The sequence below is a fragment of the Kineosporia rhizophila genome, from assembly GCF_021277265.1.
GTDB classification, from domain to species: Bacteria; Actinomycetota; Actinomycetes; order Actinomycetales; family Kineosporiaceae; genus Kineosporia; species Kineosporia rhizophila.
On sequence record NZ_JAJSOH010000006.1, the window covers coordinates 230,687 to 287,756 of the forward strand.

Here is a 57,070-nt window from a genome sequence, read left to right on the forward strand (position 1 = left end):
AGCGTGATCTGCCGTCCGTCCGGTCGTGGGGACACGCGGCGGGAACGGCGGGTCGGCCACTGGGCGATCGTGTTCTCCAGCCAGGCGCCGAGCTGGCGCAGGTCGTTCTCGCTGAGTTGTTCGAACGGCTGGGTGGCGCGCTCGGCGAGGTGGCTGGGCAGCCGATGCGGTATCTGGAGCGGGCTTTCGGAGTCCTCGGCCTCGGCCACCACCGGAGGCAGGGTGGCCCAGGGCAACCCGGAGTCGGTCTCGGAACCTGAGGTCTCCGGCGAGCTCGGCACGGCCTGGTTGGTGCCCGAGGCGGAGCGCCGGGCCGGGGGAGTCACGGGCAGGACGGCGTCGTCGAAGACGGCCGCGAACACCCGGTCGAACACGGCCAGGTCGTCGTGCCGGCGGATCAGGGTGGTCCGGGTCGTCCAGTACAGGTGTGAACGCGAAAGGGGCGGTGCGAGAACCAGGGCGCGACCCGCGTCCTCAATTGCGGTCATCCCGACCGAGGCGCCCGCGGAACGCAACCGGGTGGCCAGCGAGACCACGAAGGCGGCGGTGTCGACGCCGCGCAGCATTCACTTCACCGCGAAGTAGACGATGATGGCGATGACCGTCGCAGCTGCGGCCCCGGCGGCCACCGCGCGGCGGCGGATCGAGGTGCCGGCCAGGCTGAGCAGGTCGAGCGTCTCGTCCTCGGTCGCGGCGACGACCGGTTGCGGCGAGCTGGTCTCGGCCGGTGTCTCGGCCGGGTTCGGTTCGGGGACGACGGCCCGGGTCTCCTCCTCCGCCCGCAGCTTGGCCTCCAGGTTCTCGGCGAACTGCCCGAGCAGCCGGGTGGAGACGTCCTTGATCATGCCGCTGCCGAACTGGGCGATCTTGCCGCTGATGCTCAGATCGGTGCCGACCGTGACGATGGTGCGGCCGCCGTCCTCGGGGTCGGGGCGCAGACCGGCGTGGATGGTGGCGGCGGCGTTGCCCGCACCCCGGGAGTCGCGGCCCTTGGCGTCGATCACCGCCCGGTAGGCCGTGTCGTCCTTCTCCACGAACCGTGCGGTGCCGGCGTACTCGCTGATCACCGGGCCCACCTTGACCTTGACCCGGCCGGAGTAGACGTCACCCTCCACCCCGGTGAGCCGGGCCCCGGGCATGCAGGGGGCGATGCCGGCCAGGTCGGTGAGCACCCGCCAGGCCTCGTCCACGGTGGTCGCGACGGTGAACTCGTTGTCGATCCTCACGGGGTTACCTCCAGCAGCGGGTCCAGGGCGCCGATCACGACGGCGGTGTCGTCCGGGGTCTTGGCCAGCGCGCCCAGGGTCCGGATCACGTCCTCGCGCACCAGGTCGGCCGCGCCCAGCGCGCTCAGGGCGGCGAGCCAGTCGATCGACTCGGCCAGGCCCGGGGCCTTGTCCAGGTCCAGCCCTCGCACCCCGGCCACGAACCGGCTGACCGAACCGATCAGCGGCTGCGTGGCGGAAGGCACGCGGCGGCGCAGGATCTCAGCGGCGCGCTCCGGGGTGGGGAAGGCGATCCAGTGGTACAGGCAGCGCCGGCGCAGGGCGTCGTGCAGTTCCCGGCTGCGATTGGAGGTGAGCACGACCACCGGTCGGCGGGCGGCGGTGAACGTGCCCAGTTCCGGCACGGTGACCGCGCCCTCGCCGAGGAACTCGAACAGCATGGCCTCGAACTCGTCGTCGGCCCGGTCGATCTCGTCGATCAGCAGCACCGGGGGAGTGGGACCGGAGTGCCGCACCGCCTGCAGCACCGGCCTTTCCAGCAGGAACTGGGCCGAGAACAGGTCGGCCTCGCCGATCTTCTGGCCCGAGGCCTCGGCCAGCCGGACCGCCAGCAGCTGACGCTGGTAGTTCCACTCGTAAAGGGCCTCACCGGAGGTCAGGCCCTCGTAGCACTGCAGCCGGATCAGCACCGTGTCCAGGGCCCGGGCCAGAGCCTGTGCGGTGGCCGTCTTGCCCACCCCCGGCTCACCTTCCAGCAGGATCGGCCGTTCCAGGGCCAGCGCCAGGTACAGCGCGGTGGCCAGGCCCTCGTCGATCAGGTGGTCGTGCTGGTCGAGGGCCTGCCGGACGTGCTCGGCGTCGCGGAACGGTGAGCTCATCCGGTCTGGGCCCGGGCCGCGTGCTCAGCCTGGAAACGCACCCGGCAACCCTCGCCGCAGAACCAGGTCCGGACCCCGTCGAGATCCAGGTACAGGGCCGACGGTCCGGGCGTCACCTCCATGCCGCAGATCGGATCCACCGCCGTGGTCGGGTTCTCGGCCGCCTGCGGAGTGAGGCGCACGGCCGCCACCACCTCGGCCATGATCGACAGGGCCACCTCCGGCGCCGTCCGGGCCCCGATCCACAGGCCCGCCGGTGTGCTCACCCGCTTGCGCTGTTCCGGGTCGAGCCCCAGTTCGTCCAGCACCGCCTCACCGCGCCGGCGGCTGGCGACCAGCGCCACATGAGCCACCCCGGTGTCCAGGGCCGAGCGGATCACTGCGGCCTCGTCGTCGCGGCCGTGCGAGGCGATCACCACCGCGTCGGGCCGGGCCGCGCCGGACCCGCTCATGCTGTAGCCGAGCAGCTCGCCGATCCGGACCACCGCCTCGGCCACCGGCGTGGTGCCGACCACCTCGACCAGCGGGGGCGGCAGCACCGGCCGCAGGAAGATCTCCAGAGCCCCACCGGACAGACACGGGTTCACCACCACCTGCGCGCCAGGGGTTTCCGGGAACCCGACCTCCTCGGGCAGGACCCGCAGCAACAACGTCTCCCCGGCCGCGAGCGTCCCCAAAGCGGCCGTCCGGACCGAGCTCTCCGCGCACTGGCCGCCCACGAAACCCTCGATCGAGCCGTCCAGCAGCACGATCGCCTCGTCGCCGGCCCGGGCCGAGGAGGGCACCTGGGCCCGCACCACGGTGGCGCGCACGAACGGCACGCGCTGCCGGGTCAGCTCCTCGACCCTCTCGGTGACCGACATCAGATCGGTGGGGTGTGGTTGCCCTGCATGGTCTCCCACACCCGGGACGGCGTCAGCGGCATGTCGGCGTGCCGCACCCCGAACGGCTTCAGCGCGTCCACCACGGCGTTGACGATGGCCGGGGGCGAGCCGACGGTGGCCGACTCACCCACCCCCTTGGCGCCGATCGGGTGGTGCGGCGACGGGGTCACGGTGAAACCGGTCTCCCAGTCCGGGGTCTCGAGCGCGGTCGGGATCAGGTAGTCCATCAGCGAACCGCCCAGGCAGTTGCCGTCCTCGTCGAAGCTGATCATCTCCATCAGGGCCATGCCCACGCCGTCGGTCAGGCCGCCGTGCACCTGCCCCTCGATGATCATCGGGTTGATCCGGGTGCCGCAGTCGTCCACCGCCACGAACCGGCGCACCTTGACCACGGCGGTACCCGGGTCGATGTCGACCACGCAGATGTAGGCGCCGTGCGGGTAGGTGAGATTGGACGGGTTGTAGCAGATCTGCGCCTCCAGGCCACCCTCCAGCCCGTCGGGCAGGTCACCGGCCCCGTGGGCGCGCATCGCGATCTCCTGGATCGTGACCGACTTGCCCGGGTCGCCCTTGACCTGGAACGAGCCCTTCACCCAGTCCAGGTCGGCCACCGAGACCTCGAGCATGCCGGAGGCGATGATCCGGGCCTTGTCCCGCACCTTGCGGGCCACCAGGGCGGCCGCCGCCCCGGAGACCGGGGTGGAGCGGCTGCCGTAGGTGCCCAGCCCGAACGGGGTGTTGTCGGTGTCGCCGTGCACCACGTCGATGTCGTCCGGCGGGATGCCGATCTCCTCGGCCACGATCTGGGCGAACGTGGTCTCGTGGCCCTGGCCCTGGGACTGCACCGAGAGCCGCACCACCGCCTTGCCGGTCGGGTGCACCCGCAGTTCGCACCCGTCGGCCATGCCCAGGCCCAGGATGTCCATGTCCTTGCGCGGGCCGGCCCCCACTGCCTCGGTGAAGAAGGCCACGCCGATGCCCATCAGCTCACCGCGCTCGCGCTTGGCCGCCTGCTCGCGGCGCAGCTCCTCGTAGCCGGCGATCCGCAGGGCCTCGCGCAGGGTGGGCTCGTAGTTGCCCGAGTCGTACACCCAGCCGGTCTTGCTCGTGTAGGGGAACTGCTCGGGCCGCAACAGGTTCCGCAGCCGTAGCTCCACCGGGTCGATCTTCAGGTCGTAGGCCAGGCAGTCGACCATCCGCTCGACCAGGTACACCGCCTCGGTGATCCGGAACGAGCAGGCGTAGGCCACCCCGCCCGGTGCCTTGTTGGTGTACACGGCGGTCATCGAGCAGTAGGCCGCCTCGATGTCGTAGCTGCCGGTGAACACCCCGAAGAAGCCGGCCGGGTACTTCACCGGGGCGGCGGTGCCGTTGAAGGCGCCGTGGTCGGCCAGCACGTGGGTGCGGATCGCCAGGATCTTCCCCTCGCGGGTGGCCGCGATCTCGCCGCGCATCACGTAGTCGCGGGCGAAGCCGGTGCTGATCAGGTTCTCCGAGCGGTCCTCCATCCACTTCACCGGCTTGCCGGTGACGATCGAGGCGACGATCGCGCAGACGTAGCCGGGGTAGATCGGCACCTTGTTGCCGAAGCCGCCGCCGATGTCGGGGGAGATCACCCGGATCTTGTGCTCGGGCAGGCCCGCGACGATGGCGTAGAGCGTGCGGTGGGCGTGCGGGGCCTGGGTGGTCGACCAGAGCGTGAGCTTGCCGTCGATCCGGTCGTAGTCGGCCACCGCGCCGCAGGTCTCCATCGGCGCCGGGTGCACCCGGGGGTAGACCATGTCCTCGGTGACCACCACGTCGGCGCGCTCGAAGGCGTCCTCAGTCGCCTGTCGGTCGCCGGTCTCCCAGTCGAAGCAGTGGTTGTTCGTCTTGCCCTCGAGGTCGGTGCGGATCACCGGGGCGTCGGGCGCCAGGGCGGTGCGCACGTCCACCACCGGGTCGAGGATGTCGTACTCGACGTCGATCAGTTCCAGGGCGTCGCGGGCGGCGTAGTGGTCCTCGGCCACCACGAACGCCACCTCCTGCCCCTGGAAGCGCACCTTGTCGGTGGCCAGCACCGCCTGCACGTCGCTGGAGAGGGTCGGCATCCAGGCCAGGCCCTTCTCGGCCAGCGCGGCCCCGGTGACCACGGCCTTGACCCGGGGCATGGCCTCGGCGGCGGTGGTGTCGATGCTGACGATCCGCGCGTGCGCCACCGGCGAGCGCAGGATGGCCAGGTGCAGCATGCCCGGCAGTTGCACGTCGTCGCAGTAGCGCCCGCGCCCGCGCACGAACCGCGGGTCCTCCTTGCGCAGCATCCGGCCGTGCCCGACCGGCTTCTGGTCGTTGTCGGTGCTTTCTTCGAGGGTGGTCACGCCGACGCCTCCTGCCCCGTGGCCTGCTCGGCAGCCTCGTGCGCGGCCGCCCACTGCACCGAGCGCACGATGGTGGCGTACCCGGTGCAGCGGCAGATCTGCCCCGAGATGGCCTCCCGGATGTTGCTTTCCGAGGGATCCGGGTCGCGGTCGAGCAGGGCCCGGGCGGTCATCATCATCCCTGGGGTGCAGAAGCCGCACTGCAGGCCGTGGCAGGCCATGAAGCCCTTCTGTACCGGGTCGAGCTCACCGTCGCGCTCCAGGCCCTCCACCGTGCGCACCTCGTGGCCACCGGCCATGGCGGCCAGCACGGTGCACGACTTCACCGGCTCCTCGTCCAGCCAGACCACGCAGGTACCGCAGTTGCTGGTGTCGCAGCCCCAGTGGGTGCCGGTCAGCCCGAGGTGGTCGCGCAGGAAGTGCACCAGCAGCAGCCGGCCCTCGACCTCCCGGGTGACTTCCTCACCGTTGACGGTCATCGAAACCTTCATCGGATCAGCGCCCTTCGGTGTCGCCGGAGATACGGGAGACAGCGCGGCGCAGGGTGCGCCGGGTGAGTTCCTTCGCCAGATGACGTTTGTAGCTCTCGGAACCGCGGGTGTCGGTGGCCGGGCTGCAGCTGCGGGCCGCGATCTCACCGGCCTCCTCGAACACCGCCTCCGAAGGCTCCCGCCCGCGCAGTGCGGCTGAGATCTCCGGCAGACCGGCGGTGTTCGGGCCCACCGCGGCCAGGCCCACCCGGGCGTCCGCGATCACCCCGTTCTCCAGCCAGACCGCCGCGCCCGCCGACACCACGGCCCAGTCACCGGCCCGGCGCTCCACCTTCTGGTAGGCGCTGGAACCACCCGGCCGCACCGGCAGGCGCACCTCGACCAGCATCTCCGAGTCGCCGACGGCGGTCTCGTAGGGGCCGCGGTGGAAGTCCTCCATCGACACCACCCGCTCGCCGTCCTGGCCGCGGATCACGCAGCTGGCGTCGAGCGTGGTGCACACCGCCGAGAGGTCCTCGGAGGGGTCGGCCTGGCACAGGGAGCCGCCCAGGGTGCCCCGGTTGCGCACGATCGGGTCGGCGATCACCCGCTCGGCGTCCGCGAAGATCGGGAAAGTCTCGGCCAGGGCGCTGGATTCGAGCAGCTCGCGATGCCGGGTGAGGGCGCCGATCCGGATCTGCCCGGGCTCGACGGTGATGTGGCCGAGCTCGTCGTGCAGGTCGTTGATGTCGATCAGGTAGTCGAAGTTCGCCAGGCGCAGCTTCATCATCGGCAGCAGGCTGTGCCCGCCGGCCACCAGGCGCGCCCCCTCGCCCAGCCGGTCGAGCAGGCCGATGGCGTGCTCCACGCTGGTGGCGCGCTCGTACTCGAACTGCCCGGGAACCTGCATGCGTGTGACCCCTTCGTCGACCGGCCCCCTCATTGGGGCCGGTCCCGCCGGGGCTGTCAACGGTGACTTAAGCGATTACTTAATCGGCTTCCGCGCCCGGCATGGGTCAGGGCGCGATGACCTGCTTGTGGATGTAGATCCCGCGGGCGGCCAGCCATTCCGGGGTGGCGCTGCGGACCTGGCTGTCGGACATCTGCGGGAAGGGGTGCACCCAGTCCTTGTGCATCCGCAGCCGCCGGGTCCAGGCCGGGGCCTCCTGCCGGGCCTGCTCGTACTCGTGGGCGATGAGCACCCCGAGCAGGATGTGCCAGCGGGTGAAGTAGCCACCCGGACCGCTCGGGCCACCCGGGACGTCCTTACCCGTGCGCCGCGTCTTGACGGCGTGCTCGGCGCGGCGGGGCGCCCGCCGGCCCGGGTCCCGCGCCCACTCGGTGGGTGCCGGGCCGGGCACCAGGGCGCCGCCGTCGGCCTGCTGCAGGGCGCGGCGCAGGTGGTCGCGGCACTGCACGGCCAGCTTGAAGGCCCAGCCCTCGTCGCCGGGCTCCTCGTCGAGAGCGGCGGTCATGGCGGACCAGGTGGGCTCGGGGGTGGCGAACACAGTCACACCCGAATGATGAGCGACCACACTCCGTAGCGGCTAGGTCACCCGGGCGAGACCAGGCTCACCCTCAGGTCGCCTCGGCCCGAGACCGGTAAATGCCTGGCCCCGACCTGCACCGACGTGCCAGCCTGTTCGCGCAGCCCGGTCCGTGCCGGTGCTGAGTGACCCGATCGGCCGACGGCCGGAAGGAGGTGATCGAGGTGGACATGCTCGTCCTGGGTAACCCCCTGCCGGTTGGCCCGTCCGGGTGTACCTCGATCACGCTCTGGAGCCGCGCCGAGGCCCGGCCCGGGAACGGCCTGCCCTGACCCGCTGACATCAGCCCTCAGGCGCCGCTCCCACCATTCCGGGGACGGCGCCTTTTCGATTCCCAGTACGCGAAGACCCTTGTGAGGAGGTGTCTGGTGACCACAGTTCTGGTGCTGAACGCTTCCTGCGAGCGTCTGCATTACGTCTCCCTGCCGCACGCCGTGCGGATGCTGGTCCGGCAGGTGGCGGTGGTGGAGGAAGTGGCGGCCGGGCGGCCGATGGGCCCCTGGCCCCGTCCGAAGGTGGTGCGGCTGCTCAGGTACGTGGCCATGCGCTGGCGTCACCGGGCCCGGCCGCCCTGGTCCCGCCGGGCCCTGCTGACCCGCGACGGCCACACCTGCGCCTACTGCGGCGCCCGGGCCAGCACCGTCGACCACGTGCTGCCGCGATCCCGGGGCGGCGCGGACAGCTGGCTGAACACGGTGGCCGCGTGCGGGCGGTGCAACCACCGCAAGCGCGACCGCACGCCGGCCGAGGCCGGGATGCCCTTGCTGGCCAAGCCGTTCGAGCCGTCGTGGGAGCAGATTCTCACCCACTGAGAAAGCAGGGTGAATCAGCGGACGGACCTCGGTCTAGGGTCGCCAACATGGAGTGGTGGCAATGTGGCCTGGTTCTGCTGGCCGGACTGGTGGCCGGGGCGATCAACGCAGCCGTGGGCTCCGGCACCCTGATCACCTTTCCGGTGTTGCTGGCCCTGGGGTTTCGTCCGGTCACGGCCAACATCTCGAACAGCATCGGCCTGGTGCCGGCCAGTCTCGCCGGTACCTGGGTCTACCGCCGGGAGCTGGCCGGTCGCCGCGCGATCCTGGCTCGCCTGCTCCCGGCCTCGGTGGCCGGCGGGATCGTAGGGGCCGTGCTGCTGCTCGTCCTGCCGGCGAAGGCGTTCGAGGCGGTGGTACCCGTACTGATCGTCGCTGCTCTGGTGCTGATCGTGCTGCAGCCCCGGCTGAGCCGCCGCGCCGCCGCCGCGAAGAGTCGTGCGCAGTTGGGGGCTCTGGTCATCGCCGTGTTCCTCACCGCGATCTACGGCGGCTACTTCGGTGCGGCTCAGGGGGTTCTGCTGATGGGCCTGCTGGGTTGGCTGCTGACCAGCGACCTGCAGTATGCGAACGGCGTCAAGAACGTGCTGGCGACCTGTACCGGGACGATCGCGGCCCTGGTCTTCGTGATCACGGCGGCCGGCGAGGTGGACTGGCTGGTGGCCGGGCTGATCGCGTCCGGCAGTGCGGCGGGTGGTGTGGTGGGTGGGCATCTGGCCCGTCGTCTGCCCCCTGCCGGGTTGCGCGCGTTCATCGTCGTGGTCGGCCTGGTGGCGATCGCGCGGCTGCTGCTCGGGTAGACACGAGTCAAAAGATCCGGCCGGCCGTAACTGTCGGTCCCGGGTCCGATCCCGCCTAGACTGAAGCAATGTCTGGGCAAGCGCTTTCCGGAGACCGTGACCACCTCACCGACCCGGCGCAGATCATCGACGCCGGCCACCCCGTCCGTTCGCTGATCCGCCTGCTCGCCCGCCGCCCCGGGCGGATGGCCCTGGCGATCGGGGCCTTCGTGCTCAAGGAGATCCCGATGTGGATGCTCCCGGTGATCACCGCGGCGATCATCGACACGGTGGCCGAGGGCGGCCGGACCAGCACCGTGCTCGGCTGGCTCGGCCTGGCCGTGCTGCTGCTGGCCCAGAACTACCCCAACCACCTCGTCTACACCCGCAACTTCATGATGGTCGTCCGCGACACCGGCGCCGAGCTGCGCAACGTGCTGGCCGGCCGGCTGCAGACCCTCTCGATCGGCTTCCACGCCCGCTCCACCTCCGCGGTGGTGCAGAACAAACTGGTGCGCGACGTCGAGAACATCGAGCTGATGCTGCAGCAGGTCACCCACCCGCTGCTGTCGGCCACGATGGTGGTGATCGGCGCGATGGCCATGACCGCGGTGCTGGTGCCCCAGTTCCTGCCGGTCTACCTGCTCACCGTGCCGCTCGCCCTGCTGATCCGCTACACCGTGGCCAAACGCTCGCGCACCCGCAACGAGCGCTTCCGGCTGGAGATGGAGGGCCTGGCCGCCCGGGTGGGCGAGATGGCCTCGCTGATCCCGGTCACCCGGGCCCACGGCCTGGAGCAGACCGCGGTGGACCGGGTGGCCGGTGGCGTGGAGAAGGTGCGGCGCGAGGCGCTGAAGCTGGACATGCTGAACGGGCACACGGCCTCGATGTCGTGGGTGAGCATGCAGTTCCTGGGCGTGCTGTGCCTGGCCCTGGCCGCGGTGTTCTCCCTCACCGGGGCCCTGCCGATCGGCCCGGGCGACGTGGTGCTGCTGTCCACCTACTTCACCCTGCTCACCCAGGGCCTGATCCAGCTCCTCGGCCTGCTGCCGGTGGCGGCCCGCGGGGTGGAGTCGGTGCGCTCGGTGGCCGAGGTGCTGGCCGAGCCCGACCTGGAGCACAACGAGGGCAAGCGGCCGGTCGGGGCGGTGACCGGCGCCCTGAGCCTGCAGCGGGTCCGGCACCGGCACCCCGACGCCCAGGTGGACAGCCTGCACGACGTCGACCTGGAGATCCGGCCGGGCGAGACGGTGGCTTTCGTCGGCCCCTCGGGCGCCGGCAAGTCCACGGTCCTCAACCTGGTGCTCGGCTTCGTCCGGCCCACCCAGGGCCGCATCCTTCTCGACGGCCAGGACATGCAGGAACTGGACCTGCGCACGGTGCGCCGCTTCGTCTCGGTGGTGCCGCAGGAACCGATGCTGTTCGAGGGCAGCATCCGCGACAACGTCGCCTACGGACTCGACGACGCGAGTGACGAGCGGATCCGCCAGGCCCTGCAGCAGGCCCAGGCCCTGGACATCATCGCCAGTCAGCCCGACGGCTGGGACACCGTGGTGGGCGAGCGCGGCGCCCGGCTCTCCGGCGGCCAGCGACAGCGCATCGCGATCGCCCGCGCACTGATCCGCCGGCCCCGGATCCTGCTGCTGGACGAGGCCACCAGTGCTCTCGATCCGGAGTCGGAGGTGCAGGTCAAGCAGGCGCTGTCCGAGCTGATGGGCGGCTGCACCACGCTGGTGGTGGCGCACCGGCTCTCCACCATCCGCCAGGCCGACCGGATCGTGGTGCTGGAGGGCGGCCGGATCACCGAGATCGGCGGGCACGACGAGCTGCTGGCCCGGGGCGGGCGCTACGCGGCGCTGCACCGGGCCCAGGCCGGGTGACCACCCGGACACCCTTCAGGTCCGGTTCAGGTAGCTTCGCCCAGCATGCCTGCGTGCTCCTCGCTCCGTGCTGCCCGAAAACTCTGTGCTGCCCGAAAACCCTGAGCCGTCCGAGAACCGCATCGTGACCCCCCATCGGGACGCTCCGGTACGGCACGCCCGAGGTCGGGTCCGGCTCACTCCCTGGGGCAAGATCGCCCTGGGAACCGTGGGTGTTCTGGCGGCCGGCACCCTGGGCGGCGGCACGTACGTGTACCAGCGGCTGAACGGCAACATCGAGTCGGCCGCCCTGTTCACCGGCACCACCGGCGACGCGGGCGTGCAGAAGGCCGACGACCAGGGCCGGTTCCCGATCAACGTGCTGGTGATCGGCACCGACTCGCGCTCGTCGGAGGCCAACTGCAAGCTGGGCGGGGCCTGTGACGACACCGCGTCGAACGCCGACGTGCAGATCCTGGTGCACCTTTCGGCCGACCGCACCAACATCACGGCGATGAGCGTGCCGCGCGACACGCTGACCCAGATGCCCGGGTGCAAGGACCCGGAGTCGGGCAACAGCGTGGGCGAACGCTACGCCCAGATCAACGGCAGCCTGGCGTACGGCCCGGGCTGCTCGGTGGCGGCGGTGCACCAGCTCACCGGGATCACCATCGACCACTTCGTGCTGGTCGACTTCGCCGGGGTGATCGCGATGTCGGACGCCACCGGCGGGGTGGAGGTGTGCGTGGACAACAACGTCTACGACACCTATTCGCACCTGAAGCTGTCGAAGGGCAAGCACACCCTCAAGGGGGAGGCGGCGCTTCAGTTCGTGCGTACCCGGCACGGTTTCGGCGACGGCAGCGACCTGGGCCGAACCTACGGCCAGCACGCTTTCCTTTCCGCGGCGATCCGGGCGCTGAAAGACAATGGCACGCTGCTGAACCCGACCAAGCTCTTCGGTGTGGCCGACGCCGCCACCAAGGCGCTCACCGTGGACAGCGGCCTGAACAGCATCCCCAAGCTGATCGACCTGGCCGGCGAGCTGAACAAGGTGGACACCGACCGGATCACCTTCGCCACCATGCAGACCACGGCCGCGCCCACCGACCCGAACCGGGTGGTGCCGGCCGAGGCCGCCGAGAAGCTGTTCTCCACCATCGTCGAGGACCGCTCGCTCTCGAAGGACAAGAACACGGTCAGCGCGGCCACCACCACCGCCACGGCAACGGCCGCGGCCGACGTGAGCCGCGACTTCGCGGTGCAGGTGCAGAACCGGGGCGGGCAGGAGGGCCGGGCCGGGGAACTGACCGACGTGCTGAGCGAGCAGGGCTACGCCGCCGAAACCGACCCCTCCTCGGGCGATCTGGAGAAGCGCACGGCCATCCACTACCGCAAGCCCCAGCTGGAGCAGGCCCAGCAGCTGGCCGCCGACCTGAAGATGCCCTCGTCGCTGCTGACTCTCGACAAGAGCGCCGACGACGTCACGCTCGTACTGGGGGAGGACTGGACCAGTGGCGACACCTACCCGAAGTCCACGAAGAAGGATCGCGAAGAGGCCCTGGCCGACTCCAACGCCCGCAGCGCCAAAAAGTCTCAGTGCGTGCCGGTGAGCGAGGCGAACACGGTCACCTACAACGGTGTCTCGATGTCGCCGCCCGAGGCCTACGCCCTGGCCAAGGACAAGAAGGACTCCGCGCCCTAGTCGGTACCCAGTGGGACAAGTGTGGTGGCGAGGTTCCCGGCCTCGCGCCACGATGGGCCACATGGCTGATCCAGTACCCGCAGGAAGCGATGTCACGTCCGGCACCTACAAGTGCACCGAGTGCGGCTACGAGCTGAAGGTCGGCTCCACCAAGCACCTTCCGCCGTGCCCGGAGTGCTCCAACGGCTCCTGGGAGACCCTGTCCGGAGGCGACTCCGCCAAGGACCCGTATCCCTGACCGGCCGAAACACGGGTCAGGTCGGCCCGGTCTGATCGGCGGCCGAAGGCAGCCGCATCTCCAGACGCGCCCCGCCCAGCCGGGCCGTCTCCAGCCGGGCCGACCCACCCGCCTGACGCGCCGCCTCGGCGATGATGGCCAAACCCAGACCGGCACCACCGCTGTCCCGGTCCCGCGCGTCGTCGCGGCGCTCGAACCGGTGGAACACCCGTTCCCGATCCTCCTCAGGCACCCCCGGACCGTCGTCGTCCACCCGCAGGACCGCCGTCGTCCCATGGTCGGTCAGCTCGAACGCCACCGCGGAACGGGCGTGCCGCCGGGCATTCTCGGCCGCGTTGCGCACCGCCCGGCTCATCAGCGCCGGATCGGCCAGCACCCGGGCCGGTCCCACCCGGGTCAGATCCACCTTCGTCCCCAGGGCCCGCAGCCGTTTTCCCTCGGCCAGCACCAGATCGTCCAGATCGATCTCCTGAAGCGCCCCGGAACTGCGCTCGTCCACCCGGGCCAGCAACAGCAGACCGCTGACCAGTTCCTCCAGCCGCGCGGCCTCGGCGTCGACCACCTCGGCCAGCCCCGGCAACGTCACCGTCTCCGGATGCAGCAGAGCCACCTGCGCATGCTGACGGATCGCGGCCACCGGCGAACGTAACTCGTGCGAGGCGTCCGAGACGAAACGCTGCTGGGCCCGGCGGGACTTCTCCAGACGCTCCAGCATCCGGTTCATGGTCACGGCCAGCCGGGCCACCTCGTCCTGCCCGCGCGGCGCGATGATCCGGCCGGCCCCGTCATTGCCGATGTTCTCCACGTCGGAACGAATCTGTTCTACCGGGCGCAGGGAACGCCCCACCACCGTCCAGGTGAGCGCGGCCACGAACAGGCTGACCGCCGGAACTGCCAGACCCAGAAGCCAGCTCGCCGACCGAGTCGCCTCGCCCGCCCCCTTGAGCGAACGCCCGACCACGACGTGCCCGGTGACCCCCGGCTCGAGCTGCACCGGACTGGACGCCACCGCCCAGCGCCGCCCCTGCAGCTCGGCGATCCGGGAATCGTGGTGCACCGGCAGCGCCGGGGTACCGGCGAAGTCGTCGTCGGCGACCGCCACCACCCGGCCCTCGCGCTGCAGCTGGATGATCACCTCGTCGGCCTCGAACGGGGGCAGCCGGCCCACCGCCTGCGTCTCGGCCGCGATCTGGGCGGCCTGCTGCTCGGCGGTGGTCGCCTCGGCCCGCACCACGCTGGAGCGCAGCAGCCCGACCAGGCCGACCGCCCCGGCCGCCAGCACCACCAGCACGATCGCGGTGGTGGCCGAGGTGATCCGGACCCGTAACGACCACCAGCCGATGCGTTCCGCCCGCTGCTCAGGCATCGGCGGTCAACCGGTAACCGGCCCCCCGCACGGTCACGATGGTCTCCACCCCGAACGGCCGGTCGATCTTGGACCGCAGATGCGCGATGTACACCTCGACGATGTTCGGATCACCCTCGAAGTCGTCGTCCCAGACGCCGTTCAGGATGTCGGACTTCGAGCGCACCGACTCGGCGCTACGGGCGAGGAACGCCAGCACGGCGAACTCCCGGCTGGTCAGCTGGATCGGCGTACCCCCGCGCCGCACCTCGCGGGTGGCCGGGTCGACCACCAGGCTGCCGATGGTCAGGATGGTGGGCCGCTCCGGCCGCCCCCGCCGCACCAGCGCCCGTAACCGGGCCAGCAGCACCGGGAACTCCACCGGTTTCACCACGTAGTCGTCGGCCCCGGTGTCCAGCCCCTCGACCTGGTCCCAGGCGCCGTCCTTGGCCGTGAGCATCAGGATCGGCGTCCAGTTCTCCTCTTCCCGCAGGGCCTGACAGACCGCGTACCCGTTCAGCCCCGGCATCATCACGTCCAGGAGGATCGCGTCGTAACGGACCTCCCGGGCCCGCCACAGCCCGTCGATCCCGTTGTCGGCCACGTCCACCGAAAAACCCTCGGCCACCAGCCCCCGGCTGATGCCCTCGGCGAACCGCGCCTCGTCGTCCACCACCAGAACCCGCACCCCGGCAGCCTATCGGCCGAACAGCTCCCGGAATCGGCTCTCGCTGCGAGGCATCCCGGACAGCTGATGCCGGCCCCGGTCCTCGGGGTTCACGTCGAAGTACGCCTGATAGGCCACGTTGTTGCGGGGATCGTCGATGAACTCGTACATCCGCTGGACGAAGTAAGGGTTGTCGGCGCCGCCCCGCCCGTCGACGTCGGAGCGGTCCCACAGGCCCCATTCCGGCATGGACAGTGGCTTACCTCTCTCCCGGGCGAAGCTGGACCAGAAATTCAGCCCATAGGTGGCATTCTCGATGTTGGCCCAGGCAGCCACCTGATGGTCGCGACGGCAGGACCCGGTGCAGTCGGCCGGATACGGGTAGGTGTCTTCGGCCCAGGAGATGTCGTAGACGTCCACCCCGACGTAGTCCACGTACTTGTCGCCCGGCCAGAAGATGGTCGAGTCGTAGGTCTCCCCGCCGTTGTTCACGTTCCAGTCGAAGCGCAGCTTCTCGGCGCCGGGCACCGAACGCATGGTGGTGACGATCCGGCGCCAGTAGGTGACGAAGTCGGTCTGGTCCTCCGGGGTCAGTTCCCAGCGCATCTTGCTGACGTTGAACTCCCAGGCGAGCCGGATGATGGCATCGCCCTGCCCGTGCGCGACCAGGTTGCGGGCCAGTCGGCGGAAGTGGTGGTCGTAGTCACCCGCCGCGCCCACGGCCAGCGTGACCGTACGGTCACGGGCCGGCAGCATGACCACGCCGTAGACCATCCGGTACCCGGTGTCCTGCCAGGCCCGGAGCATGTAGCCGGGGTCGGCCACGTCGTCCCAGTAGTCGCGGTTGGAGTAGTCGACCGCGTAGGGGACGTCGCGCCCCAGCCAGTCCTCGAACTCGCCTACCTGATCAGGATGGGTTCCACGGAACACCCCGATCTTGACCTTCTCCGCCGCGCCCGAGGTCGGCACGGGCTGAGGCTTCTTCTCGTCCGGGCCAGGAGCCAGCCCCGGCCCATCCTCGGCCGGATTCTCGTCGACCAGGCTGGGGCTGGTGGTGACGCTGGGCGGGTCGTCGCCGCGGAAGCCGACCGCGTAGGTAAGCCCACCGACCAGGGTCAGCACGGCGATCAGGGCAACAACAACCAAAGGACGTTTGCTCGCCTTCGCGACCTTCGGCTGCCGGAAGGACTGTGGCTGGGTTTGTGGGCCGGCCGGCCCGGCGGGGGAGATGTGTTCGCGGGGGTCAGCCCGTTGGCCGGTGCGTGCGTGCTCGCTGGGTGATGGCGCAGGGCTGGGGCGTGCGCGTTCACGCGAGGGTGCTGCACGCCCGGGGCGTACGCGCTCATGGGGGTTCGTCGGGCGGGCGGTGCGTGCCGTGGGCCGCTGTTCGGCCGGATACGGGGCGTGCTGCTCAGCCCGATACGGGGCGTGATGCTCGACCGGATACGGGGGCCGCTGCTTGGCTGCATGTGGGGCGTGCTGCTCAGCCGGATCTGCGGCCCACTGGTCGGTCGGGTACGGGGCCTGCTGCTGGAGCGGATACCGAGCCTGCTGATCGGCTGGATGCGGGGCTTGTTGCTCAGCCGGATCTGGGGCCCACGGGTCGGCTGGATACGGGGCCCGCTGCGTGGCTGCATGTGGGCCCTGCTGGCCGGCCGGATCTGGGGCCCACGGGTCAGCCGGATCTGGGGCCACCTGATCGGCTGGATACGGGGCCTGTCGCTTGGCCCGGTACTGGGCCTGCTGCTGGAGCGGGGACTGAGCCTGCTGCTCGGCCTGGTACTGAGCTTGCCCCTCGGCCGGGTACCGAGCTTGGCGTGCGGCCTCGGTCAGCCGCATCTGAGCCGTTTCCGCCTCACGCCGGGCGCGGCGGGTCAGCGGGGCGTTGGCCGCACCAGGTGAGGGTCCGGCGGCTGGCACAGACGTGGACCTCGTCGTGCGGGCAGCACGGTCTGGCCGGTAGGGACGGTCGTCGTAGACCGGGCTATGGAGGCCGGGATCAGAAGAGCCGGGGGCGGAGGGGCCGCGGTCTGAAGAGTTGCGGTCGGAGTGCCATGGGCCGAAGGAGCCGGGGCGGTAGTTCGAGGAGGTGTGGTCTGGGGGCCTGTGGTCGGAAAGTCTGCGGTCGGGAGAGCCGGGGGTGGGACGGCTGCCGTTGGGAGAGTTGCGGTCAGAGAGGCCGCGGTCGGGAAGGCTACGGCCGGAAGGGCCGTGGTCCTGGTACCCCTGGTGGGGGTCGCCGTACCTGCGATCGTCGGGGCCGAGGTCGAACGGAAGGTCAGCAGCGGGCGCGTGCCCTTCGTGGTCACCGTACTTCTCGGAGCCGCTGGGCCGGGCGGGCTGTGCGTCGTCGTCGGGCCTGCTGGTCGGGCCTCGCCAGACGTACGCCGGGGTTTGGGGTGCCGCGGCTGCCTCACGTCGGCGCCGCTCGCGGCGGGAGATCTGCTCAGGCCGGTCGGACCGGCCGGGCGGATCAGCCATCGCGCAGGACCGGCCGCACCGGATCAGGGCCTGGGAACCTCTCGGCAGCCGTCTGAGCCGGGCCGCGCGACGGCGGTGGCAGCAGCTCAGGACCGAGGACGTTCACGCGCTCGTAGTGTAATGCGGCCACCTGTGCGCCGCGCGGGAATCCCGAGGTCCGGCCGCTCACCTGCGCGCTCGGCAACCCAAGCCCGTCCGATTCGCCGGAGCTCAGCGCTGAGAGCGGGCCACCGCCACCAGAATGCGCACCCCGCGCCGGGCCAGGCGTAGGCCGGCCTGGGTGAACAGGGTGCCCAGGGCGCCGGCCACCGTGCCGGTGACGAAAGTGGTCATGGCGATGCGCTCGAAGGTGAAGCCGAGGGCGGCGTCAGGCCAGGAGACGATGCTGACGTTGGTGACCGAGACGCGAGGGGGCTGGGCGTCGTCGGTGTCCTCGTCGTACTTGGCGTTGGGGTCGGTGACCAGGCGGGCGGTGAACAGGTGGTCGCCGGCGGCACCGTCGGCGAGCACCACGTAGCGGCCCGAGCGGGGTACCGGGAAGCGCGCCTGGGCCACGTAGACCGGCACCGCGTCGAGGTCGAGGTGCACCTGCTCGGAGCCGTCGCCGCCGGTCATCTCCACGTCGAACTCGATCAGGCCGTCTCCGGGCAGGATCCGCAGCACTTGGGCGGCGGCGGTGTGGCGGGTGCTCAGGTGCATCTCTGCGCCGGTGATCCGGCTGGGGCGGGTGACCATCGGCACCTTGCGGCGGGCGCCGAACATCCGGGGTAGGTCGGTGCGGCGGCGTAGCACGAGGGGACGCTTGCGCCGGCGCGAATGGTACGAGGAGGAAAGGCCTTTCACGTCGGCCCCCTGCAGGGGAGACCAGCCGAAGCCCACGCCGCGGTGGGCCTCGCGCACCGACAGCGCGTACCAGTCCACCGCGTACAGGTGGGCGCCGGAAATCGCCTCGACCACCGTCGGTTTGAAGGCCAGCCCACCGTAGAGCGACACGTCGACCACGTCGGACAGGCCCGGCTTGCGGCGGTACGGACGGCCGAAGACCGAGGCGTAGGAGTCGACGAACGGATGCTCGTCGTCACGACCGGGTTTGATCCGCGGCAGCACCACGTCGATCAGGTTCGCCGCGCCGCTCAGCCGGCTGACCCCGTTCTCGGGCGCGTCCAAAAGCGTGACCTGATCCGGCCGGCGCGCCAGCGCCGCCGAGGCGTGGACCGCCACCGCACTGCCGTGACTGTGCCCGATCAGGTGCAGGCGGACGTTCTCACTGCCCAGTGACTGCTGCAGGGCCATCGCCAGCCGCCGCCCGTTGATCTGCGTGGCCTGCCGGGAGCGGTAGGCGAGCATGACGTCCAGATCCGTGGCCGACTCGTCGATCCAGGAGTAGTAGAGGACGCAGTGGTCGTCACCGAGCGCGGTCAGGGCCTCCAGCAGATGAGCGTGGTACGAGTGCAGCGAGCGCCCGAGCGGGTCGACCAGCCGGGGGTCCCAGGCCGGGAGCGAGGGCACCACGTCGCCGATCGCGTGCATGCGTTCCAGCAGGCGCAGGCCGGGTTGCCAGCCGTGGATGAACACGTGCACGGTGGGCGAGGTGATGCTGCCGGGCTCGACGGGGTGGAAGGCGGCACCGTCGAACCGGCTCAGCCGGCGCAGGGGGTCGTCCCAGGCGCCGGTGCCGCCGAAGTATCGCGCTCTCACGATCGTCCATCTTGGCAGGGATCGCCCGCCCCGCGTTCGGGCGGTCGGTGCTCGATCAGTGTTTGCGCAGCCAGAGCAGCTGGATGTGCATCCGGCTGAACCGCCAGCCCTGTGGTGTACGGACGGCGGTGGCCGCCGAACGCAGTCCGGCCTCCCGGTGCGGTGGGTCACCGGCGCGGTAGAAGAAGACCAGCTGGTTCGCGGTCGTCTCGGCCCGGTCGCCGTCCAGGTGGACCAGGACGTCCCCGTGGACGTGCTGGTGCAGCTCCCCGTCGACCTTGTGCTCGTTCATCGAGCTGGTCAGCTCTTCGAGCCCGCGCAGTTCGCCCCGTGGCGAGAGCGCCTCGATGTCGCGGTGGTAGACGGTGTGCAGGTCGTCGAAACGCTGCTCGTCCAGCAGACGGGACAGTTTCGCGAACAGGTCGGCGATCTCGATCCGGTCGGTGAGTGTCTCGGACATCCGGGCCCCCTCGGGTGAGTGTTGGTGCCACCAACATTACGCACGAGTGTTGGTCTTGCCAACACCATTAGGGTGAAGTGCATGGAAGAGATCCCCGCCCGCCTCTCCGGCAAGCCGAGCTGGCTCATCTCGCAATTGGCGGTGCACGTCGGCCGGATGGCCTTCCGCGGCTTCGCCGAGACCGGCGCGCGCGGGTACCACTACCGGATCCTGGCCTCGCTGCAGGAGTTCGGGCCGGCCAGTCAGGCGCAGCTGGGTCGCTGGGGCCGGATGGACCGCAGTGACGTGGTGGCGGCGGTCACGCAGCTGGCCGAGCAGGGGTTCGTGGAGCGGCAACCGGATCCGGAGCACGGCCGACGTAATCGGGTGCTGCTGACGGAAGCCGGTGCGGCACAGCTGGAACGCATGGACGTGGTGCTGGACCGGATGCAGGAGGAGCTGCTCGCCCCGCTCCCGGCCCCGCAGCGGCAGGAGTTCGTCCGCATGCTCGGAGTGCTGCTGGCCGAGCACGATCCGAGCTGAGCCCGGCGCCGCCACCCCATACGGCGGCGACGTCGGGCTGTGCCCACTACAGGAAGGGCTTGAGCAGGCTCAGGTCGGCGGGGGACAGGCGCTCGCTCGCCGTGGCTGCCTGGTGCCAGTGCGGGTACGGCAGCGGGACGGCGCTGACCTGGTCCAGGCGGGCACGCTCGTCGTCGGTCAGGCTCAGGTCGGCGGCGGCCAGGTTGTCGGTCAGCTGCTCCTCGGTGCGGGCCCCGATCACCAGTGACGTGACTCCGGGCCGGCCCAGCAGCCAGGCCAGGGCGACCTGGGCGGCCGAGACCCCGTGGGCCGAGCCGATCTCGACCAGCGCGTCGACGATGTCGTACAGCTTGCCCTCGTCGTGCACCGGGGGCTCGTTCCAGTCGCTCAGGTGCCGGGAGCCTTCCGGGGCGGTGACGTCGCGCCGGTACTTGCCCGACAGCAGGCCGCCGGCCAGCGGGCTCCAGACCAGGATGCCGAGCTCCTGGTCCAGGGTGAGCGGCACCAGTTCCTGCTCGGCCTCGCGGGCCTGCAGGGTGTAGTGGATCTGCTGGGACACGTACCGCTGGTAGCCCCGCGCGTCGGCCACCGCCAGCGACTTCATCAGCTGCCAGCCGCTGTAGTTGGAGGCGCCGACGTAGCGGATCTTGCCCGCCCGGATCAGCGAGTCCAGGGCCTCGAGGGTCTCCTCGAGCGGGGTCTGGCCGTCCCACTCGTGGATCTGGAACAGGTCGATGTGGTCGGTGCGCAGCCGCTTGAGGCTGCGTTCGACCGAGCGCACCAGGTGGTAGCGGGAGGCGCCACCGTCGTTCGGGCCCTCACCCACCACCATCCGCGCCTTGGTGGCCAGCAGCACGTTCTCGCGCCGGCCCTGCAGCACCTCGCCGGTGATCTCCTCGCTGAGCCCGTCGGAGTACACGTCGGCGGTGTCGATCAGGTTGACCCCGGCGTCGAGGGCCAGGTCGATCTGGCGCCGGGCGAGCTGCACGTCGGTCTTGCCAACAGCCGCGAAACCTCCCTTCCCGCCGAACGTCATCGTTCCCATGGTCAGCGTCGAGACCCGCAGTCCCGACCGTCCGAGTCGTCGGTATTCCATGAGGCAGACGCTACCCGGAGCCCGGGCAACCGGCAGATCAAGGCACCGGGACCTGGCTGCTGCGCCGGTACTCACGGGGATTGACGCCCCGCACCCGTTTGAAGGCGGCGCTGAAGGCGAACGGGTCGGAATAGCCGACCCTGCGGGCAATGTCGGCGACGGTGGCGGCCGGCTCTTCCCGCAGCAGGTCCGCGGCCAGAGTCATCCGCCACGCCGTCAGGTAGCTGAGCGGAGGCTCACCGACCAGGTCGCTGAAACGTTTGGCCAGCGTCGCGCGGGACACCCCGGCCCGCTCGGCCAGCGTGGCGACCGTCCACGGCGCGGCCGGTTCGGCGTGCAGCATCTGCAGAGCCTTACCGGCCACGGGATCGCGCTGGGCCGCCCACCAGGCCGGTGGCCGGCCGCCGGGCCGGTCGAAGTAGGCCCGGAGCGTGCAGACCAGCATCCAGTCCAGCAGACGGTCCAGCACGACCTGCTGACCCGGAGCATCGACGGCCACCTCAGCGGCCAGGTGATCCAGCACGGGATCGACCCCACCGCCGGCATGCACACTGAGCATGACGGGCAACGACTCCAGCAGTCGGTTGTTGATCTCACTGTGCACCGGATAGGCCCCGACGATGAGAGTCGTCGGCCCCGGACCCGAGACACCGTGGCTGCCGTCGCCGGGGTCGTGCCAGCCCAGTCGGTGCAGTGTGCCGCCCTGTTCAGGGGTCGCGCACTCGACCCCGCACTCGATCGGGACAGCCGCCGTGCCCACCTCGTCGACGAAGCTGAAGGTTCCCGGCCCCCGCACCAGCACCGTCTCGTAGGCCCCCACGCGCTGAGCCGGACCCTGCTCCGGCACGATCCAGCCGCCACCCTGCAGAACAGCGCACAGACTCAGCGGCGCCCCGTCAACGAAGTGCAGCGACCAGGGCGGGTTCAACGTCGTGCTGCCGAACAGGGAACCGTGGGCCCGCACGCCACGCATCAGGTCGCTGAACGTATCCACTGGCCCAGATTAGACGATCGCCCGGGTCTTCTGGCGGATGACCCATGGAATCGTCCACTCAGGCGGCGTTGAATCAACGTCATGACCATTTCCCACCGACCGACGCCTGGTTCTGCGCTGTGGGTGTACGCGCACCCCCGCCGCCCCTCCCTGAACGACCGGCTCTTCCAGGAAGGGGTGCAGGAGTTGTCGGCCTACCGCCAGGTGGCGACCTCCGACCTGTACGCCCAGGGTTTCGATCCCGTTCTGGGTCGCCGCGACCTCGGAGCACGCGCCGAAGAACCCGGCAACATCGCCGAACAGATCGGTCAGACCTACGCACTGGGGCACTCGCCCGCCGACGTCAGCGCCGAACAGGCCAAGCTGGCCGCCGCCGAGTTGCTCGTCATCCAGTTTCCGCTGTGGTGGTACGGCCCGCCGGCCATCCTGAAGGGCTGGTTCGACCGGGTTCTCACCAGCGAGTTCGCCTACGGGGACGCCGATCCCGAACGTGGCGTGCCCCGACGCTACGGCGACGGCGGTCTGAGCGGGCGCAAGGCTCTCGTCGTGGTCACCGCGGGCGAGGACGCCCGTTCGGTAGGCCCGCGCGGCATCAGCGGCGATCTGGAATCTCTGCTGTTCCCCATCACTCACGGCGTGCTCTGGTACGTCGGTATCGAAACGCTGGGCCTGCACGTGGTTCACGACGCCGACGCCCTGGCGCCAACCGAGGGTGAACTGGAGGTCAAGCGACTACGGGAAAGGCTGCGCACCCTGGACACCGAGCCGGCACTTCCTTTCCGGCGTCTGCGTGACGGTGAGTACGACGGCACCCGCGCCCTGCGCGCAGACATCCTGCCCGGCCGTACCGATCTGGGGATCCACCTGAACAGTTCCGAGTGACGGCGACCGACGACGACCGACGAGGACCGGCGACGACCGACGAGGACCGGCGGTGATTGCCCGGATTCGTGCTGGTACTGGCGGCCGGGGTCATACCGAGGGCGGAGAGCAGGTCACTCCGTGGGTGGACGATACGTAATGCCTCCACGGGCGAGGGTTGATGCATCGTCCGACAAGAAAGTTTTCCATGCCTCGCCCCGCTCGACCCGCTCGACCCGCCACCTCAGCCCGCTGCCTGGGCCTCGTCGCCGTGGCCGCCCTGATCGCCAGCGGTCTGACCGCCTGCCTGTCGCAGTCACACTCACAGGCCCACTCGCAGTCACAGCCACACTCGCAGTCGCAGTCACACCCGCAGTCGCACTCGGCTGGACGGGACAACCCGCCCTCAGCAGTGGCCGCAACCGAGCTCGATGTGCAGCACTACGACCTGGATCTCGACTACGACGTGGCCAGGCGGCGTCTCGTCGGGAGGGCCACGCTCGACATCCTGGCCGGCGGCGGCCCGGACGACATCGTGCTGGACGACATCGTTCTGGACCTGCGGGGGCCCCGAGCCAAGGCGGTTCGCATCGATGGCGCGGATGCCCAGTTCCGTCAGACCAAGGGCGAACTGGTCATCGAGCCGGTCGCTGGTCCGAACCCGGGGCAGAAGCTGGAGGTCGAGGTCGAATACGAGGGCGCGATGGGAACCCCTGTAGACGCCAACGGCACACCTTTCGGATGGATCGCTACCTCCACCGGGGCGCAGGTGCTCGCCCAGCCCGACGGGGCGCCCACCTGGTTCCCGGCGCACGATGTGCTCACCGACAAGGCCACGTACGACTTCACCGTCACCGTGCCCCGCGGAATGACGGCCGTGGCCAACGGAATCCTGGGTGGGCATCGGGAGGAGGGCAAGCGCACCACCTGGTCCTGGCATGCCGAAGACCCGATGCTCACGTACCTGGCCACGGTGAACATCGGCGACTACGACCTGCAGGCTGCCACGGGTCCACAGGGCATCCCGGTGCTCAACGCGGTCAGCCGCGACCTGGACCGGCAGGCCACCCGCGACGCGCAGGAAGCGCTGGGCCTGCAGCCCGAGATCCTGAAGTTCCTCGCCGACACCTGGGGCCCTTACCCGTTCTCGGCGGCCGGTGCGATCGTGAACGACGCCGACCTGGGCTATGCCCTGGAGACCCAGACCCGCCCGGTGTACGCAACCACCCTCGACGACAGCACCATCGTCCATGAACTGGCCCACCAGTGGTTCGGCGACTCCGTGAGCATCGCGACCTGGCAAGACATCTGGCTCAACGAAGGCTTCGCCGTCTATTCCGAATGGCTGTGGTCAGACCGCGAGTACGGTGCCCGGTACGGCGCAACCGTCGACGCCCTGGCCGACGACGTGGCCTCCCGTCCCAAGAGCGACCCGATCTGGAAAGTCGACCTGGCAGCCCCCACTCGCGCCCAGCTGTTCGACCGCGCGGTCTACGACCGGGGCGCCCTGACCCTGCACGCGCTGCGGCGCACCATCGGCGACGACGCCTTCTGGGAACTGACCCGGGCCTGGGCCCGCACCCACGCCGGCGGGAACGTCACCACCGCCGACTTCGAGCACCTGGCCGAGCAGGTCTCCGGCCAGGATCTGCACACCTTCTTCCGGGCCTGGGTGCACTCGACGGGACGCCCGGACGTCTCAACAATTGACTTGTCGAGGGTGCGGCTCAGTTGATTGATTGACCGGATGAGCTTCGACGGCATGTGGATGAGGCCCGGCGACGACCCTCGCGAGGCCATTCCCCCCGGGCGGGGCGAAAAGGCCGTGCTGGCGGAATACCTCGACCGTTACCGGATGACCTTCGAACTCAAGTGCGCGGGGCTGACTGCTGCGCAACTGGCGACGCGTTCGGTGACGCCGTCGACCATGTCGCTACTGGGGCTGGTCCGTCATCTCGCGCGGGTCGAGCACTCCTGGACGCGCCGGGTCTTCGAGGGACAGCCCGAACTGCCCCGGCTGTACCGCACCGAGGACGATCCGGATCTCGACTTCAACCAGGCGATCGCCGACGACGAGGTCGTTGCCGAGGCCTGGGCCACCTGGCGCGGGGAGGTCGCCCATGCCCGGGCTGTCTACGCCGGCCTGGATCTCGACGCGCTGATCCGGGTCGACGGGCAGGAGGTCGAGGCCCGCGACATCGTGGTCCACCTGGTCGAGGAGTACGCCCGGCACGTCGGGCACGCCGATCTGCTGCGTGAGGCCCTCGACGGCCGCACGGGTCAGTAGGACCCGAAAATCACCGGCCGGGCCCGAGGAACGGAGCACCGATGCGCGAGCCGATCTACCAGCACCCTCTGGCCTACCTGCTCGGGCTGGAGGGCTTGGCCCTGTTGCGGGGCTGGGCCGGTGACTTCGACGAGGAGTTCACCCGCGGCCGCCTCGACGAGGTGCGGCGGTTGCTCGACGACCCGCAGCTGAGAGCCCATCCCGGTGTTCAGGCGAGACGCGGGCTGGTCAACGACGGATACCAGCGGTGGGCGCCGCATTACGACACCCCGAACAGCCTGTTCGATCTGGACGAGCCCTTCGTGCACGGCGTCGTGGAAAGTCTGCCCGTCGGGACCGCCCTGGATGCGGCGTGCGGTACCGGCCGCTTCGCAAGCGATCTGGCTCGGCGGGGGCATCGCGTGCTGGGGGTGGACGGCAATGCCGAGATGCTGCGGGTGGCCCAGGGCCGACTGCCGGCCGCCCAGTTCGTGCGCGGTGACCTGCACCGGCTCCCGGTGGCCGATGCCTCGGTGGATCTCGTGGTGTGTGCTCTGGCCCTCTCGCACCTGCCGGCGCTGGAGCCGGCGATGGGGGAGTTCAGCCGGGTGCTGCGCCCGGGTGGGCATCTCGTGATCTCCGATGTGCACCACGAATGCGTGTTCCGTGGATCGGTCGTGAATGCAACCGGAAGCGACGGACGTCCGGGCTTGGTTCCGACGTATCGCCACCGCCCCGGCGACTTCCTGCGGGCCGCATTGGCCCACGGTCTGCAGGTACGTGCCTGTGAGGAGCCGAAGGCCTCCCGGCCGGTCGAGCCCGAAGGAGAAGACCCGGGGCCGTGGTCGGGCTGGCCCTGGTCTCTGAGCGGCCTGGCTCCGGAGGCGTGGAAGGCGGCCTGGGACGTCCCGCTGGTGATCAACTGCCATTTCCAGCGGGACGTCCGGCCGTAACCGGTCAGCGGGCGTTGAGCTCCAGCACCAGGGCCTGCTGGGCGGAGAGGGTGGGCATCGGCAGGCCCACCGTGGTCAGGACCGAGCCGGGCAGGAGCAGTTCGCCGTCGACGGCCTGCTGCACCCAGGCGGAGTGGAAACGCCCGGCGAACGAGGGCAGACCGAAGTCACCGACCACCCGCACGGCGTAGGTGCGCGCCGGGTCCAGGCCGGGGAACTGCACCTGGCCGGAGAACACCGAGGCCGAGGTGGTGGTGCGGGCCCAGATGTAGACGGCCCGGGCGGCGTCGGTGTCCACCATGCCGCGCAGGGTGGTGGCCGGGTCGGCCACGTCGGCGTTGACCACCTGACCGCGGGCGATCATCGGGCGCACGCTCTTGTGGAAGGCGATGAAGCGCTGCAGGGCCGCCAGTTCCTCGGCGCTGCGGCTGGTCAGGTCCCACTCCACGCCGGCGTGGCCGATCAGGGCCCCGGCGAAGCGCAGCGTGGCGCCGGTGTCGCGGCTGGTGGTGTGCGCGGGGGAGGAGCCGACGTGCACGCCGACCAGTTCGGGCGGCAGCAGCTGCATGGTCCAGCGGTCGATCATGACGCGCTCCACCGGGTCGATGCAGTCGGAGGCCCAGACCCGGTCGGTGCGGGCCAGGATGCCCAGGTCGACGCGGGCGCCGCCGGAGGCGCAGGACTCGATCTCCAGGCCGGGGTGACGCTCGCGCAGCGTGTCCATCAGGGCGTAGGTGGCGCGGGTCTGGGCCGAGACGGCGACGGCGTCACCGTGGCCGCGGGAGACCGCCTCGTGCAGCTCCCGGTTGTGGTCCCACTTGATGTAGGCCACGCCGAAGGCGGTGACCGCGGTGCTGATCGCGTCGACCAGGTAGGCGAACGCCTCGGGGTTGGTCAGGTCCAGCACGTACTGCTGGCGCATCGGGGCGCCCTGGCCCTGGGAGGGGGCGAGGATCCAGTCCGGATGCCGGCGGGCGGCCTCGGAGTCCAGGCTGATCATCTCCGGCTCGAACCAGAGGCCGAACTCCAGGCCGCGCTCGCGCACGTGGTCGGCCAGCGGGGCCAGGCCCTCGGGCCACACCTTGGGGTCGACCTGCCAGTCGCCCAGGCTGGTGGTGTCGTTGCGGCGGCCCAGGAACCAGCCGTCGTCCAGCACGAAACGCTCGGCGCCGACCTCGGCGGCCTTGTCCACGAGCGCCTTGAGCCGGTCGAGGCTGTGGTCGAAGTACACCGCCTCCCAGGTGTTCACGATCACCGGGCGGGGCCGGACCGGGTGGCTGGAGCGGGCCCGCAGGTACTGGTGGAAGCGGTCGGAGATGCCGTCCAGGCCGCGGCCGGACCAGGCGAAGAACGCGTCGGGGGAGACGTACTCCTGGCCAGGGGCCAGCCGGACCTCGCCAGGTCGCAGCGCCTCGCCACCACCGATCACCGAGGTGGAACCGCCGGCGCCCTCGGGCAGACGCTCCACCCGCCAGTGGCTTTCGCCGCTCCAGGCCAGGTGGAAGCCCCAGACCTCGCCGGTGCGGTTCCCGAACGACGGGGTGCCGGCCAGGGTGAGGTAGGGGGAGTCCGGACCGGGCTTGCCGCGGCGCATGTGCCGGTGGTGCGAACCGTCGACCACGGGCAGGCGCTGCGGCTGGCGCTCACGGGCCCAGCGCCCGGTGAAGTCGAGGATCTCGCTGGCACGCGGGGGCAGCGGCATGAGAGCAGTGACGGCGGAGAGCTCGTAGGGCAGCTCGGGGTCCTGGTCGTCGGCGGGGCGCAGCACCCGGTGGCGCACCTGCACCAGCCCCTGCGGGGTCAGCCGGACCAGCAGGCCGAACTCGAGCCCGGTGACCTCGTCGCTCAGTTGCACTTCCAGCGTGCTACCCAGGTCCGCGTCGTGACTGAGGCGAGTCGACCCGTCCTCAATTACCGGACGCGGCGACGTGCGCCGCCCGCCCAGGTGGCCGGACAGCCCTGGCGTGCCTACCCACAGGTCCCGCTCGGTGGGGAGCAGGGTGAGGCGCCGGGGGAGGTCGGGTGCGTTGTGGGGGGTCTCGGTAGGAGTGCTCAGGGCCAGCGCGCGCAGGCCGTTCTCGTCGAGTTCACCCAGGTCGGCGCCCCAGTGCAGGACGGCCGGGACCGGTCCTTCGAGACTGATGACCAGGCTGACGCCCGCGGCGCGGAAATGGACAGGGGCGGGGTGCGACACGATGTGCTCCGTTGCGATGGTGGCGATGGCTTGCGGTGGTGGCGGTTCGGCTACTTATTTTTACCGTGAAAGAAAATCCCGGACAATCGCCCACGCGTGAGTGAGCCGGATCACGTCGATCTCGGGTGGAGTGTGCCCCGACGGCACGGTGTTGCCTGATCCGGGTCAGTCCGAAGCACCGCAATGAGCGTTCCGGAGGAGCCCGTGAAAAGCATCCACAAGGCCGCCCTCGCCCTGTCACCCCTGGTCGTGCTCGGCGTGTGCGCCGGGCCCGCGCAGGCCGCCGACCAGGGGCGAGTGCCCGAGGGAGCGGTCTGGAGCCAGCACTACTTCCCCTCCAGCGGCGGGGTCGAACTGCACGCCGACGTGCTGCTGCCGGAGAAACGCAAGAAGGGGCAGAAGCTCCCGGTCATCCTCTCGGTGGGGCCCTACTTCGGCCACGCCGGTCAGATGGGCCCCGAGGGGTTCAAGAAGACCGGCCCCTCGGCCCGGTTCAACGACCTGATCGAGGAGGGCGGTGCCCTCGAGCGCGGCTACGCCCTGGTCATGGTCGACTCCCGGGGCTTCGGCGGCTCCACCGGCTGCCACGACCTGGCCGGTCCCGGTGAGCAGGCCGATGTGAAGGCCGCCATCGGCTGGGCCGCCAAGCAGCCCTGGTCGAGCGGGGCGGTGGCGATGTACGGCAAGTCGTACGACGCGATCACCGCACTGGTCGGCAACAACACCGACCACCCGGCGCTGAAGGCCACGGTCGCGATGGAGCCGATCTGGGAGCCCTACCGCAACTTCCGCTCCGACGGCGTGCCCCGGGCCACCATCGCCCAGGTCGCCCAGCAGTACATCACCATCGCCACCTCGCCCCAGATGCCGGACGACTCCAAGCGCTACCGCAAGAACGCCGCCTGGGAGACGAAGAACCCGCTGTGCCTGGCCGAGATCATGAACGGCTACCGCACGGCCGACCGGGACTCGGCCTACTGGGAGGCGCGTGACCTGCCGGCCCAGGCCGCCGGGACGAAGACCCCGCTGTTCTTCACCCAGGGCTTCACCGAGTGGAACACCGAGGCCGAGGGGCTGCGCGAGTTCCTGGCCAACCACGAGGGCACCGAGCGCGGCTGGCTCGGCCCGTGGGCCCACGACCGGCCCAACGACCGGCGTCCGGACGGCCGCCTGCAGGTGGGCCGGGGCGGCTGGTTCAAGGAGGTGTTCGCCTTCTACGACGAGCATCTGAAGGGCAAGAAGCCGAACACTACCTACCCCACCTTCGCGGTCCAGGACAGCAACGGCCGCTGGCGCGGTCAGGACGCCTGGCCGCTCGCCGACGCCGAGGCCGAAGTGAGCCTCAAGACAGGCGAATTCGTGGACGATGGCCGGGAGTCCACGTATGTGACGCATTCGGAACCGGTGCAGAAGGCCACCCGGATCACCGGTACCCCCGAAATGGACGTCAGCGCCGACACCGACAGCGAGGTCCAGGTGAAGCTGTACGACGTGGCTCCCGGAGGCAAGGCGGTCATGTTCGACATGCAGGTCTCGCGATTCAGCAACGGCCGGACCGCCTTCGAACTGCGCTCCACCGACTGGGTACTGAAGAAGGGCCACTCCCTGGCGGTGGAGATCGGCACCGTCCAGCCCGGCATCCCGACCGCGAGCGACTGGCTGGCCAGCCCGACCGGAAAGACGGTCAAGATCACCGACGCTCACCTGCGGGTGGCTCTCGACGATCCGGCCGACGACCGCCGGACCAGCGGTGAGCCGGCCCCGTTCCTGGCCGAGTACAGCGCCGCCTACACGGTCGACCTGAAGCAGCGCCTCACCGGCTCGCCTTCGTTCGCCCTCCCGCTCAGCCGGTAGGGTTCGGTGGGTGACGACCGTTCTGGGCCGGGTCGCGGCGCTGTACCGGTACCCGGTCAAATCGATGGCCGCGGAGGCGCTGGAGGCAGCTGACGTCTCCTGGCACGGGCTCTCGGGTGACCGGCGGTGGGGATTCCTGCGACCGGGGTATCCGGGGGCCGGTTTCCCCTGGCTCACGTTGCGTCAGAACAACCAGCTGAGCCAGTACCGCCCCCGGCTGGAGTCACCCGATGAGCCCGACCGTTCCAAGGTGCTGGTGTGCACCCCCGACGGCGCCGAGTTCGAGGTCACCGCGCCGGAACTGGCCGAGGAGCTGGGGGCCCAGGTGATGAAGCTGGACAGGGGAACGTTCGACAGCATGCCCCTGTCGCTGGTCTCCACCCGCACGGTGGCTGACATCAGCGCCCTGGCGGGCTCAGAACCCGCCGATCCGCTGCGCTTCCGGCCCAACCTACTGATCGAGCCGGCCGGAACCGAGCCCTTTCCCGAGGACGACTGGGTGGGCCGCGAGCTCGGCATCGGTGAGCTGGTGATGCGGGTCGACCGGCGTGACAAGCGGTGTGTCATCGTCAATATCGACCCCAGAACCGGTTTGAGGACGCCGGTGGTCCTCAAAGCCGTTGCCCGTCACCGGGACATGTGTCTGGGTGTGTACGGGTCGGTGGTCACCCCGGGGCGCGTTGCGGTGGGGGATCCGGTGGTGCTGCGCTGAGAGGCTCCCGATCTCGGCCGGGAGCCTCTCGACGGGTCAGCTGTTCGTCTTCCTGCTCTCGTCGTCCGATGCGGGAACCGGCTTGACCGGCATGAAGAAGTCGTCGCCGTAGTTCTCCCGCCCGAAGTCGATCGCGGCCTCGATCGCCTCGACCGCCCGCACGTCCCGGCGGATCAGCGGGTCCTTGCGCAGGTCCTTCACCAGGGCCACGCACATCAGCACCATCACCAGCATGAACGGCAGCGCCATGATGATCGTGATGTTCTGGATGCCGGACAGGGCGTCACCGCCGCCGTCACCGACCAGCAGCATGATCGCCGCGATCGCCCCCATCACCGCACCCCAGAAGACCACCACGCCGCGGGTGGGGTGGATGGTGCCGCGCTGGCTCAGGGTGCCCATCACGATCGAGGCGGCGTCGGCGCCGGAGACGAAGAAGATCGCCACCAGCACCATCGCGATGACGCCGAGCACGGCGCCCAGCGGCAGGGTGTCCAGCAGCCCGAAGAGCTGGCCCTCGATCGCCCGGTCGGCCAGGTCCTGGCCGTTGCGCTGGGCCTGGATGGCCGCACCGCCGAAGATCGCGAACCACAGCAGGCTGACCGAGCTGGGGATCAGCATGACGCCGGCGACGAACTGGCGGATGGTGCGGCCCCGGCTGATCCGGGCGATGAACATGCCGACGAAGGGGGTCCAGGAGATCCACCACGCCCAGTAGAAGATCGTCCAGCCGGACAGCCAGGTGGCCGTGGCGTCGCCCCCGGTGGCCGCGGTGCGCGCGGCCATCTCCGAGAGGTTGGCGAAGTAGTCGCCGATCATGGTCGGCAGCAGGTCGAGGATCAGGATCGTCGGCCCGCCGACGAACACCACCACCGCCAGTACCCCGGCCAGCACCATGTTGATGTTCGACAGGGCCTGGATGCCCTTGGAGACGCCGGACACCGCGGAGGCGATGAACGCGATGGTCAGCACCACGATGATGACCACCAGCAGCGTTTCGCTCACCGAGTCCATGAAGCCGCCCTCGGTCAGGCCCGCCCCGATCTGCAGGGCGCCCAGGCCGAGCGAGGCCGCGGAGCCGAAAAGCGTTGCGAAGATGGCCAGGATGTCGACCGCGCGGCCGAACGCGCCCTCGGCCCGGGCCCGCCCGAACAGCGGGATGAAGGCCGAGCTGATCAGCTGCGGCCGGCCCTTGCGGAAGGTGCCGTAGGCGATCGCCAGGCCGACCACCGCGTAGATCGCCCAGGGGTGCAGCGTCCAGTGGAAGAGCGTGGTGGACATGGCGACCTCGAGGGCCGCCGGCGTACCGGCCTCGGCGGTTCCCGGAGGCGGCGTGGTGAAGTGCGAAAGTGGTTCACCCACACCGTAGAACATCAGGCCGATGCCCATGCCGGCGCTGAACATCATGGCGATCCAGGAGACCGCCTTGAACTCGGGCTGCTCGTCGTCGCGGCCCAGCGGGATCTTGCCGTAGCGGCTGAATGCCAGCCAGAGGGCGAACACCACGAAGGCGCTGGCGGCCAGGACGAAGGCCCAGCCGCCGCCCTCGATCACCGCCTCGAGCACGGTGGAGGCGGTCTCGCTCAGCGAGTCGGTGCCCAGTACGCCCCAGGCGATGAAGGCGACCACGAGCGCGGCCGAGACGCCGAAGACCACCCGGTCGGTGGGCAGGTGCTGGTTCCTGGACTGCTCGTGGAGCGAAGGTGGTTCGTAAGGTGGTTCCGTTTCGGTGGTATCGCGGGGTTTTCCTGCTTCTGCTGCTTCGGACATGACGGCGACTCCCTCACCGATAGCTTCATCGAGCACACCGCTGAACTGTTCCGTTGCGCATTACGCAATCGGTAGTGCTAAACGGAACAGTTCAGGGGTTGGTGTGGGAGTGTCAAGACGAGCACGGTGACAAATCTGGACATTGACGGGTGTTCGTCGTGTATCGAAGGGGCGATGACTACCCTGGGTAGTCGGCCTTCATGGCCAGGTCCTCCGGCAGACCCATGGTCTGGCGTGCGATCCGGGCCACGTTGGCCACGGTCGGGCGGACGATGATGTTCACCAGCTGGGCCATGAACGGCGCTTCCAGCTCGGGTGAGCCCAGCACGTCGCGGCAGACCGCCGCCAGCATGGTCAGCAGCGAGAGCGAATCCCCGCCCAGGACATGAAAGTCCGTGTGGGTGTCGATGCCGCTGGGCGAAATGCCCAGCACCTGGCTCCAGATCGCGACGATCTGGGCCTCGGTCGCGTCCACGGCACCAGTGCCGGCCTCCGGCGCGGGCCCACCCTCGAAAGGATCAGGCAGGGCCTTGACGTCGACCTTTCCGCTGATGCTGTAGGGGATCTCGTCCACCACGAACACCGCGGCCGGAACCATGTACGAGGGCAGCTGCTCGGCCGCCAGCGCCTCCAGCTCGGCCACGGTCACCGGCGAGTTCACCAGCACGTAGCCGTAGAGGGCCTTGGCCGAGCCGGCACTACGGGCCCGGGCGACCACCACGGCCCGGTCCACACCGGGGTGCTCCTCGAGCGTGGCCGCCACCTCGGCCGGCTCCACCCGGTGCCCACGGATCTTGACCTGGTCGTCGATCCGCCCGTGGAACTCCAGGATCCCGTCCGGCCGCCGCACCCCGACGTCACCCGTGCGGTACACCCGGGTTCCGTCGACCAGCGTGGGAAAACGCTCCTCGTCCAGGTCCGGCCGGCCGAGGTAGCCCCGGGCCAGCTGGGCGCCGGCGAGGTAGAGCTCACCCACCTCGCCGTCCGGCACGAACCGGCGGTGCGCGTCGAGCAGGTGCACCTGAGAATTGTGCGCGGGCACTCCGATCGGGACCACGTTGCGCTCGGCGTCGGCCACCGGGTCGAACGTGTAGGCGGTGATGCCGATGGTGGCCTCGGTCGGGCCGTACTCGTTGATGATGCGGCACTGCGGGCCGAACATCTCCTGTGCCCGGGCCGCCACCTCCACCCGCAACTGCTCACCCACCACCACGATGCTGCGGAAACCGCCGGGCCGGACGTCGAGCCGGCCGATCAGCTCCAGGTGCGAGGGCGTCAGGTTCAGCATCGTGGCCCCCGACTCCATCAGGAGCCGTTGCAGGGTCAGGTGGGTGGGCTGGTCGCGGACCAGCACCACGGTGCCGCCGGTGATCAGCGGGCCGAAGATCGAGGTGCCGGAGACGTCGAACGACAGCGAGGTCAGCAGCGGCAGCCGGGTGGTGGCGTCGATGCCGAATTCCTGGTTGCCCCAGAACAAGTAGTTCAGCAGCGGCCCGTGCTCGATCTGCACACCCTTGGGCCGGCCGGTCGAGCCCGAGGTGTAGATGACGTAGGCCAGGTCACCGGGGGCGGGCTCGGGATCCGGCTTGCCGTCGGCCTGGTGCTCGGCGTCCAGATCGACCGGGGTGCAGTGCTCGGGGAAGCAGGGGCGGGCGTCGTGCGGGGCCTGCACCAGGCAGAAGCGGGCCTCGGCGTCGGTCAGCAGATCGGCGACCCGCCCGTCCGGATGCTGGATGTCCAGCGGCAGGTAGGCGGCGCCGGCCCGCAGGATGCCCCAGATCCCGGCGATGGCCGCCGGCGTGCGCTCGGCCAGAACCCCCACGACCTCGCCGGGAGCCACACCCCGCCCGCGCAAGGTGGCCGCGATCGCGTCAGCGCGCTCGCTGAGCTCGCGGTAGCTGACCTCACCGTCGGGTCCGCTGAGGGCGATGGCGTTGGGGGTCTGCTCCACCTGGTCGCGGAACAGCTGGAGCAACGAGCTTTTGGACGCCGGTGAGCCACTTTCCTGGACCGTCGTCCGGTTGGCGGGGTGGTCACGCAGGTGACGAGGGGAGAGCGCCTCCTCGATCACGTCGAGCAGAGCGTCCATCGCCTCGGCCGCGCCGGGCACGTCCCGCCAGGTGATGACCACCTCGGTACGGCCCGCGGTCTCGACCAGATCGACGGTCGGCGGGGAGGAGGGGCCGGAGCCGCCCAGCGAGTAGAGGTTGGTCGCCCGGAAGGCCTCGCTGCTGAACTCGGCCAGGTCGACCAACCCCAGATTGGTGACGAACGCGGTGCCGAAGTAGCGCTGCTTACGGGCAGCGTCGGCAGCCACCCCGTCACTGAGCAGACGGACGATCGACACGGGTACGCGGGTCAGCTTCGGGTTGGTGCGCACCCGGATGTCGCGCAACTCGGCCAGCCCCTGCAGCAGTTCCTGGTGAACGTCCTGCCAGCCGGCGCCGGGAGCGGTGGGCACCACCAGCGCCTGTGACAGCCAGGCGGTGGAGCGCAGGGCGGGCAGGTGGCGGCGCAGGTCGACCGGGATCAGGAAGCGCCCCTCGGCGTGGCCGTGGGCGGCCGCGATGGCGGCGATCACCTTGGCCGTGGCCGCCGCGTGCAGGCCGTCGATGCTGCGCCGGCGCCAGATCAGGCCGGGGCGCCGGCCGGTCAGCGGCGCCATCAGGCTGGGCCACTCCGGCTTGTCCTTGGGGGTGGGCAGCTGCGGCAGCCCGTTCGTCGGAAGCTGGTCGATCAGTTCGTCCACGTTCCAGGTGGAGGTGGCGCCCAGCGGCTGCTCACCGCGCAGCACCCGGAACACGTCACCGGCCCACAGCAGCAGGCCGCGGGCGTCGGTGATGCCGTGGAAACCGCGGAACACCAGGCGCGTGGGTTCGTCCCCGACGGCCGGCACGAGCAGGACCTCGCAGGTCGGGCCCCTACGGCGGTAGTTCAGCGGGGTCTGCAGGGCCGGGTCGGCCAGGAGGTCGGCACCCGGCTCGAGCGGCAGAACCCGAACGGGCGGCGTGATGCCGGAGTCGATCCAGCGTCGGCGCTTGCGCCGCAGTCGTACACCGGGGGAGAAGTCCGCCGCCGTGGCGACCGCCCGCTCGAGGTCGGCGACGGCCAGTTCGCCCTCGCCCTCGAAGACGTGCTGGACGACGTTGGGAACGCCCATGCCGACGTAGATCCACTCGGCTGAGCAGATCTGCCGCGAGTACCCGTCCGTGGTGCTCTGTCTGGTCTGTTCCATCAGTTCATCTCCGGCCGCGAGCAGTGGCTACGCCCTGTGCGGGCGGGACTTTCGCAGGTGTGGCAGGACGTGCCAAGCGGGCGCTGGTCGCAGTTGAACGCCGCCCCACTACGCTGACCCGGTTCGGGGGGACGAAATCAGGTGAAGGTCGGAGGCGGGATGCTCAGCGCGTGGCCGTTACTGCTGCGTGCGCCGGGCCGCATGCTGCGCAGCGGCTCGACGGCGGCGATGATCGCCGTCAGTGTGGCGTTGCTGGCTGCTCTGGTGGCCGCCGGGCCGCTGTTCGGCCGGGCCACGGCGTCGGGTTCGCTGGAGCGCAAGCTCGCGACCGTGCCGGCCAACACCCAGCTCGTCCGGGAACCGGCCCTCGGGGTGGTGGTGGCGGGAGGCTTCCCGGCCGAAGCCGAGGCCAAGGTCACGCAGATGGTGGACGGGGTGCCCTGGCTGGGCGGTCCGGTCACCGCGGTGTGGGCCTCGGGCTGGCAGTACGAGTTCGGCACTCCCACGCCCTTCCTGGCGGTGGACGGCAAGCGCCGCGAGGCGGTGCTGTATCACCGCACCGGCGCGGTCGAGGCGCTGGACGTGGTGCAGGGCGAGCGCGGTGCGAAGGGCATCTGGCTGCCCGAGGGCGTGGCGTCGGACCTGGGCCTACGGCCGGGTGACGAGTTCTGGTCCGGCAAGACCTTCCAGGGCACGGACATCCAGGGCTGTGACCAGGTCGGCGCCTACGTGGACAAGGCCGACCTGCCGGCCGGGACACCGGTCACCAGCCGCTCGAAGGTGCGGCTGGCCGGCACCTACCGCACCGGGCCGGACGGGCGTCTGCCGGCCGGTTCGTACTTCTCGTCGATCGCCGCGCGCCTGCCCAGCGACCCGCTCGGCTGCCCCACGCCGGCGCTGCTGATGATCGGCGACCGGGACACCGTGGACGCGGCCCTGCAAGCCGCCCAGGAGACCCCGACCTGGACCCGTTCGGCTGCGCTGACCGAGGCCGGTCGGGTGCCCGAACGGCTGGAGCAGGCGGCCGCCGCGGCCCAGGAGCTGAAGGTGGCCGGTGCCGACCCGGGCAGCGAACTGACCCGGCTGCTGACCAGCGCGGGAGCGATCGCGCGGGTGGAGACCGGGCTGCCGGACCTGCAGGCCCAGGCGGAGAAGGATGCGCTGACGGCGTCCCAGCAGGGCCGCGGCATCGCCTTCGCCGGTGCCGCCCTCGGCCTGGCCGCCGTGGTCACCGCCCTGCGGGCGCTGGCCCAGCGTCGCCGCCGCGAGAACGAACTGCTGGCCGGTCTGGGAACGCCGTTGCCCCTGGTGGTCGCGGCCGGGGTGCTGGAACTGCTGTTGCCCGCCGTGGTGGGCGCGGCCGCCGGCGGAGCCGGGGCCTGGCTGGCCTTCGAGACCTTCGGTCCGCAGCGCGACCTCGGGCCCGGAGCGGTGACCACCACCGCCCTCGCCGCCGGGCTGGTCGCCCTGGTCACCCTGCTGGGCAACGCCGTGGTGGGGTTGCTGCAGGCCCGCTCGATCAATCGCGCGCTCGCCGGGCACGAATCGTCCTCCAATTCTGGTCCTCGGGGTTCTGGGCGGTCCAAGGGACCCTGGCTCGGGCTGCTGACCGGGGCCACCGTGTGCGCGGTGATCGCCACGGTGGCCCGGGACGGCGGGGCCTCGTACACCGACCCGCTCTCGGCGGTGCTGCCCATCCTGGTCCTGGCCTGCGGCAGCCTGCTGGTGGTGCGGGTGGGCACCTGGCTGTTCGGGATGTTCTCCGGGCGCCGCAGCCGCACCAGCGCCAACGCGTTGGTCCTGCGCGGGCTACGCGACACCGGTGTTCCGGTGGCCGACTTGGTGGTCGTCCTGGCGCTGGGGGTCGGGGTCCTGGCCTACGGGCTGGTGTCGGCGACCAGCGTGCACGCCTCGGCCCTGGACAAGGCCTCGGTGCTGGCCGGGGCCGAGAGCACGGCGCAGATCCAGCACTCCTACGACCTGGGCGCCGGGGAAGGGGCGGACCCGGACCTGGGGGAAGGGCTTTCGCTGGTCTGGCGGGCCCGGGCCCAGTTGCAGCCCGACTACGTGGATGTCGACGTGCTGGTGGTCAATGCGCGAACGCTGCCCTCGGTGGCGGCCTGGGGGCAGGGCCCCGAGCTGGCCGAGGCCCGTTCCGCGCTCGGTCTTTTCGGTGAGGCCAAGGTCGGCGATCCGTTGCCGGCGCTCCTGGTCGGCCTGCCCGACTGGGACTCCGGTGCCGGCGGCACGATTCAGGTCGGGGCCGACCAGATCCAGCTCACCGCCCGGGCCGGGCTGACCACCTTCCCCGGCACCGATCGTCCCACTGTCGTCTTCGACGCAGCCCAGCTCTTCGCCTCGCTGGACGCCCGCAACCGCAACCTCGACCCCTCGGTCAAGGGCATCAGCGAAGGCCAGGGCAGCTACGCCACCTGGCTCTGGTCGACCCGGCCGGCCGACTCGCTCGGGCAGTACCTGGAGGAGCTGGGCGTGACCGCCCGGTCGGTCACGTCGATGGACCAGGCCCGCGCCACTCCGGTCCTGACCTCCAGCGGGTGGGCCGCCACCTACCAGATCGTGCTCGGGCTGGCCGCTCTGGCCCTGGCCGGGCTGTCGCTGCTGGTGGCCGTGGACCGGCGGGTGGCCCGGGCGGCGCCGGTCGATCTGGTGCTGCGCCGGTTCGGGGTCCGGCCCGCGCGACTGGTCCGGCTGCGGGCCAGCGAACTGGCCCTGACCTGCCTGGCCGCCCTGGCGGTGCTGGTCGCGCCGCTCGCCCTGGTGCTGGTTCTGCTGCCCCGCCTGGTCGAACCCGGTCCTGAACTGTCCCCGGCCATGGGAGTGCAGGTTCCGCTGATTCCCCTGCTGACCAGCGCGCTCGCCGCCGCCCTGGTCACCCTGCTGGCCGTGGTGGTGGCGGCCCGCCGCTCGGCCACCCTCGAACCCGCGGAGGTGCTGCGCGATGACCAGTGAACCCAGCACGGCCGGCCTGCACAACGTGGTGCGGATCTACCGGGCCGCCTCCGGCGAGGTGCACGCCCTGCGCGGGGTGGACGTGGACTTCCCACCCGGCGGGATCACCGCCATCGCCGGCCCCTCCGGCGGCGGCAAGAGCACCCTGCTGTCCATCCTCGCCCTGCGCGACCGGGCCAGCGCGGGCACCGTCACCCTGTTCGGCACCGATGTCACCCAGGCCCGCGAACCGGCCCTGAAGGCGCTGCGCCGCAACAGCATCGCCTGGGTACCGCAACGCCCGGCCCACGGCCTCTTCCCGCACCTGACCGCGACCGAGAACCTGCAGCAGATCTCCCGCATCCGCGGCCGCTCGTCCGGGCTGGAACCCGCGGCCACCCTCGACCTGCTGGGCCTCTCGCACCGGGCCGACGCCCGTCCCGGCCGGCTGTCCGGCGGCGAGCAGCAGCGCCTGGCCGTGGCCGCCGCCCTCACCCGGGCCCCGGCCCTGGTGGTGGCCGACGAACCCACCGCCGAGCTCGACGACGAGAACGCCGAGCGGGTCCTGGCCGCGTTCGCCAAGGTCGCGGGACAGGGCACCACCTGCGTGCTGTCCAGCCACGACCCGCGCGCCCTGCGGCAACTGCCGCGGGTGCTGCACCTACGGCACGGCGTGCTCTCGGCCGAACGCTCCGGGGCGGAGGTGCACCAGGTGCGGGAGGCGGACGCGGTGATCGACTCGGCCGGGCGCCTGCAGCTGCCGCCGGAGGCCCTGAAACTGTTCCCCGGCCGACGCACCCGGGTGCAGGTGATCGACGGCCAGGTCGTCCTGTCCGCTCCACAGGAGAACTCATGACCGGGCAGCTGACTGTCGCCGCGGTGACCCACGGCGTCCTCAAAGATGTTGATCTGAAGGCGGAACCGGGCACGCTGGTCGCCCTGACCGGTCACTCCGGCTCCGGCAAGTCCACCCTGTGCCACCTGGTGGCCGGGTTCGAGCGGCCCGAGCAGGGCACGGTGACCCTGGACGGCGTGGCCACGGCCGACATCACCGACTGGCGGCGCATCGCCGTCGTGCCCCAGCGTCTGGCCCTGCTGGAACAGCTCACCGCCGTGGAGAACCTGGTCCTGCCCGCCCTCACAGCCGGGGTCCCGTTCGAAAGTGCCCAGGCCGAAGCCGTTCTCCGGCGACTGGGGATCGAGTCCCTGGCGTCTCGGCCGGTCGGTCAGGGCTCGATCGGTGAGCAGCAGCGGGTTGCCGTGGCCCGGGCGCTGTCGCTCGGCTCGGCCCTGGTGGTACTGGACGAGCCGACCGCCCATCAGGACGACGAGAACGCCCGGCGGGTGATCGACGCGGTGCTCGCCGCGGTCGCGCAGGGCGCACTGGTGATCACCTCCACCCACGATCCGCGGGTACTGGAACACACCACCTTCACGGTGCCGCTAGGTAGTGGTCTGTGAAGATCTGACCTGGTTCGCCGAAGGGGGTGCGCCGGGGCCCGTACGGAAGGATCCACCCCGAGCGCCACCCCATGACCTCGCGACACCTCGCGACGACTCGCGAAAGGTGGCCCGCGAAAAAGCGCCGTCACCGGAGGCTTTCCGGAAGCGGCGCCGTCGGTCGCGCGACCCTTGTCAGCGCGGGTTGAAGGCTTCTCCGGAAAGCTGGACGTCGGTGGTTCGGCACCTGCGCCGGCCGGACCCGAAGATCAGGGAGCCGGCACGGGCCACGGGTACGAGGTCGTAGACCGGGGCGAGCAGCATCGTGGTGCTCGTTCGCACGGTTTGACTGGCAGCCATCGCCTTGACTCCTCTCTTCAATCGTCACGTCAAGTCGTGATGGCGATCGAACATCTTCCGGTGGTGCAGCCGGCACCGTCTCACTTCCCAGGTGCCACCTAGCAGCCTGCCACGCAGAACGGTCCTCGGCCAGAGGCGTTCGGCTGCCCGATCGGGTATTTCGGCGGACGGGCGTCCAGGTCCGCACCTCGTTCCTATGATGAGGATCTTCGCGCTGTACCGGGAGCGACAGGGGAGCTGGTTCGATGCCGGAACGGGTGCTCGCGGCCGCGCGGCGGGGGGAGAGACTCGATCTGGCCGGTGACGGCCGGTTCGACGGCCGGAAACCCGAGGTGTCGTGGCCGGCCGACCGGGAGGTCCCGGCCTCGGTGCTGCTCGGCATCCTGACCGCCACCGAGGGCGTCCATCCGCGCGGGGTGCGGGTACGGGGGGCCCGTATCGTCGGGGAGATCGACTGGGAGTGGCAGCGCCTGCTCGTGCCCCTCGACCTGGTCGACTGCACCCTCGATGCACCGGTCCACCTGGATCACGCCACCGTGGCCGGGCTCAGCCTGGTGCGCTGCCGGATCCCCGGCCTCAGCGCCGAGCACCTGGTCAGCGCCAGCACCGTGCGGCTGAGCCGGAGCGTGTTCACCGGGTCGGTGCTGCTGAAGGACGCCTCGGTGGACGGCGAGCTGGTGCTGTCGGGCAGCACGGTCGAGGCTTCGCAGCGCCACCAGCGCACCCGGTACGCGATCGACGCCCACCGCCTGCGCACCACCGGCTCACTGAACCTGGAGCACCGGTTCCGGGCCGAGGGGGCGGTCAACCTGGCCGGCGCGCGCATCGGTGGCAGCCTCCAGTGCTCGGGCGGGCACTTCACCAACCCGGGCAGCAGTGCGCTGATCGTCTCCGACGCCGAGGTGCGCGGAAACATCCATCTGACCAACGGCTTCCAGGCGCAGGGCCGGGTCGCGTTCAACCGCACCAAGGTGGAGGGCAACTTCAGCTGCGACGGGGGTTCGTTCGCCGATCCGGCCGGCGACGCGCTCACCGCCGAGCGGATCACCGTCGGGGGTGCCCTGCTGATGCGTGGCCAGTTCGGTGCCACCGGCCGGGTGCGGCTGACCGGGGCGCGGATCGGCGGCAACCTCGACTGCACCAACGGCCGGTTCGACGGTCACTCGGGGGACTCGATCCAGGGCTCCGGCATCCTGGTCGAGGGCGACGTGGTGCTGCGCGGCGGGTTCCGCTCGGCGGGCCGGATCGGCCTGGACAACGCCCGGGTGAGCGGGATGCTCGACTGCGACGGCGCGACCCTGGTCAACCCCGGGGGTCAGGCCCTGCGGGCGATGAACCTGGCGGTCGGCGGCGACGTGCGGTTCGACGACGAGGCCACCGGCGACCACTTCGGCGCCGAGGGCGACGTGTGCCTGGCCGGTGCGCGGATCGGCGGTTCGGTGATCTGCGTGGGCGGCTCGTTCCGCAGCCCGGAGCGCTCCGCCCTCGACCTGGCCGACGCCGAGGTCGGCGGCAACGTGTGGATGACCGGGGGCACCACCGTGGCGGGCACCCTGGGTCTGGTGCGCTGCCGGATCCAGGGGGACTTCAGCTTCTGGGCCAGCACCCTGGAGGGCACGTTCTCGGGCCGGGGCATGACCCTGGCCGGCAACTTCAGCTGGGCCCGGGCGCCCCGCCGGCCGCACCGGATGGACCTGCGGCGGGCCCAGGTCGGGCAGATCGACGACGACGAGAGCAGCTGGCCGGACTGGGACGGCCTGCTGATCGACGGTTTCACCTACGACCGGCTCAGCTCCCGGGCACCCAGCTCACCGGCCGAGAGGCTGGCCTGGATCCGCCGCCAGCCCGGCTTCATGCCCGAGCCGTACCAGCAGCTGGTGCACGTCTACCGGCGCAACGGCCAGCTCGACGAGGCCACCACCGTGGCCATGGCCCAGCAGGACGACCTGCGCCGGCGTGGCGACCTGAACCTGGCCGCCCGGGCCTGGAACTGGTTCATCGGCCGCAGCCTGGGCCACGGCTACCGCCCCGCCCGCGCGGCCTGGGCCCTGGTCGCGGTCTACCTGGTCACCCTGGCCGCGGTCTGGCTGGGGGCCCGCAACGACGCGTTCATCCAGACCGGGGAGACCGCCCCGCAACCGGCGGTCACCTCGTCGCACTGCGGCCCGCAGTACCCCTGCCTGTCCGCCCCGGCGTACTCGCTGGAGAGCGTGGTGCCCATCCTCAACCTGCACCAGCGTGACCAGTGGCAACCCCGCTCCACCACGTTCGCCGACCGGGCCCTGCGGGACTGGCTGTACCTGTCCACCGTCCTCGGCTACGCCGGCACCACCCTCCTCGCAGCCGGGCTGAGCGGGCTGGCGCGCAAGACCTGACGTCTCTTCGCCGCTGTGGGTAAGGCTGTAACTACTTGCTGTTGACCAATTCTGGTCGGCCCGGGTGGAATCGGTAGGGTGGCCCGCTGAGCGGCTCCGGTGCACGGGGCCGGGGGTGTCTGTCGGTGTGGAGTACCTGGGGGTGCGGTGGCGCAGTACGTGAAGGTCGACGTCGGTCTGCTGGAGACGACGGCGACGAGGCTCGGGCAGGTGGCCAACGAGCTGACCGCCTCGCGGTCGGCGGCCGACCACGACGCCCAGGTGGTGGCGAACTCCGACCTGGCCGGTGCGCTGGGCGACTTCTCGGACAACTGGCGGATCCGGCGGGAAGACCTGATCCAGGCGGTGACCGGCGCGCAGAAGTTCGTGGCCGGGGCGGCCACCGCCTACCGCCAGCTGGACAACTCCATGGCCGAGGCGCTCTCGATTCCCGAGGGCGGCAAGTGAGCCGGCCGGCCGACTGGTCGCCGCTGGCCGCCTCCGACCCGGTTCCCGGCGACCAGGCCGAGATCCAGGCGGTGGCCCGGCGCTACCGCGACTTCGCGGCCGAGCTCGGGGCCCAGGCGGCCACCCTGAACCGGCTCGCGAACGACGACGGCTGGGACAGTGACGGCGCCCGCGCGTTCTCCTCCACCGCGAGCGAGGTGGCCGGGCAGCTGAGCAAGGCGCGCGGCCGCTACCAGTCGGTGGGCGACGCGCTCAGCACCTACGCCACCGAACTGGCCCACGCCCAGCAGGAGGCCGACCAGGCGCTGCGCGAGGCGAAGCAGGCCGAGGCGGAGGCCGAGGCCAAGGCGGCGGCCGCCGCCTCGGCCGCCCCGTCGGCCCCCGGGCCGACGCCGTCCCCCTCGCCGTCGGGTACCGAGGTCTCCGACGCCCTGCAGGGTCCGATGCAGCGGATGCACCGGGCGGTCGAGCAGCGTGACGCGGCCGGGCGACGGGCCGCCGACACGGTGCGCCGGGCGATCGACAACGACGGCCTGAAAGACAGCTGGTGGGACAAGGTCAAGGACTGGTCCGGCAAGCAGTGGGACTCCTTCACCAACTGGGTGCACGAGAACGCCGAGCTGTTCAGCACCATCTCCGAGTGGGCCGGCAACATCGGCATGGTCCTGGGCGCGATCGGTGCCGTGCTGGCGGTGATCCCGGTGGTGAACGTGCTCGCCCCGGCGTTCCTCACCCTCGCCGCCGTGGCCACCGGGGTCAGCCTGGTGTTCAACCTGATGCTCGCGCTCTCGGGTGACGGTTCCTGGTGGGACGTCGGCATGGACGTGGTCGGGCTGGCCACCTTCGGCTACGGCCGGATGGCGACCAGCGGGGCCCGGGTGGGCCAGAAGTTCCTCAAGGTGCTCGGCAAGCAGGGCGCCCTCGACGGCTTCGCCAAGGCCGGGGCCAAGAACGTCGACGAGGCCGTCGCCGGGATCAAGGCGGCCGGGGGCACCGTCAGCGACCGCACCCGAGCCCTGCTGAACGAGAAGATGCTGGCCAAGGCCGGGCAGCAGGCCGACGACGCCTTCAACGCCATCGTCAAGGATAAGGCTCCGGCCTTCCTCGAGAAGATGCGCCCGGGCCTGAGCAGGTTCGCCGACTCCAGGGCCGGCAAGATCCTCGGGATGGATTCCGAGGTCCTGCTCGACCCGGACAAGCTCAAGGCCCTGGGCCAGCTCGCCCCCGACTCCCAGATGGCCAAGAACACGCTGGCCGGGATCGAGGCGAACCTGAAGAAGATCGCCAACGCGGACCGGGTCACGACCTACGCGGACAACTTCGAGAGGGCTCTGGGGGCGATGGGCGTGGAGGACAAGTTCAAGGAAGCGCTCACCTTCGGCCGGTACGCAGAGAAGTGAGCACCCGACACGCCATGAGCACCAGCGAGACACAACCGGCGGCCACGGGCTGGTCGCTGCTGATGCCCAGCACCTGGTCCCGCATCCGCCTGAGGACCGACCGCCGCGAACAGGTCTCGGCCCTGGTGGGCCGGGCCTTCGGCAGCATCTCCCGGGACCAGGGCCCGGCCCTGCGGCGGGCCCTCGAACGGGAACTGCTGTCCCTGGCCGACGAGGCCTTCAACGGCGGCGGGCGGGAGTTCTACGTCCTCACGGAGATCCGCCGGGGACTGCCGGTGGCCGCCACCTGCGTGGTCACGGTGGTCCCGCAGCCGGTGCCGCCGGGCGTCGACGCCGAGATCCTGGCCCGGGTCCTGGCCAACGCACCGGGCAGTGAACCCACCACCGTCACCGTGGGTGAGGACGTGGTCCCGGCCGTGCGGCGCAGCGAACCCAAACGGTTCCGCTCGCAGGAGGAGGGGGCCGAACCGTTCAAGGTCACCTTCACCGGCCTGGACGTGTACGTGCCGTTCCCGGACGGCTCACAGATCCTGCTGCTGACGTTCCGTACGCCGATGGAGCAGATCGCCGAGCCCATGTCGGTGCTGTTCGAGGCGATCGCCGGGTCGCTGCGCTTCCGGGAGGGCTGAGATGACGACTGTCGTACTCGATCACACGGACGAGTGGGTCCAGGCCGACCTGGAGGCCGATCCCCGTCGCTGGGCGCAGACCACGATCCTGCGCCGGGCCGCCCGGGAACGGGCGGAGCTGAGCGCCGAGCGGGTCGGGTTGCTGGTCGACGTGATGGTTCCGGCGCTCGAGGCGGCCCGCAAGGAAGAGATTCCGCCGGTCATGCTGCTCTTCCTGCAGCCGGTCGCGGCCGAGCCGGTGATCTGCAGCGTCGTCGTCCGGGTGGAGGCGGTCCCGGAGTCGCTGCCGACGGCCGGCCTGCTGGAGGAGTTCCGGCTGCCGGAGGAGATGCTCGAGCAGCCGGCCGTGCAGGAGACGATCCAGACTCCCGCCGGGCCCGCGGTGCACCTGGTGCAGCGCTACCGGGCGCCGGTGAACCCGGAGTACGAACTGGTCCAGGAGCACGAGGTTTTCGTCTGGCGGGTGTCCGACTCGCAGGGAGACCTGGCGTTCTACCTCTCCACCGGATATCTCGACCTGGTCGAGGCGGCGCGGTGCCGGCCGAAACTCGTCGAGCTGGCTTCGACGCTCACCGTGACCTCTGACCCGGTGTCATAGCCCGTCCACGCTCTGTCATCGGTCTTTTGGCTGATCCGGGCTCGATCGAACCGGTCGGGTGGCCGATGTCGGCCCTGCCGGGGTGCAGCAGGGTTGCTGCATGCCCAAGCTCGTAGGCAAGATCGCGATTCTTTTCGGGGGGCCGGGACCGGAGCACGAAGTCAGTCTCGGCAGTGCCGGGTCGGTGCTGGCCGAGCTGGAGGGGCTCGGCTGGGACGTGCTGGCCGTCGGGATCAGCAAGGACGGTAGCTGGTTCGTCGGCCCCGGTGCGCACGGGGAACTGATCGCCCGGGCCGACCCGCAGCGGCTTCCGTTGCGGGCCGGTTCCGCCGCTGTCTCCGGACCGGCCGAGACCGAGGTGTTCACGGCCCCGCCGCCGCGCGGGGTGTTCGACGGGTACGACGTGGTGCTGCCGCTCTGCCACGGTCAGTGGGGCGAGGACGGCACCCTGCAGGGCCTGCTGGCTGCCTACGGGCTGGCGGTGATCGGCTGCGGAGTGGCGGCTTCGGCGGTCTGCTTCGACAAGCAGCTCACCAAGGCGGTGCTGCGCTCGGCGGGGTTGCCGGTCGCTGCCGGTCTCGCGGTGAGCAAGGCCGACCCCCGGGTGCCGGCCCAAGGCCTCGGCGCCGGGCCGTGGTTCGTCAAGCCCGCGCGCAGTGGCTCCAGCTTCGGGGTCACCGAGGTCCCGGCCGCCGACGGCCTGCCCGCGGCCATCGACGAGGCCCTGCGCTGGGACGACACCGCGCTGATCGAGGAGTTCGTCCCGCACCGCGAGTTCCTCGTCGGGGTGGTGGGACACGGCCCCGAGCTGACGGTTTCGCAGCCGCTGGAGTGCATCCAGGAAGGCATGGTGCTCGGGTACGAGGAGAAGTACCTGAAGGGCCGGCTGCGCTTCGAGACGCCGGCCGGGGTCGGGCCCGAGGTGATCGAGCAGGCCCGCCGGCTGGCCGGGCAGGCCTACCGGGCGCTCGGCTGCGACATCTTCGCCCGGGTGGACCTGTTCCTCGACCTGCGTGACGGCTCGCTGCTGGTCAACGAGGTGAACACGGTGCCCGGGATGACCGCGCAGAGCGCCTTCGCCCAGCTGATGGGCACGGCCGGTCTGCCGTTCCCGGCTCTGCTCGAAAACCTGTACCAGCTCACGGAAGAGAACCGTTGATACCGCTCAGCCTCGCTGATGTCGCCGCTGCCACCGGCGGCCCTCTGCTCGACGCCGATCCGCACGCCCGGGCGGGCAGTCTGGTGGTCGACTCCCGACAGGCCCGTCCGGGATCGATCTTCGCCGCGTTGCCGGGGGAGCAGACCGACGGCACCCGGTTCGTCGGGGCGGCGCACGAGCTCGGCGCCTCCGTCGCCCTCGTGCCCGAACGGCACCCGGACGCGCAGCGCTGGGCCGAGCAGCGGGTACCGCGGATCGAGGTGCCCGACGTGCAGACCGCACTGGGGCAGGTGGGCCGGGCGGCGCGGCTGCGTTCGAGCGCCACGATCGTCGGGGTCACCGGTTCCTCGGGCAAGACCAGTACCAAAGACATGCTGGCGGCGGTGCTCTCACCGCACCGGCGCACGGTGGCGAACGAGAAGTCGTTCAACAACGAGATCGGCCTTCCGCTGACCCTGGCCCGGATCGAGCCCGACACCGAAGTCGCTGTCCTGGAGATGGGTACGGCCGGGGCCGGGCAGATCGCCGAGCTGTGCGACATCGCCTCTCCCTCCGTCGGGGTGGTCACCATCGTCGGGATGTCGCACTTCGAGCAGTTCGGCAACTCGCAGGACGCGATCGCCACCGAGAAGGCGGCGCTGGTGCGCGCCCTGCCGGCGGATGGCCTGGCTGTACTGAATGCCGACGACCGGCGGGTTTCCGCTATGCGCAGGCAGGCGCGAAGCCGGGTTCTCGCCTACGGCGTGCGCCATCCGGCAGACATCAGAGCAATGGACGTCCGCCTGGACTCACAGGGACGGGCGGCTTTCGTTCTGGAGACTCCGCAGGGACAGGCCTCGGTGCAGCTGCCGGTCACCGGTGAGCACATGGTGGTGAATGCTCTGGCGGCGGCCGCGGTGGCCACCCATCTGGGACTCACCGCTGCCGAGATCGCGGAAGGGCTGGCCCGGGCGAGCCTTTCGCCGGGCCGCATGCAGATCACCGAGCGCCCGGACGGCGTGCGGGTGATCGACGACAGCTACAACGCCAATCCGGTCTCGGTGGAGGCCGGCCTGCGAGCGCTGGTGGCCGCCCGGCTGGAGGGTGGGCGGGTGATCGCGGTGCTCGGAGAGATGGCCGACCTCGCGGATCTGGCCGTCAGCGCGCACGAGGAGGTCGGGCGACTGGCGGCCTCGCTGGGCGTGGACGTGATGGTCGCGGTCGGGACGCATCCGGCCCGGGCCGTGGCCGCTGCTTGCCAGGTCGGCCTTCGTGAAGCGTTGGTGCTGGACCAGCCGCAGGATGTGGCGGAAGCCCTGGAGCCGGTGCTGCGGCCTTCGGACGTGGTGCTGGTGAAGGGAAGTCGTTCGGCGGGCCTGGATGTGGCCGCTGCCGCTCTGACTCAGGCGGTGCCGGTATGAGCGGGCCGGTTCGCACGCCCGTCACGGTGTTGCCGGACGAGGAGTGGGGTGAGCTGGCGGTCAAGGACGAGACCCAGCAGAAGTCGGGCGCGTTCAAGTATCGAGGCACTTTCCACCGTACGGCCGGCCTGGCCCCGGGCACCCGCATCGTGGCGGCCTCCACCGGGAACCACGCCTCCGGCTTGGCCCTGGCCTCGGCCGAGCGCGGCCTGCATCTGACCGTTTACGTGCCGCAGACCATTCCGCAGGCCAAGCTGGCCCGGATCGCCGGGGCCGGGGCGCACCCGGTTCTGGTCGAGGGTGGTTACGACGACTGCGAACTGGCCGCCCGGCGTACTGCTGAGCAGACCGGCGCGTTGTTCGTGCACAGCTTCGACGACGACCAGGTGATCGAGGGTCACCGCAGTCTGTTCCGGGAGTGCTCCGAGCAGAACGGTGTGCCCGACGTGGTTTTCGTTCCCGTGGGCGGCGGTGGTCTGGTCACTGCGGCGCTGCGGGAATGGGGTGGCCGGGTGCGGGTGATCGGAGTCGAGTACGAGCAGGCTCCGGCACTGGCCCTTTCGTTGCGGGCCGGACGCCGGATCACTCTGGACAGCGCCGCCGGCATGCCGGAAGGGCTGCTGGTGCGGCGGATCGGGCAGATCGCCTTCGACGCCGCGCAGCAGTACGGCCTCGAGGTGGTCACCGTGTCGGACGCCGATCTGCGCGCCTCGATGCACCGGCTCTGGAACCAGGCGCGGATCCGGGCCGAGGGGGCGGGCGCTGCGGCTCTGGCGGCTGCGCTGCATCGGGGGGACCGGTCGCTGAAGGCGCTGTGCGTGGTCTCCGGCGGCAATATCGACGCCTCGGTCTGGCAGAACTGGTCGTCCGGTCCGGAACGGGTCACGGTGTGAGAAGGGCTCTTCTGCTGGCAGTTCCGCTCCTGCTGATGGCGGGCTGTGCGGCACCGCCGAACGGTAGCGTCAGAGCGGCGACAGCGGGCAGCCTGACCCTGAGCTTCGCCGGCGACATCCGGTTCGCCGGGAAGCCGGACGGGGCTGTGCTGGAGCCCGTGGCCCAGTCGCTCGGGCACGCCGACCTGACGTTGGCCACGCTCAGCTCCGCTCCCACCCCGGAAGCGCTGAAGCTGCTGCAGCGCAAAGGGATCGATGCGGTCAGCCTGGCCAATGACGAGGTGATGGACTACGGAACCGAAGGTTTCGGCACGGGGGTGACTTTCGGGGCCGGGCGCGACTCGGCGCAGGCGTACCAACCCTGGCGGACTGAGATCAACGGGCAGCGGATCGCGGTGATCGGTCTCAACCAGGTGGAGGAGGCGACTGATGCCGACGACGCCCGCCCCGATCGTCCGGGGATTGCTTCTGCCCGTAACCAGACCATGGCTCTGACGGCCGTGCGGCAGGCCCGGGTGGACAGCGATGTGGTGATCGTGATGCCGCACTGGGGAAATCGCCGCACATCGTGTGTCTCGCTGGCGCAACGGGACTTTGCTGCCCGGCTGAGTGAGGCCGGGGCCGACGTGGTGGTCGGCACGCATGCCGAGTCGGTGCAGGGGCAGGCCGAGGTGAACGACACTTTCGTCGCCTTCGGTCTCGGGTCGCTGGACCGCCGAGGTGCTCTGCTGCGGTTGACTTTCGCCGAAGGGGCGGTAGTAGAACAACAATGGACGCCGGTGGCCGGCGACGTGGAGACACCGGGGCCGGCGCAGTACTGCGCCTCGCTCGGCGAGCCGGGCGACGAGGACGTGTTCGGCGGCGAGTAGCAGCGCTGATCACCTCGGATCAGCGCTGCATCTGGCCGTTCTCCCAGGCCCAGGCCGCCACCTGGACACGGTTGGTCAGGCCCAGCTTGGTCTGCACCTTGGCCAGGTGCGACTTGACCGTGCCGAGCGCCAGGAACAGTTCCTCGCTGATCTCGCCGTTGGTGCGGCCTCGGGCCACCAGACGCACGATCTGCAGTTCCCGTTCGCTGAGCAGGGCCGCGGTGCCCGGCCGGGTGGGCCTGGCCGGAGCGGCCTGGCGCCGGTGCAGCAGGTTCCGGGTGAGCGAGGGACTGATCAGCGCGTCACCGGCGGCGGCCGCCCGCACCGCCTCGACCAGCAAGGCCGGGCCCGCGTCCTTCAGCAGGAAGCCCAGGGCGCCGTTGTCGAGAGCCGTGTCCACCAGGGCGTCCTCGCCGAAGGTGGTGACCACCAGTACCCGCAGCGGCTGGACCGCCCCCGGCCCGGCCAGGAGCCGGGTGACCTCCAGGCCGTCGAGACCGGGCATCCGGATGTCGAGCATGACCACGTCGGGCCGCAGCCGCCGGGCCGCCTCCACCGTGGCGACGCCGTCGGCGCACTCGGCCACCACCTCGATGTCCGGCTGGGCGCCGAGGATCATCGCGAAACCGGTGCGCACCATGTCCTGGTCGTCGGCCACGAGCACGGTGATCGTCACCGGCTGAACTCTATCTCGCGGACCGGGTTTTCGGTCATCGGCAGGACCACCTCGACCTGCCAGCCGCCGTTCTCGCGGCGCCCGGCCCGGACCTCGCCGCCCAGGGCCCGGGCCCGCTCGCGGATGCCGAGCAGGCCGAATCCGCCGCTGGAGAACGGTTCCCGGCTCCCGGCGCCGTCGTCGGTCACCACCACCAGCAGCCCGCGCTCGTCCCGGTCGATCACGACGTCGGCGCGGGAGACCAGGCGGGCGTGCCGGCTCACGTTGGTCAGCGCCTCCTGGGTGACCCGGTGCACCGTCTGGCAGTGCTCCGCCGGCACCTGGTCGGCCCGGATGGTCAGGGTGGTGCGGATGCCGGTGGTCTGGCCGAAGCGTTTCACCAGCGAGATCAGGTCCCACGGCCACTCGGGCCCGCTGAGCCGGGCCACCGCCTCCTGGTCGTCCACCCGGAGCAGGGCGACGGTGCTGCGCATCGACTCCAGGGCGTCCACGGCGGCCTGCTCGATCCGCTGCAGGGCGGCCCGGGCGGCGGCCGACTCCGGCCCGGTGACCACGGCCGCGGCCTGGGCGGCCACGATGATCCCGGTGACGTGGTGGGCCAGGTCGTCGTGCAGGTCGCGGGCCAGGCCCTGGCGCTGCTCGGCGAGCACCCCGGCCACCCTGCGGTCGACGGCGAGGCCGCCCTCACGCAGGCTCCAGCCGGCCACCACCGACACCGAGGCCGCGAGGGCCACGACCGACATCGCCAGGGCGCTGGTGGCCGAGGGCTCACGCCAGGGGGCGGCCACCGCGGTCAGCACCAGGGCCAGCAGCACCACGCTCTCCTGCGTGCCGGTGCAGCGCCGCCGCGAGACCAGCAGCACCAGCGTGAGCAGGCCGAGCACCTCGGTGGGGGAGAACCGGGCCGGCACCAGGTGGACGACGGCGGCCAGGGTGAGCAGGGCCGAGGCCAGGCAGATCGAGGCGGCCCCGCCGAGCAGCACCTCCCGCTCGTGCGGCTGCCGCCAGATCAGCAACCCGGCCACTGCGCAGACGGCGAACGAGGGGACCAGGAAGCCCGCACCGGTGCCTTCGACCACCACCTCGGCGAGCCCACCGAGCGAGAACGCCGCCAGCAGGAGGGCCGGACCGAGCTTCTGCATGGCCTGAAGGTTAATGCTCCGGACTCCGGCCGAACGTCACCCCTAAGTCGGATCCGGGATGATTTGGCCTGATGGGGCAGACGCGGACGGCCCGGTGCCGGCGAGGAGGACCGGCGGGGCCGGTGAGGAGGGCGAGTGGGGCTCGCCACGGATCCTTGCCCGCACCCCGGCGGCGCCGGGACCATACCGGGGACCGGTGAGCCGAAGACGGCGTGAAGAAGGGCTTGGCCTCGGATGCAGGTGTGGGAGGCCTTCGCGCTGTTCGGCGGCGGTCTGCTGGCGGGCGGGGTGAACGCGATCGCCGGCGGCGGCTCGCTGATCACCTTCCCGCTGCTGGTCGCGATCGGCCTGCCGAGTGTGGCGGCCAACGTCAGCAACGCCCTCTCGGTCGCGCCCGGCTACGCCTCCAGCGCCGTGGCCACCCGTCCCGACCTGGCCGGGCAGGGCCGCCGCATCCTGGGCGTGATCCCGACGATCGTGGCCGGGGCGCTGTGCGGCAGCGCCGTCCTGCTGCTCGCTCCGCGCGGTGCGTTCGAGATCGTCGTGCCGTTCCTGCTGCTGCTCGCGGCCGCGCTGATGGTCTTCCAGAAGCGTCTGAAGGCCCTGGCCGGGCCGCCCAAGGACAGTTCGCCGCGCCGCACCCAGCTGCTCGTGCACCTGGTCTTCTTCCTGTGCGGGTTGTACGGCGGCTACTTCAACGCGGCGATGGGCATCCTGGCGATCGCCGGGCTGTCGCTGGTGCTGGACGAGCCGCTGCGCCGGATCACCGCTCTGCGCAACGTGTTCTCGGCCGTGGTGGGCACCACGACGGTGCTGGTGTACAGCATTTTCGGGCCGGTGGACTGGCTGGCGGTGGCGGTCCTGGCCCCGGCCACGGTGATCGGCGGCTTCGTCGGGGCCCGGCTGGCCCGGCGCCTGCCCTCCGAGGTGCTGCGCTGGACCATCGTCGGGTTCGCCACCGTCGTCGCGGTGGTCCTGTTCCTGACCTGAACCGACCTGATGTAAGCAGGAGGGCCTCCACGCAGTGACGGGTGTCGTCACCGGTTTCTCCATCATCCTGACCGTCGTGCTGGCCGGGGTCGTGCTGGCCGCCACCGGGGTGATCCCACGGGAGGGCGCCCGCTACCTGAGCAAGACCGCCTATGCGGTGGCCAGCCCGTCGTTGTTGTTCCTGACCATGGCCCACGGCGATCCCTCGGTGCTGGCCTCCACGGCGGCGCTGGTCGCCCTGCTGTCGGCCCTGGTCAGTGCGAGCGTCTTCGTGGTGCTGTCGCTCCTGTTCTTCCGCCGGCCGCTGGCCGAGACCACGATCGGCGTCACCGCCTCCTCCTACGCGAACGCGGCCAACATCGGGCTGCCGGTGGCGACCTACGTGGTCGGCGACACCTCGGCCGCCGCGCCGCTGATCATGCTGCAGCTGGTGGTGCTGGCGCCGGCCGTCACCGCCGCGCTGGAGCTGGGAGTGCGGGGCAGGCTGGACGTGTGGGGCATCCTCACCGTGCCGGTGCGCAACCCGCTGGTGCTCGGCACGGTGGCCGGAGTGATCGTGTCGGTGACCGGCGTGAGTGTGCCGGCGGTGGTCAGCGGGCCGCTGGAGCTCCTCGGCGGCGCCGCGGTCCCACTGATGCTGATGGCCTTCGGCATCACCCTGTGGGGCCGGCGGCCGCTGGCCGGGGCCGACCTGCCGCCGGTGCTCACCGCCACCGCGGTCAAGGTGCTCTTCATGCCGCTGGTGGCCTGGGCCGTCGGTGGCCTGCTGCTGAACCTCGAAGGGCCGGAACTGTTTTCCGTGATCGCGATGGCCGCCCTACCCACGGCCCAGAACGTGCAGACCTATGCGATGTGGTTCGGCCGGGGAGAGAACATCGCCCGGGACGTGGCTCTGCTGACCACCCTCGGCTGCATGCCGGTGCTCATGCTGATCTCCACAGTCTTTACCTGAGTTTTCGGGCGAGCTACGGGGCGGTCCGGCCCCAGTCGTCGCGGTAGCTGGCCCAGTCCTCTTCGGTGGCGTCGAAGTCGACGTAGAGCGCCAGCCCGACCGGCCGGTCCCGGGCTCGCCCGGCCAGGGCCTGCTGCACACCCGCGATGGCGGCGGGCACGGTCTCGGCCGCGTCGAAACGGTTGATCTTCTGGTCCTGGTAGGCAGGCGCCCCGATCAGCAGGTCGACGTCGGCCGGCACGGCGTCCAGGGCCAGGGTGGTCTGGCGGCGGATGTATCCCTGGAAGGCCCGCTCGCTGGGCAGGAACGTGTCGTACGCCATGATCGCGATCTGGTCGGCCGACCCGGCCACCCGCCGCATGTAGGCCTTCGTCCACTGGCTCGACTGCAGGTGGTGCAGCCCGGTGACCGGCTGGAGCTTGGGCGTGGCCACCGACAGCAGGGCGCCGGCGGCCTGGGTGCGGGAGTGGGTGGCGGCCAGCAGGTCGAGGAAGTCCTGGTCGCCGTTGCGGGCCGGCTCGAAGTCGTAGTGCACGCCGTCCCAGCCCTCGGCCAGGATCGCCTCGGCCCCTTCGAGCACCCGGGCCCGGGTCGCGGCCGAGGCCAGGCTCATCCGGTTATCGGCGAGCACGTTGCCCAGCCAGGCCTGCACCCGCACCTGGGGCAGCGCGGTGTGCAGAGCCTCGAGCAGCCAGGAGGCGCGGGGGCGCAGGGCCGGATCGAGGGTGCCGTCGTCGGCGTAGGGGCCGGCGTGCACGTACAGGTCACGGATGCCGGTGCCCTCGAGCTGGTCGGCCAGGGCGTCTACGTCGGTCTGGGTCTTGCGGCCGTCCACCCAGGCGTGCCCCAGCCAGTAGGCGTCCTGCCCGGTGCTGCGGATCGAGCGGTCGACGGTGCCGGAGCCGTGCACGGCGAAAGCGGCCACGGCGGCGCTGACCACGAGAAGCAGCATGGCCAGCAGGGCGCCGAGGCTGCGCACCGTCCGCCGGACGATCCGTCGTCGGGGCTTGGGCGTGCTGTCCGGTCCGTCGGCCATGTGATGATCATGGCCTATTTCCGGGTGAGCGGCCTCCGCGTGCCCGACGTACATCGCCCGCTTGTTCGAAGACGCGGATCGGATCGCCTCCAGCCTGGAACACTGACCGTCGTGACCGACTTCTCGGACGTGGACCTGACCGACTCCCGGTTCCAGAAGGTGCAGGTGCGCCGGAGCAGTTTCTGGAAGGTCCGGATGCGGGGCGTCTGGGTCGGCGAGGTGGAGATCGACGGCCAGATCGAGGGGCTGCGGATCAACGGGGTCGACGTGGGCCCGCTGATCGAGGCCGAACTGGACCGCCGGGAACCGGACCGGGCCAAGATGCGGCCCACCGACGTGGCCGGCTACAGCGAGGCCTGGGACATCCTGCAGGCCCGGTGGCAGGCCACCGTTCAGCGGGCCCGGGCCCTGCCGCCGGAGCTGCTGCACGAACGGGTCGACGAGGAGTGGTCGTTCATCGAGACGCTGCGCCACCTGGTCTACGCCACCGACATCTGGATCAGCCGGGCCGTCCTGGGCGAGCCCCGCCCCTGGCACCCCCTGGCCCTGCCGTTCGACGAGATGGACCCGGAACCGGGCGTGCCCTGGGACAAGGGGGCCCGGCCGGGCCTGGACGAGGTGCTGGCCCTGCGGGCCGAGCGCGGCGCCACCGTGCGCCGGGTGATCGACGGGCTGACCGAGCAGAGCCTGGCCGCCCACACCGAACCGGTCGAGGGGCCGGGCTATCCGCCCGCCGACCGCTACCCGGTGGCGGAGTGCCTGCAGACGGTGCTGAACGAGGAGTGGGAGCACCGGCGTTACGCCGAGCGCGACCTGACCGTGCTGGAATCCCGGGTGGCCGGGTAGAGCCCCGAACGTGCCCCCTGGTTCTGCCGACCGGCGGGACCAGGGGGCCACCGACGTCCTCTATTCCTTGCCCTGACGCCGCCAGAGCACCGACTGCTCGGCCGGTTCGCGGCGGATGTCCCACTCGGACAGGTCCAGCGTGCCGTCGGGGTCGCCGATCATCTCGCGGGCCAGGGCCTGCGCCACCGGCGGCCCGTGCATGGCCCCGTGACCGGTGAAAGTGAGTGCCCACAGGCCCTCTTCGACCAGGCCGACGTACGGGTGGCCGTCCCCGCCGAGCACCGGCCAGGCGGTGTACCGGCTGACCATCGACAGGTCGGTCAGCTGCGGGGCGCGCACGCTCGCGGCCTCGTAGAACAGCTCGGCCAGGTGGTCGTAGTCGCGCGGCGCCGGGTTGCGCGAGAGCATCGCGACCATCAGCTGGTCGCCCTCGCGCTCGATCACCATGCCGGTGTCGATGTCCACCGTGGTGGGCAGTTTCCGCCCCGGCAGGTAGTTCTCGGTGATCAGGCCCAGGTGCCGGCCCTCGTACATGTCCAGCTGGACGCCGAACGGCTCGACGAGCTTCTTGGTGCCGATCCCGGCCACCAGCGCCACGTTCGGCGCCACGACCTCACCCTGCGGGCCCTGCACCCGCCAGGAGCTGCCTTCGCGCACCACGGCCTCGACCGGCCAGTGCCGCTTCACCACGACACCCAGCGACCGGGCGGCGGCCACCAGCGCAGTCACCCCGTCGGTGGGCATGACGTGCCCGTCGAGCGGCGTGTACGAGCCCAGCACCAGCCCGGTGGTGTCCAGATAGGGCGCCACGTCGGGGATCTGGTCGGGGGTGAGCAGGTGCACGTCGGGCATGCCCTGCTCGATCTGCACCGCCGCGTGCTTGCGCAGGGTCTCGGCCGACGCCTCGTTCGAGGTCAGCATGAGGTAGCCGTCCTCGTGGAACGGCACCGTCAGGCCGAAGGAGGAGCCCAGCGACTTCCAGAACGCCAGACCCCGCCGGGAGCACTCGATCTCGAGGGCGGTGCCGTACTGCTGGCGCACGTTGC

At 70.9% G+C, this 57,070-nt stretch carries 52 protein-coding genes (2 of these 52 cut by a window edge); 29 read left to right on the forward strand and 23 right to left on the reverse strand.

Annotation, left to right across the window (positions count from 1 at the left end; translation table 11 throughout):
• The 8 genes from LWF15_RS12095 to LWF15_RS12130 form a co-directional block, all read right to left on the reverse strand.
• Nucleotides 1-566, reverse strand: the start of a protein-coding gene (locus tag LWF15_RS12095) for a vWA domain-containing protein (RefSeq protein ID WP_232810552.1). It extends 643 nt beyond the left edge of the window; 566 of the gene's 1,209 nt are visible here — the first part of the coding sequence; it begins with the start codon at nucleotides 564-566; its stop codon lies off the left edge, out of view.
• The gene (locus tag LWF15_RS12100; RefSeq protein ID WP_232810553.1) at nucleotides 567-1,226 is read right to left on the reverse strand and encodes an SRPBCC family protein; all 660 of its coding nucleotides are present in this window, start codon (nucleotides 1,224-1,226) and stop codon (nucleotides 567-569) included.
• Entirely contained in the window at nucleotides 1,223-2,104 is an 882-nt protein-coding gene (locus tag LWF15_RS12105) for an AAA family ATPase (RefSeq protein WP_232810554.1), read from the reverse strand. The genes LWF15_RS12100 and LWF15_RS12105 overlap by 4 nt, the downstream gene beginning before the upstream one ends.
• Nucleotides 2,101-2,967, reverse strand: coding sequence for an XdhC family protein (locus LWF15_RS12110; RefSeq protein ID WP_232810555.1), 867 nt, complete (start codon nucleotides 2,965-2,967; stop codon nucleotides 2,101-2,103). Before LWF15_RS12110 ends, LWF15_RS12105 begins: the two co-directional genes overlap by 4 nt.
• Nucleotides 2,967-5,288 (reverse strand): aerobic carbon-monoxide dehydrogenase large subunit, encoded by a 2,322-nt coding sequence (locus tag LWF15_RS12115; protein WP_269810049.1) that lies wholly within the window; start codon nucleotides 5,286-5,288, stop codon nucleotides 2,967-2,969. Before LWF15_RS12115 ends, LWF15_RS12110 begins: the two co-directional genes overlap by 1 nt.
• Before the next feature lie 53 nt (nucleotides 5,289-5,341).
• Nucleotides 5,342-5,836, reverse strand: coding sequence for a (2Fe-2S)-binding protein (locus LWF15_RS12120; protein WP_408623087.1), 495 nt, complete (start codon nucleotides 5,834-5,836; stop codon nucleotides 5,342-5,344).
• A gap of 4 nt (nucleotides 5,837-5,840) precedes the next feature.
• Nucleotides 5,841-6,725, reverse strand: coding sequence for an FAD binding domain-containing protein (locus LWF15_RS12125; protein WP_232810558.1), 885 nt, complete (start codon nucleotides 6,723-6,725; stop codon nucleotides 5,841-5,843).
• 106 nt (nucleotides 6,726-6,831) lie between these two features.
• Nucleotides 6,832-7,329, reverse strand: coding sequence for a hypothetical protein (locus LWF15_RS12130; protein WP_232810559.1), 498 nt, complete (start codon nucleotides 7,327-7,329; stop codon nucleotides 6,832-6,834).
• Between the two features lie 158 nt (nucleotides 7,330-7,487).
• Between LWF15_RS12130 and LWF15_RS12135 the strand changes: the two genes are divergently transcribed.
• From LWF15_RS12135 to LWF15_RS12160, 6 genes are all read left to right on the forward strand, one after another.
• On the forward strand, nucleotides 7,488-7,634 hold the full coding sequence (locus tag LWF15_RS12135) for a hypothetical protein (protein WP_232810560.1): 147 nt from the start codon (nucleotides 7,488-7,490) through the stop codon (nucleotides 7,632-7,634).
• Nucleotides 7,635-7,730: 96 nt separating this feature from the next.
• Complete coding sequence (locus tag LWF15_RS12140; protein WP_232810561.1) at nucleotides 7,731-8,174, forward strand: HNH endonuclease; 444 nt, start codon at nucleotides 7,731-7,733, stop codon at nucleotides 8,172-8,174.
• A 47-nt stretch (nucleotides 8,175-8,221) separates the two neighbouring features.
• Entirely contained in the window at nucleotides 8,222-8,974 is a 753-nt protein-coding gene (locus LWF15_RS12145; RefSeq protein ID WP_232810562.1) for a sulfite exporter TauE/SafE family protein, read from the forward strand.
• Between the two features lie 68 nt (nucleotides 8,975-9,042).
• Complete coding sequence (locus tag LWF15_RS12150) at nucleotides 9,043-10,833, forward strand: ABC transporter ATP-binding protein (RefSeq protein ID WP_232810563.1); 1,791 nt, start codon at nucleotides 9,043-9,045, stop codon at nucleotides 10,831-10,833.
• 124 nt (nucleotides 10,834-10,957) lie between these two features.
• Nucleotides 10,958-12,517 carry an LCP family protein gene (locus LWF15_RS12155; protein ID WP_232810564.1) on the forward strand — a complete coding sequence of 520 codons (1,560 nt, stop codon included), beginning with the start codon at nucleotides 10,958-10,960 and terminating at the stop codon, nucleotides 12,515-12,517.
• Between the two features lie 61 nt (nucleotides 12,518-12,578).
• Complete coding sequence (locus LWF15_RS12160) at nucleotides 12,579-12,755, forward strand: zinc ribbon-containing protein (protein ID WP_232810565.1); 177 nt, start codon at nucleotides 12,579-12,581, stop codon at nucleotides 12,753-12,755.
• 16 nt (nucleotides 12,756-12,771) lie between these two features.
• Here the strand turns inward: LWF15_RS12160 and LWF15_RS12165 are convergent, their stop codons facing one another.
• Genes LWF15_RS12165 through LWF15_RS12175 form a run of 3 tightly spaced genes read right to left on the reverse strand, consistent with a single transcriptional unit; the run spans nucleotide 12,772 to nucleotide 15,913 of the window.
• On the reverse strand, nucleotides 12,772-14,121 hold the full coding sequence (locus LWF15_RS12165; protein ID WP_232810566.1) for a sensor histidine kinase: 1,350 nt from the start codon (nucleotides 14,119-14,121) through the stop codon (nucleotides 12,772-12,774).
• A complete protein-coding gene (locus LWF15_RS12170; RefSeq protein WP_232810567.1) occupies nucleotides 14,114-14,788 on the reverse strand; it encodes a response regulator transcription factor in 675 nt (224 codons plus the stop codon). Before LWF15_RS12170 ends, LWF15_RS12165 begins: the two co-directional genes overlap by 8 nt.
• A 9-nt stretch (nucleotides 14,789-14,797) precedes the next feature.
• Complete coding sequence (locus LWF15_RS12175) at nucleotides 14,798-15,913, reverse strand: glycoside hydrolase family 26 protein (RefSeq protein WP_232810568.1); 1,116 nt, start codon at nucleotides 15,911-15,913, stop codon at nucleotides 14,798-14,800.
• Nucleotides 15,914-16,171: 258 nt separating this feature from the next.
• On the opposite strand from LWF15_RS12175, the gene LWF15_RS12180 reads away from it, so the two are divergent.
• On the forward strand, nucleotides 16,172-16,669 hold the full coding sequence (locus LWF15_RS12180) for a hypothetical protein (protein ID WP_232810569.1): 498 nt from the start codon (nucleotides 16,172-16,174) through the stop codon (nucleotides 16,667-16,669).
• A 789-nt stretch (nucleotides 16,670-17,458) separates the two neighbouring features.
• On the opposite strand, the gene LWF15_RS12185 is transcribed toward LWF15_RS12180, so the two are convergent.
• Together LWF15_RS12185 and LWF15_RS12190 are read right to left on the reverse strand one after the other, a co-directional pair.
• Nucleotides 17,459-18,946, reverse strand: a complete 1,488-nt coding sequence (locus LWF15_RS12185) for a hypothetical protein (protein WP_232810570.1) — start codon at nucleotides 18,944-18,946, stop codon at nucleotides 17,459-17,461.
• A 55-nt stretch (nucleotides 18,947-19,001) separates the two neighbouring features.
• A complete protein-coding gene (locus tag LWF15_RS12190) occupies nucleotides 19,002-19,406 on the reverse strand; it encodes a nuclear transport factor 2 family protein (RefSeq protein WP_232810571.1) in 405 nt (134 codons plus the stop codon).
• A gap of 81 nt (nucleotides 19,407-19,487) precedes the next feature.
• Between LWF15_RS12190 and LWF15_RS12195 the strand changes: the two genes are divergently transcribed.
• Nucleotides 19,488-19,928 (forward strand): MarR family winged helix-turn-helix transcriptional regulator, encoded by a 441-nt coding sequence (locus tag LWF15_RS12195; protein ID WP_232810572.1) that lies wholly within the window; start codon nucleotides 19,488-19,490, stop codon nucleotides 19,926-19,928.
• 46 nt (nucleotides 19,929-19,974) lie between these two features.
• On the opposite strand, the gene LWF15_RS12200 is transcribed toward LWF15_RS12195, so the two are convergent.
• Nucleotides 19,975-21,024 (reverse strand): aldo/keto reductase, encoded by a 1,050-nt coding sequence (locus LWF15_RS12200; RefSeq protein ID WP_232810573.1) that lies wholly within the window; start codon nucleotides 21,022-21,024, stop codon nucleotides 19,975-19,977.
• Between the two features lie 37 nt (nucleotides 21,025-21,061).
• Nucleotides 21,062-22,018, reverse strand: coding sequence for an AraC family transcriptional regulator (locus tag LWF15_RS37475; protein ID WP_232810574.1), 957 nt, complete (start codon nucleotides 22,016-22,018; stop codon nucleotides 21,062-21,064).
• 81 nt (nucleotides 22,019-22,099) lie between these two features.
• Here LWF15_RS37475 and LWF15_RS12210 point away from each other — a divergent pair, with 81 nt between their 5' ends.
• From LWF15_RS12210 to LWF15_RS12225, 4 genes are all read left to right on the forward strand, one after another.
• Complete coding sequence (locus LWF15_RS12210; RefSeq protein WP_232810575.1) at nucleotides 22,100-22,900, forward strand: NAD(P)H-dependent oxidoreductase; 801 nt, start codon at nucleotides 22,100-22,102, stop codon at nucleotides 22,898-22,900.
• Nucleotides 22,901-23,291: 391 nt separating this feature from the next.
• Nucleotides 23,292-24,614 carry a M1 family metallopeptidase gene (locus LWF15_RS12215; protein ID WP_232810576.1) on the forward strand — a complete coding sequence of 441 codons (1,323 nt, stop codon included), beginning with the start codon at nucleotides 23,292-23,294 and terminating at the stop codon, nucleotides 24,612-24,614.
• A 12-nt stretch (nucleotides 24,615-24,626) separates the two neighbouring features.
• Nucleotides 24,627-25,166, forward strand: a complete 540-nt coding sequence (locus tag LWF15_RS12220; RefSeq protein WP_232810577.1) for a DinB family protein — start codon at nucleotides 24,627-24,629, stop codon at nucleotides 25,164-25,166.
• Between the two features lie 41 nt (nucleotides 25,167-25,207).
• A complete protein-coding gene (locus LWF15_RS12225) occupies nucleotides 25,208-26,098 on the forward strand; it encodes a class I SAM-dependent methyltransferase (protein ID WP_232810578.1) in 891 nt (296 codons plus the stop codon).
• 4 nt (nucleotides 26,099-26,102) lie between these two features.
• Here LWF15_RS12225 and LWF15_RS12230 read toward each other — a convergent pair whose 3' ends face one another.
• Nucleotides 26,103-28,292, reverse strand: a complete 2,190-nt coding sequence (locus LWF15_RS12230) for an alpha-galactosidase (RefSeq protein WP_232810579.1) — start codon at nucleotides 28,290-28,292, stop codon at nucleotides 26,103-26,105.
• Nucleotides 28,293-28,496: 204 nt separating this feature from the next.
• On the opposite strand from LWF15_RS12230, the gene LWF15_RS12235 reads away from it, so the two are divergent.
• Nucleotides 28,497-30,146 carry a CocE/NonD family hydrolase gene (locus LWF15_RS12235; RefSeq protein ID WP_232810580.1) on the forward strand — a complete coding sequence of 550 codons (1,650 nt, stop codon included), beginning with the start codon at nucleotides 28,497-28,499 and terminating at the stop codon, nucleotides 30,144-30,146.
• Between the two features lie 10 nt (nucleotides 30,147-30,156).
• Nucleotides 30,157-30,858 carry an MOSC domain-containing protein gene (locus LWF15_RS12240; RefSeq protein WP_232810581.1) on the forward strand — a complete coding sequence of 234 codons (702 nt, stop codon included), beginning with the start codon at nucleotides 30,157-30,159 and terminating at the stop codon, nucleotides 30,856-30,858.
• 36 nt (nucleotides 30,859-30,894) lie between these two features.
• Here LWF15_RS12240 and LWF15_RS12245 read toward each other — a convergent pair whose 3' ends face one another.
• Together LWF15_RS12245 and LWF15_RS12250 are read right to left on the reverse strand one after the other, a co-directional pair.
• A complete protein-coding gene (locus tag LWF15_RS12245; protein WP_232810582.1) occupies nucleotides 30,895-32,628 on the reverse strand; it encodes a BCCT family transporter in 1,734 nt (577 codons plus the stop codon).
• 178 nt (nucleotides 32,629-32,806) lie between these two features.
• Nucleotides 32,807-35,863: a non-ribosomal peptide synthetase gene (locus LWF15_RS12250; RefSeq protein ID WP_232810583.1), complete on the reverse strand. Its 3,057-nt coding sequence runs from the start codon at nucleotides 35,861-35,863 to the stop codon at nucleotides 32,807-32,809.
• Nucleotides 35,864-36,022: 159 nt separating this feature from the next.
• Between LWF15_RS12250 and LWF15_RS12255 the strand changes: the two genes are divergently transcribed.
• Genes LWF15_RS12255 through LWF15_RS12265 form a run of 3 tightly spaced genes read left to right on the forward strand, consistent with a single transcriptional unit; the run spans nucleotide 36,023 to nucleotide 40,273 of the window.
• A complete protein-coding gene (locus LWF15_RS12255; RefSeq protein WP_232810584.1) occupies nucleotides 36,023-38,833 on the forward strand; it encodes a hypothetical protein in 2,811 nt (936 codons plus the stop codon).
• Entirely contained in the window at nucleotides 38,823-39,668 is an 846-nt protein-coding gene (locus LWF15_RS12260) for an ABC transporter ATP-binding protein (protein WP_232810585.1), read from the forward strand. The genes LWF15_RS12255 and LWF15_RS12260 overlap by 11 nt, the downstream gene beginning before the upstream one ends.
• Nucleotides 39,665-40,273: an ABC transporter ATP-binding protein gene (locus LWF15_RS12265; protein ID WP_232810586.1), complete on the forward strand. Its 609-nt coding sequence runs from the start codon at nucleotides 39,665-39,667 to the stop codon at nucleotides 40,271-40,273. Before LWF15_RS12260 ends, LWF15_RS12265 begins: the two co-directional genes overlap by 4 nt.
• Nucleotides 40,274-40,447: 174 nt before the next feature.
• On the opposite strand, the gene LWF15_RS12270 is transcribed toward LWF15_RS12265, so the two are convergent.
• Complete coding sequence (locus LWF15_RS12270) at nucleotides 40,448-40,612, reverse strand: hypothetical protein (RefSeq protein WP_232810587.1); 165 nt, start codon at nucleotides 40,610-40,612, stop codon at nucleotides 40,448-40,450.
• Between the two features lie 245 nt (nucleotides 40,613-40,857).
• Here LWF15_RS12270 and LWF15_RS12275 point away from each other — a divergent pair, with 245 nt between their 5' ends.
• The 9 genes from LWF15_RS12275 to LWF15_RS12315 all read left to right on the forward strand — a co-directional run bounded on the left by LWF15_RS12275 (nucleotide 40,858) and on the right by LWF15_RS12315 (nucleotide 50,382).
• A complete protein-coding gene (locus tag LWF15_RS12275; protein ID WP_232810588.1) occupies nucleotides 40,858-42,987 on the forward strand; it encodes a bactofilin family protein in 2,130 nt (709 codons plus the stop codon).
• A gap of 147 nt (nucleotides 42,988-43,134) precedes the next feature.
• Nucleotides 43,135-43,434, forward strand: coding sequence for a hypothetical protein (locus LWF15_RS12280; RefSeq protein WP_232810589.1), 300 nt, complete (start codon nucleotides 43,135-43,137; stop codon nucleotides 43,432-43,434).
• Entirely contained in the window at nucleotides 43,431-44,834 is a 1,404-nt protein-coding gene (locus tag LWF15_RS12285; RefSeq protein WP_232810590.1) for a WXG100 family type VII secretion target, read from the forward strand. The genes LWF15_RS12280 and LWF15_RS12285 overlap by 4 nt, the downstream gene beginning before the upstream one ends.
• Before the next feature lie 14 nt (nucleotides 44,835-44,848).
• Entirely contained in the window at nucleotides 44,849-45,463 is a 615-nt protein-coding gene (locus LWF15_RS12290; RefSeq protein WP_232810591.1) for a hypothetical protein, read from the forward strand.
• Between the two features lies 1 nt (nucleotide 45,464).
• Nucleotides 45,465-46,061: a hypothetical protein gene (locus LWF15_RS12295; protein WP_232810592.1), complete on the forward strand. Its 597-nt coding sequence runs from the start codon at nucleotides 45,465-45,467 to the stop codon at nucleotides 46,059-46,061.
• Between the two features lie 100 nt (nucleotides 46,062-46,161).
• Complete coding sequence (locus LWF15_RS12300; protein WP_232810593.1) at nucleotides 46,162-47,220, forward strand: D-alanine--D-alanine ligase family protein; 1,059 nt, start codon at nucleotides 46,162-46,164, stop codon at nucleotides 47,218-47,220.
• A complete protein-coding gene (locus LWF15_RS12305; RefSeq protein WP_232810594.1) occupies nucleotides 47,217-48,620 on the forward strand; it encodes a UDP-N-acetylmuramoyl-tripeptide--D-alanyl-D-alanine ligase in 1,404 nt (467 codons plus the stop codon). Before LWF15_RS12300 ends, LWF15_RS12305 begins: the two co-directional genes overlap by 4 nt.
• Nucleotides 48,617-49,513 carry a threonine ammonia-lyase gene (locus LWF15_RS12310; RefSeq protein ID WP_232810595.1) on the forward strand — a complete coding sequence of 299 codons (897 nt, stop codon included), beginning with the start codon at nucleotides 48,617-48,619 and terminating at the stop codon, nucleotides 49,511-49,513. The genes LWF15_RS12305 and LWF15_RS12310 overlap by 4 nt, the downstream gene beginning before the upstream one ends.
• On the forward strand, nucleotides 49,510-50,382 hold the full coding sequence (locus tag LWF15_RS12315; protein ID WP_232810596.1) for a CapA family protein: 873 nt from the start codon (nucleotides 49,510-49,512) through the stop codon (nucleotides 50,380-50,382). The genes LWF15_RS12310 and LWF15_RS12315 overlap by 4 nt, the downstream gene beginning before the upstream one ends.
• A 19-nt stretch (nucleotides 50,383-50,401) precedes the next feature.
• Here the strand turns inward: LWF15_RS12315 and LWF15_RS12320 are convergent, their stop codons facing one another.
• Together LWF15_RS12320 and LWF15_RS12325 are read right to left on the reverse strand one after the other, a co-directional pair.
• Nucleotides 50,402-51,058, reverse strand: a complete 657-nt coding sequence (locus LWF15_RS12320) for a response regulator (RefSeq protein ID WP_232810597.1) — start codon at nucleotides 51,056-51,058, stop codon at nucleotides 50,402-50,404.
• A complete protein-coding gene (locus tag LWF15_RS12325; protein WP_232810598.1) occupies nucleotides 51,055-52,200 on the reverse strand; it encodes a sensor histidine kinase in 1,146 nt (381 codons plus the stop codon). Before LWF15_RS12325 ends, LWF15_RS12320 begins: the two co-directional genes overlap by 4 nt.
• A 234-nt stretch (nucleotides 52,201-52,434) precedes the next feature.
• Here LWF15_RS12325 and LWF15_RS12330 point away from each other — a divergent pair, with 234 nt between their 5' ends.
• Complete coding sequence (locus LWF15_RS12330; RefSeq protein ID WP_232810599.1) at nucleotides 52,435-53,190, forward strand: sulfite exporter TauE/SafE family protein; 756 nt, start codon at nucleotides 52,435-52,437, stop codon at nucleotides 53,188-53,190.
• Between the two features lie 34 nt (nucleotides 53,191-53,224).
• Nucleotides 53,225-54,142: an AEC family transporter gene (locus tag LWF15_RS12335; RefSeq protein WP_232810600.1), complete on the forward strand. Its 918-nt coding sequence runs from the start codon at nucleotides 53,225-53,227 to the stop codon at nucleotides 54,140-54,142.
• Between the two features lie 13 nt (nucleotides 54,143-54,155).
• Here the strand turns inward: LWF15_RS12335 and LWF15_RS12340 are convergent, their stop codons facing one another.
• Nucleotides 54,156-55,178 carry a glycoside hydrolase family 18 protein gene (locus tag LWF15_RS12340; RefSeq protein ID WP_232810601.1) on the reverse strand — a complete coding sequence of 341 codons (1,023 nt, stop codon included), beginning with the start codon at nucleotides 55,176-55,178 and terminating at the stop codon, nucleotides 54,156-54,158.
• A 111-nt stretch (nucleotides 55,179-55,289) separates the two neighbouring features.
• Between LWF15_RS12340 and LWF15_RS12345 the strand changes: the two genes are divergently transcribed.
• A complete protein-coding gene (locus LWF15_RS12345; protein WP_232810602.1) occupies nucleotides 55,290-56,024 on the forward strand; it encodes a DinB family protein in 735 nt (244 codons plus the stop codon).
• A 60-nt stretch (nucleotides 56,025-56,084) separates the two neighbouring features.
• On the opposite strand, the gene LWF15_RS12350 is transcribed toward LWF15_RS12345, so the two are convergent.
• Nucleotides 56,085-57,070: the 3' portion of an NAD(P)/FAD-dependent oxidoreductase gene (locus LWF15_RS12350; RefSeq protein ID WP_232810603.1), read on the reverse strand. 160 nt of this gene lie beyond the right edge of the window; only the last 986 of its 1,146 coding nucleotides appear in the window; the start codon falls outside the window, past its right edge; it ends in the stop codon at nucleotides 56,085-56,087.

Bases quoted from the DNA above. Each gene is read 5' to 3' on its own strand.
- LWF15_RS12105 (WP_232810554.1), bottom strand. From the start codon at position 2,104: ATGAGCTCACCGTTCCGCGACGCCGAGCACGTCCGGCAGGCCCTCGAC.
- LWF15_RS12110 (WP_232810555.1), bottom strand. From the start codon at position 2,967: ATGTCGGTCACCGAGAGGGTCGAGGAGCTGACCCGGCAGCGCGTGCCG.
- LWF15_RS12115 (WP_269810049.1), bottom strand. From the start codon at position 5,288: ATGCTGCGCAAGGAGGACCCGCGGTTCGTGCGCGGGCGCGGGCGCTAC.
- LWF15_RS12120 (WP_408623087.1), bottom strand. From the start codon at position 5,836: ATGAAGGTTTCGATGACCGTCAACGGTGAGGAAGTCACCCGGGAGGTC.
- LWF15_RS12125 (WP_232810558.1), bottom strand. From the start codon at position 6,725: ATGCAGGTTCCCGGGCAGTTCGAGTACGAGCGCGCCACCAGCGTGGAG.
- LWF15_RS12145 (WP_232810562.1), top strand. From the start codon at position 8,222: ATGGAGTGGTGGCAATGTGGCCTGGTTCTGCTGGCCGGACTGGTGGCC.
- LWF15_RS12150 (WP_232810563.1), top strand. From the start codon at position 9,043: ATGTCTGGGCAAGCGCTTTCCGGAGACCGTGACCACCTCACCGACCCG.
- LWF15_RS12160 (WP_232810565.1), top strand. From the start codon at position 12,579: ATGGCTGATCCAGTACCCGCAGGAAGCGATGTCACGTCCGGCACCTAC.
- LWF15_RS12165 (WP_232810566.1), bottom strand. From the start codon at position 14,121: ATGCCTGAGCAGCGGGCGGAACGCATCGGCTGGTGGTCGTTACGGGTC.
- LWF15_RS12190 (WP_232810571.1), bottom strand. From the start codon at position 19,406: ATGTCCGAGACACTCACCGACCGGATCGAGATCGCCGACCTGTTCGCG.
- LWF15_RS12195 (WP_232810572.1), top strand. From the start codon at position 19,488: ATGGAAGAGATCCCCGCCCGCCTCTCCGGCAAGCCGAGCTGGCTCATC.
- LWF15_RS12200 (WP_232810573.1), bottom strand. From the start codon at position 21,024: ATGGAATACCGACGACTCGGACGGTCGGGACTGCGGGTCTCGACGCTG.
- LWF15_RS12210 (WP_232810575.1), top strand. From the start codon at position 22,100: ATGACCATTTCCCACCGACCGACGCCTGGTTCTGCGCTGTGGGTGTAC.
- LWF15_RS12220 (WP_232810577.1), top strand. From the start codon at position 24,627: ATGAGCTTCGACGGCATGTGGATGAGGCCCGGCGACGACCCTCGCGAG.
- LWF15_RS12225 (WP_232810578.1), top strand. From the start codon at position 25,208: ATGCGCGAGCCGATCTACCAGCACCCTCTGGCCTACCTGCTCGGGCTG.
- LWF15_RS12245 (WP_232810582.1), bottom strand. From the start codon at position 32,628: ATGTCCGAAGCAGCAGAAGCAGGAAAACCCCGCGATACCACCGAAACG.
- LWF15_RS12250 (WP_232810583.1), bottom strand. From the start codon at position 35,863: ATGGAACAGACCAGACAGAGCACCACGGACGGGTACTCGCGGCAGATC.
- LWF15_RS12255 (WP_232810584.1), top strand. From the start codon at position 36,023: ATGCTCAGCGCGTGGCCGTTACTGCTGCGTGCGCCGGGCCGCATGCTG.
- LWF15_RS12260 (WP_232810585.1), top strand. From the start codon at position 38,823: ATGACCAGTGAACCCAGCACGGCCGGCCTGCACAACGTGGTGCGGATC.
- LWF15_RS12265 (WP_232810586.1), top strand. From the start codon at position 39,665: ATGACCGGGCAGCTGACTGTCGCCGCGGTGACCCACGGCGTCCTCAAA.
- LWF15_RS12270 (WP_232810587.1), bottom strand. From the start codon at position 40,612: ATGGCTGCCAGTCAAACCGTGCGAACGAGCACCACGATGCTGCTCGCC.
- LWF15_RS12275 (WP_232810588.1), top strand. From the start codon at position 40,858: ATGCCGGAACGGGTGCTCGCGGCCGCGCGGCGGGGGGAGAGACTCGAT.
- LWF15_RS12290 (WP_232810591.1), top strand. From the start codon at position 44,849: ATGAGCACCAGCGAGACACAACCGGCGGCCACGGGCTGGTCGCTGCTG.
- LWF15_RS12295 (WP_232810592.1), top strand. From the start codon at position 45,465: ATGACGACTGTCGTACTCGATCACACGGACGAGTGGGTCCAGGCCGAC.
- LWF15_RS12300 (WP_232810593.1), top strand. From the start codon at position 46,162: ATGCCCAAGCTCGTAGGCAAGATCGCGATTCTTTTCGGGGGGCCGGGA.
- LWF15_RS12310 (WP_232810595.1), top strand. From the start codon at position 48,617: ATGAGCGGGCCGGTTCGCACGCCCGTCACGGTGTTGCCGGACGAGGAG.
- LWF15_RS12325 (WP_232810598.1), bottom strand. From the start codon at position 52,200: ATGCAGAAGCTCGGTCCGGCCCTCCTGCTGGCGGCGTTCTCGCTCGGT.
- LWF15_RS12330 (WP_232810599.1), top strand. From the start codon at position 52,435: ATGCAGGTGTGGGAGGCCTTCGCGCTGTTCGGCGGCGGTCTGCTGGCG.
- LWF15_RS12340 (WP_232810601.1), bottom strand. From the start codon at position 55,178: ATGGCCGACGGACCGGACAGCACGCCCAAGCCCCGACGACGGATCGTC.